Annotated in this window: 52 protein-coding genes and 3 tRNA genes (1 of these 55 only partly in view); 18 read left to right on the top strand and 37 right to left on the bottom strand. The window is 70.0% G+C overall.

All coding sequences use genetic code 11. The annotated features are described in order from the left end of the window. Positions 1-537, top strand: the 3' portion of a protein-coding gene (locus tag AC0T5L_RS17395) for an acyltransferase family protein (protein WP_476166544.1). 504 nt of this gene lie to the left of the window's left edge; the window shows 537 of its 1,041 coding nt (coding positions 505-1,041); the start codon falls outside the window, past its left edge; the stop codon is at positions 535-537. Here the strand turns inward: AC0T5L_RS17395 and AC0T5L_RS17390 are convergent. Next, positions 526-1,266, bottom strand: a complete 741-nt coding sequence (locus AC0T5L_RS17390) for a LuxR C-terminal-related transcriptional regulator (protein WP_476166543.1) — start codon at positions 1,264-1,266, stop codon at positions 526-528. The genes AC0T5L_RS17395 and AC0T5L_RS17390 overlap by 12 nt on opposite strands. A 733-nt stretch (positions 1,267-1,999) precedes the next feature. On the opposite strand from AC0T5L_RS17390, the gene AC0T5L_RS17385 reads away from it, so the two are divergent. The 4 genes from AC0T5L_RS17385 to AC0T5L_RS17370 are packed head-to-tail and all read left to right on the top strand — an operon-like array spanning position 2,000 to position 4,857. Further along, positions 2,000-2,536: a M15 family metallopeptidase domain-containing protein gene (locus AC0T5L_RS17385; protein ID WP_476166542.1), complete on the top strand. Its 537-nt coding sequence runs from the start codon at positions 2,000-2,002 to the stop codon at positions 2,534-2,536. Beyond that, a complete protein-coding gene (locus AC0T5L_RS17380) occupies positions 2,503-2,649 on the top strand; it encodes a hypothetical protein (RefSeq protein WP_476166541.1) in 147 nt (48 codons plus the stop codon). Before AC0T5L_RS17385 ends, AC0T5L_RS17380 begins: the two co-directional genes overlap by 34 nt. Beyond that, complete coding sequence (gene alr / locus AC0T5L_RS17375) at positions 2,646-3,857, top strand: alanine racemase (protein WP_476166540.1); 1,212 nt, start codon at positions 2,646-2,648, stop codon at positions 3,855-3,857. The genes AC0T5L_RS17380 and alr overlap by 4 nt, the downstream gene beginning before the upstream one ends. Then, complete coding sequence (locus tag AC0T5L_RS17370) at positions 3,844-4,857, top strand: D-alanine--D-alanine ligase family protein (RefSeq protein ID WP_476166539.1); 1,014 nt, start codon at positions 3,844-3,846, stop codon at positions 4,855-4,857. Before alr ends, AC0T5L_RS17370 begins: the two co-directional genes overlap by 14 nt. 122 nt (positions 4,858-4,979) lie before the next feature. Here AC0T5L_RS17370 and AC0T5L_RS17365 read toward each other — a convergent pair. Next, positions 4,980-5,052 (bottom strand) — tRNA-Ala (locus AC0T5L_RS17365). A gap of 330 nt (positions 5,053-5,382) precedes the next feature. Continuing rightward, a tRNA-Ala gene (locus AC0T5L_RS17360) sits at positions 5,383-5,455 on the bottom strand. 153 nt (positions 5,456-5,608) lie between these two features. On the opposite strand from AC0T5L_RS17360, the gene AC0T5L_RS17355 reads away from it, so the two are divergent. Continuing rightward, the gene (locus AC0T5L_RS17355) at positions 5,609-5,905 is read left to right on the top strand and encodes a GroES family chaperonin (RefSeq protein WP_476166632.1); all 297 of its coding nucleotides are present in this window, start codon (positions 5,609-5,611) and stop codon (positions 5,903-5,905) included. 65 nt (positions 5,906-5,970) lie between these two features. On the opposite strand, the gene AC0T5L_RS17350 is transcribed toward AC0T5L_RS17355, so the two are convergent. Continuing rightward, a complete protein-coding gene (locus AC0T5L_RS17350; RefSeq protein WP_476166538.1) occupies positions 5,971-6,570 on the bottom strand; it encodes a TetR/AcrR family transcriptional regulator in 600 nt (199 codons plus the stop codon). A 138-nt stretch (positions 6,571-6,708) separates the two neighbouring features. Here AC0T5L_RS17350 and AC0T5L_RS17345 point away from each other — a divergent pair, with 138 nt between their 5' ends. Together AC0T5L_RS17345 and AC0T5L_RS17340 are read left to right on the top strand one after the other, a co-directional pair. Beyond that, a complete protein-coding gene (locus AC0T5L_RS17345) occupies positions 6,709-8,499 on the top strand; it encodes an ABC transporter ATP-binding protein (RefSeq protein ID WP_476166631.1) in 1,791 nt (596 codons plus the stop codon). A 165-nt stretch (positions 8,500-8,664) separates the two neighbouring features. Then, a complete protein-coding gene (locus tag AC0T5L_RS17340) occupies positions 8,665-9,828 on the top strand; it encodes an alpha-hydroxy-acid oxidizing protein (RefSeq protein WP_476166537.1) in 1,164 nt (387 codons plus the stop codon). Here the strand turns inward: AC0T5L_RS17340 and AC0T5L_RS17335 are convergent. Next, positions 9,815-10,309 (bottom strand): YybH family protein, encoded by a 495-nt coding sequence (locus AC0T5L_RS17335; protein WP_476166536.1) that lies wholly within the window; start codon positions 10,307-10,309, stop codon positions 9,815-9,817. The genes AC0T5L_RS17340 and AC0T5L_RS17335 overlap by 14 nt on opposite strands. Before the next feature lie 39 nt (positions 10,310-10,348). Between AC0T5L_RS17335 and AC0T5L_RS17330 the strand changes: the two genes are divergently transcribed. Further along, positions 10,349-10,720, top strand: a complete 372-nt coding sequence (locus AC0T5L_RS17330) for a winged helix-turn-helix transcriptional regulator (protein ID WP_476166535.1) — start codon at positions 10,349-10,351, stop codon at positions 10,718-10,720. Positions 10,721-10,789: 69 nt separating this feature from the next. Here AC0T5L_RS17330 and AC0T5L_RS17325 read toward each other — a convergent pair whose 3' ends face one another. Continuing rightward, the gene (locus tag AC0T5L_RS17325) at positions 10,790-11,830 is read right to left on the bottom strand and encodes an FAD-dependent monooxygenase (protein ID WP_476166534.1); all 1,041 of its coding nucleotides are present in this window, start codon (positions 11,828-11,830) and stop codon (positions 10,790-10,792) included. Between the two features lie 54 nt (positions 11,831-11,884). Between AC0T5L_RS17325 and AC0T5L_RS17320 the strand changes: the two genes are divergently transcribed. Continuing rightward, positions 11,885-12,433 (top strand): TetR/AcrR family transcriptional regulator, encoded by a 549-nt coding sequence (locus AC0T5L_RS17320; protein WP_476166533.1) that lies wholly within the window; start codon positions 11,885-11,887, stop codon positions 12,431-12,433. An 82-nt stretch (positions 12,434-12,515) separates the two neighbouring features. Here the strand turns inward: AC0T5L_RS17320 and AC0T5L_RS17315 are convergent, their stop codons facing one another. The 3 genes from AC0T5L_RS17315 to AC0T5L_RS17305 are packed head-to-tail and all read right to left on the bottom strand — an operon-like array spanning position 12,516 to position 15,627. Beyond that, positions 12,516-13,415 (bottom strand): carbohydrate ABC transporter permease, encoded by a 900-nt coding sequence (locus AC0T5L_RS17315; protein ID WP_476166532.1) that lies wholly within the window; start codon positions 13,413-13,415, stop codon positions 12,516-12,518. Continuing rightward, positions 13,415-14,260: a carbohydrate ABC transporter permease gene (locus AC0T5L_RS17310; RefSeq protein ID WP_476166630.1), complete on the bottom strand. Its 846-nt coding sequence runs from the start codon at positions 14,258-14,260 to the stop codon at positions 13,415-13,417. The genes AC0T5L_RS17315 and AC0T5L_RS17310 overlap by 1 nt, the downstream gene beginning before the upstream one ends. A gap of 56 nt (positions 14,261-14,316) precedes the next feature. After that, a complete protein-coding gene (locus AC0T5L_RS17305; RefSeq protein WP_476166531.1) occupies positions 14,317-15,627 on the bottom strand; it encodes an ABC transporter substrate-binding protein in 1,311 nt (436 codons plus the stop codon). A gap of 220 nt (positions 15,628-15,847) precedes the next feature. Here AC0T5L_RS17305 and AC0T5L_RS17300 point away from each other — a divergent pair, with 220 nt between their 5' ends. Together AC0T5L_RS17300 and AC0T5L_RS17295 are read left to right on the top strand one after the other, a co-directional pair. Then, positions 15,848-16,870 (top strand): LacI family DNA-binding transcriptional regulator, encoded by a 1,023-nt coding sequence (locus AC0T5L_RS17300; RefSeq protein WP_476166530.1) that lies wholly within the window; start codon positions 15,848-15,850, stop codon positions 16,868-16,870. A gap of 125 nt (positions 16,871-16,995) precedes the next feature. After that, positions 16,996-18,636 (top strand): glycoside hydrolase family 13 protein, encoded by a 1,641-nt coding sequence (locus AC0T5L_RS17295; protein WP_476166529.1) that lies wholly within the window; start codon positions 16,996-16,998, stop codon positions 18,634-18,636. Positions 18,637-18,726: 90 nt separating this feature from the next. On the opposite strand, the gene AC0T5L_RS17290 is transcribed toward AC0T5L_RS17295, so the two are convergent. The 4 genes from AC0T5L_RS17290 to nadD form a co-directional block, all read right to left on the bottom strand. Continuing rightward, a tRNA-Ala gene (locus tag AC0T5L_RS17290) sits at positions 18,727-18,799 on the bottom strand. Between the two features lie 78 nt (positions 18,800-18,877). Then, positions 18,878-19,501 carry a histidine phosphatase family protein gene (locus AC0T5L_RS17285; protein WP_476166528.1) on the bottom strand — a complete coding sequence of 208 codons (624 nt, stop codon included), beginning with the start codon at positions 19,499-19,501 and terminating at the stop codon, positions 18,878-18,880. Positions 19,502-19,535: 34 nt separating this feature from the next. Next, a complete protein-coding gene (gene rsfS, locus AC0T5L_RS17280; protein ID WP_476166527.1) occupies positions 19,536-19,934 on the bottom strand; it encodes a ribosome silencing factor in 399 nt (132 codons plus the stop codon). Positions 19,935-19,951: 17 nt separating this feature from the next. Further along, entirely contained in the window at positions 19,952-20,605 is a 654-nt protein-coding gene (gene nadD / locus AC0T5L_RS17275; RefSeq protein WP_476166526.1) for a nicotinate-nucleotide adenylyltransferase, read from the bottom strand. 230 nt (positions 20,606-20,835) lie between these two features. On the opposite strand from nadD, the gene AC0T5L_RS17270 reads away from it, so the two are divergent. Next, positions 20,836-21,894 carry a M48 family metallopeptidase gene (locus tag AC0T5L_RS17270; RefSeq protein ID WP_476166525.1) on the top strand — a complete coding sequence of 353 codons (1,059 nt, stop codon included), beginning with the start codon at positions 20,836-20,838 and terminating at the stop codon, positions 21,892-21,894. 88 nt (positions 21,895-21,982) lie between these two features. On the opposite strand, the gene AC0T5L_RS17265 is transcribed toward AC0T5L_RS17270, so the two are convergent. The 4 genes from AC0T5L_RS17265 to AC0T5L_RS17250 all read right to left on the bottom strand — a co-directional run bounded on the left by AC0T5L_RS17265 (position 21,983) and on the right by AC0T5L_RS17250 (position 26,765). After that, positions 21,983-22,720, bottom strand: coding sequence for an alpha/beta hydrolase family protein (locus tag AC0T5L_RS17265; RefSeq protein ID WP_476166524.1), 738 nt, complete (start codon positions 22,718-22,720; stop codon positions 21,983-21,985). Between the two features lie 340 nt (positions 22,721-23,060). Then, positions 23,061-24,032, bottom strand: coding sequence for a hypothetical protein (locus AC0T5L_RS17260; RefSeq protein WP_476166523.1), 972 nt, complete (start codon positions 24,030-24,032; stop codon positions 23,061-23,063). Positions 24,033-24,288: 256 nt separating this feature from the next. Continuing rightward, positions 24,289-25,563: a glutamate-5-semialdehyde dehydrogenase gene (locus AC0T5L_RS17255; protein WP_476166522.1), complete on the bottom strand. Its 1,275-nt coding sequence runs from the start codon at positions 25,561-25,563 to the stop codon at positions 24,289-24,291. Between the two features lie 200 nt (positions 25,564-25,763). Beyond that, complete coding sequence (locus tag AC0T5L_RS17250; RefSeq protein WP_476166521.1) at positions 25,764-26,765, bottom strand: ArsR/SmtB family transcription factor; 1,002 nt, start codon at positions 26,763-26,765, stop codon at positions 25,764-25,766. Positions 26,766-27,029: 264 nt separating this feature from the next. Here AC0T5L_RS17250 and AC0T5L_RS17245 point away from each other — a divergent pair, with 264 nt between their 5' ends. Further along, entirely contained in the window at positions 27,030-27,848 is an 819-nt protein-coding gene (locus AC0T5L_RS17245) for a hypothetical protein (RefSeq protein ID WP_476166520.1), read from the top strand. Between the two features lie 55 nt (positions 27,849-27,903). Then, the gene (locus tag AC0T5L_RS17240) at positions 27,904-28,317 is read left to right on the top strand and encodes a hypothetical protein (RefSeq protein ID WP_476166519.1); all 414 of its coding nucleotides are present in this window, start codon (positions 27,904-27,906) and stop codon (positions 28,315-28,317) included. Positions 28,318-28,470: 153 nt separating this feature from the next. Here the strand turns inward: AC0T5L_RS17240 and AC0T5L_RS17235 are convergent, their stop codons facing one another. Next, positions 28,471-28,917, bottom strand: a complete 447-nt coding sequence (locus tag AC0T5L_RS17235; RefSeq protein WP_476166518.1) for a type II toxin-antitoxin system PemK/MazF family toxin — start codon at positions 28,915-28,917, stop codon at positions 28,471-28,473. A 26-nt stretch (positions 28,918-28,943) separates the two neighbouring features. Next, entirely contained in the window at positions 28,944-29,528 is a 585-nt protein-coding gene (locus tag AC0T5L_RS17230) for a TetR/AcrR family transcriptional regulator (protein WP_476166517.1), read from the bottom strand. 99 nt (positions 29,529-29,627) lie between these two features. On the opposite strand from AC0T5L_RS17230, the gene AC0T5L_RS17225 reads away from it, so the two are divergent. Then, entirely contained in the window at positions 29,628-30,377 is a 750-nt protein-coding gene (locus AC0T5L_RS17225; protein WP_476166516.1) for an SDR family oxidoreductase, read from the top strand. Between the two features lie 57 nt (positions 30,378-30,434). Here the strand turns inward: AC0T5L_RS17225 and AC0T5L_RS17220 are convergent, their stop codons facing one another. The 16 genes from AC0T5L_RS17220 to AC0T5L_RS17145 all read right to left on the bottom strand — a co-directional run bounded on the left by AC0T5L_RS17220 (position 30,435) and on the right by AC0T5L_RS17145 (position 50,389). Next, positions 30,435-31,328, bottom strand: a complete 894-nt coding sequence (locus AC0T5L_RS17220; RefSeq protein ID WP_476166515.1) for an alpha/beta hydrolase fold domain-containing protein — start codon at positions 31,326-31,328, stop codon at positions 30,435-30,437. A gap of 163 nt (positions 31,329-31,491) precedes the next feature. After that, the gene (gene proB / locus AC0T5L_RS17215) at positions 31,492-32,649 is read right to left on the bottom strand and encodes a glutamate 5-kinase (RefSeq protein ID WP_476166514.1); all 1,158 of its coding nucleotides are present in this window, start codon (positions 32,647-32,649) and stop codon (positions 31,492-31,494) included. An 82-nt stretch (positions 32,650-32,731) separates the two neighbouring features. Further along, on the bottom strand, positions 32,732-34,096 hold the full coding sequence (obgE, locus tag AC0T5L_RS17210) for a GTPase ObgE (protein ID WP_476166513.1): 1,365 nt from the start codon (positions 34,094-34,096) through the stop codon (positions 32,732-32,734). A gap of 127 nt (positions 34,097-34,223) precedes the next feature. Further along, complete coding sequence (rpmA, locus tag AC0T5L_RS17205) at positions 34,224-34,484, bottom strand: 50S ribosomal protein L27 (protein WP_476166512.1); 261 nt, start codon at positions 34,482-34,484, stop codon at positions 34,224-34,226. Between the two features lie 13 nt (positions 34,485-34,497). Then, entirely contained in the window at positions 34,498-34,809 is a 312-nt protein-coding gene (rplU, locus tag AC0T5L_RS17200; protein ID WP_476166629.1) for a 50S ribosomal protein L21, read from the bottom strand. A gap of 358 nt (positions 34,810-35,167) precedes the next feature. After that, positions 35,168-38,212: an Rne/Rng family ribonuclease gene (locus AC0T5L_RS17195; protein WP_476166511.1), complete on the bottom strand. Its 3,045-nt coding sequence runs from the start codon at positions 38,210-38,212 to the stop codon at positions 35,168-35,170. A gap of 158 nt (positions 38,213-38,370) precedes the next feature. Continuing rightward, positions 38,371-39,147 carry a TIGR03936 family radical SAM-associated protein gene (locus AC0T5L_RS17190; RefSeq protein ID WP_476166510.1) on the bottom strand — a complete coding sequence of 259 codons (777 nt, stop codon included), beginning with the start codon at positions 39,145-39,147 and terminating at the stop codon, positions 38,371-38,373. Positions 39,148-39,858: 711 nt separating this feature from the next. Further along, positions 39,859-41,796 carry a TIGR03960 family B12-binding radical SAM protein gene (locus AC0T5L_RS17185; RefSeq protein ID WP_476166509.1) on the bottom strand — a complete coding sequence of 646 codons (1,938 nt, stop codon included), beginning with the start codon at positions 41,794-41,796 and terminating at the stop codon, positions 39,859-39,861. Positions 41,797-41,985: 189 nt separating this feature from the next. After that, positions 41,986-43,158, bottom strand: coding sequence for a rod shape-determining protein RodA (gene rodA / locus AC0T5L_RS17180; protein ID WP_476166508.1), 1,173 nt, complete (start codon positions 43,156-43,158; stop codon positions 41,986-41,988). A 2-nt stretch (positions 43,159-43,160) separates the two neighbouring features. Beyond that, entirely contained in the window at positions 43,161-45,311 is a 2,151-nt protein-coding gene (mrdA, locus tag AC0T5L_RS17175; protein ID WP_476166507.1) for a penicillin-binding protein 2, read from the bottom strand. 3 nt (positions 45,312-45,314) lie between these two features. After that, entirely contained in the window at positions 45,315-45,875 is a 561-nt protein-coding gene (mreD, locus tag AC0T5L_RS17170) for a rod shape-determining protein MreD (protein WP_476166506.1), read from the bottom strand. Next, on the bottom strand, positions 45,872-46,771 hold the full coding sequence (gene mreC, locus AC0T5L_RS17165) for a rod shape-determining protein MreC (protein WP_476166505.1): 900 nt from the start codon (positions 46,769-46,771) through the stop codon (positions 45,872-45,874). Before mreC ends, mreD begins: the two co-directional genes overlap by 4 nt. 1 nt (position 46,772) lies before the next feature. Beyond that, positions 46,773-47,807 (bottom strand): rod shape-determining protein, encoded by a 1,035-nt coding sequence (locus AC0T5L_RS17160; protein WP_476166504.1) that lies wholly within the window; start codon positions 47,805-47,807, stop codon positions 46,773-46,775. 228 nt (positions 47,808-48,035) lie between these two features. Then, positions 48,036-48,440: a nucleoside-diphosphate kinase gene (gene ndk, locus AC0T5L_RS17155; protein ID WP_476166503.1), complete on the bottom strand. Its 405-nt coding sequence runs from the start codon at positions 48,438-48,440 to the stop codon at positions 48,036-48,038. A gap of 160 nt (positions 48,441-48,600) precedes the next feature. Continuing rightward, positions 48,601-49,005: a DUF4233 domain-containing protein gene (locus AC0T5L_RS17150; RefSeq protein WP_476166502.1), complete on the bottom strand. Its 405-nt coding sequence runs from the start codon at positions 49,003-49,005 to the stop codon at positions 48,601-48,603. A 34-nt stretch (positions 49,006-49,039) separates the two neighbouring features. After that, entirely contained in the window at positions 49,040-50,389 is a 1,350-nt protein-coding gene (locus AC0T5L_RS17145; RefSeq protein ID WP_476166501.1) for a bifunctional folylpolyglutamate synthase/dihydrofolate synthase, read from the bottom strand. A 119-nt stretch (positions 50,390-50,508) separates the two neighbouring features. On the opposite strand from AC0T5L_RS17145, the gene AC0T5L_RS17140 reads away from it, so the two are divergent. After that, the gene (locus AC0T5L_RS17140) at positions 50,509-51,804 is read left to right on the top strand and encodes a folylpolyglutamate synthase/dihydrofolate synthase family protein (RefSeq protein WP_476166500.1); all 1,296 of its coding nucleotides are present in this window, start codon (positions 50,509-50,511) and stop codon (positions 51,802-51,804) included. 108 nt (positions 51,805-51,912) lie between these two features. Here the strand turns inward: AC0T5L_RS17140 and AC0T5L_RS17135 are convergent, their stop codons facing one another. Continuing rightward, on the bottom strand, positions 51,913-53,337 hold the full coding sequence (locus AC0T5L_RS17135) for an LVIVD repeat-containing protein (protein ID WP_476166499.1): 1,425 nt from the start codon (positions 53,335-53,337) through the stop codon (positions 51,913-51,915). Between the two features lie 167 nt (positions 53,338-53,504). After that, positions 53,505-54,932: an LVIVD repeat-containing protein gene (locus AC0T5L_RS17130; protein ID WP_476166498.1), complete on the bottom strand. Its 1,428-nt coding sequence runs from the start codon at positions 54,930-54,932 to the stop codon at positions 53,505-53,507. A 740-nt stretch (positions 54,933-55,672) separates the two neighbouring features. Here AC0T5L_RS17130 and AC0T5L_RS17125 point away from each other — a divergent pair. Further along, positions 55,673-56,380: a DUF305 domain-containing protein gene (locus AC0T5L_RS17125; protein WP_476166497.1), complete on the top strand. Its 708-nt coding sequence runs from the start codon at positions 55,673-55,675 to the stop codon at positions 56,378-56,380. The last annotated feature ends 242 nt before the right edge of the window (positions 56,381-56,622 follow it).

Below are 56,622 nucleotides of genomic sequence, written 5' to 3'. Positions count from 1 at the left end.
GCCGCCGCGGCCGTCCTGGTCCTGCTCGGATGCCTCGCGGGCATGCTGGCGGTGGCTCCCGAACTCGACGTCGCCTACCGGTTCCCCACCTCCTGGGGTCTGGCGCTGGTCATGGGCGCCTGCACCGCCCTGGCCGAGCGCCAGGGCGTCCTTCGCCCCTCACCCGGGCGCTGGGAAGGCGTGGTCGCGGCCGTGGCGGTGCTGGCCGTACTCGGCCTGTTCACGCTGAGGGGGCACGCCTGGACCTACCTGGCCGTCGTTCCCGGGGTGGCCGCCCTGACCTGCTACCTGGTCATGCGCTGTGCGGCGTGGCCGGTCCCCTCGCACGGCCTCGTACGCCCCATGGTCGGTCTGGGCACCATCTCCTACGGCGCCTACCTGTGGAACTATCCGATCGTGTTGTGGCTGCGCTCCTGGGACGAGGCGTGGAGCGGACCGCTCTCCCTCATCCTGACCTTCGCGGCGGGCTGGGTGAGCTGGCGCGCCCTGGAGCAACCGTTGCTCGACCGGTGGTCCGGCCACCGGTCACGACGCTGACGGCATGCGGGACTGCTTCCGCGGGCCTCTCACCGCGCTCCGCACGTCCTGCGATCGTCGTCCCAGACCGTTCTCATAGGAGTAGGTGACGACCTGGAGCCGATCACGCAGACCCAGCTTGCGCAGAATCGCCCCGATATGGGTCTTGACCGTCGACTCACTCAAGGACAACTCGTCCGCGATCTCCGCGTTGGAGGCGCCGCTGACCACGGCGGCGAACACCTTGCGCTCTCGTTCTGTGAGGGTCGCGTACTCCGGCGGCACCGGCCGCACCACCTCGGCGGGGGCGTCGAACAGCGCGTTCAGATCGTGCGAGGCCAGCACGGTGTTACCCGCGTACACGGTCCGCACGGCCTCGCACACGAACTCCGGGGTGCTGTCCTTGAGCAGGAAACCGCTGGCCCCGTACCTGATGGCCTCGATCGACTGCCGGTCCAGCCCCAGGTCCGTGAGCATGATGACCCGGGGCCAGGACGACGCGGACATGATCCCGTTCCCCTCGGCCCCGGAGAGCCGCCTCATGGCTTCGAGCCCGTTCATCGGGCCCATCCACATGTCCATCAGGACGATGTCCGGTCGGGCGGCTTCGATGACCGTGAGGGCCTCACCGCCCTCCCCTGCCTGCCCGACCACGGTCATGTCCTCCTGGGAATCGATGATCAGGCTCAGCCCCGACCGGAAGAGTCGTTGACCGTCCGCGAGTACGACCCGAATACGTGCATCACTCACCTGGAGCTCATCTCAATGGGGTGAAGTGTGGCTGGTGGCGTACGGAGAGTGGGGGCATCCCCGACGCTGGGTGGGGGGTGTGTTGCGCGACTCCGTAGCGAGGCGGGCCCGGCCGTCGGCGGGGGAGCACGCGGCGACGTGGAGCGACCGGTGTACGTCCCTCTGTGCGACCGGCCGACGATCCGCACCGATTCGTGATGCTAGAGTCCCGCCCTCTTCGTTCTCAAGTCCGCCAGGAGGGGGACCACCGGCGCATCGACGGTATTCCACGGCCCGGTGTCCCCTGTGCGTCCGCGCGCGGATTGAGGCGGAAAACAGGTTGGCGCCTCAGAACACCCTCCCTCACCTCGACGAACGCATGTGGCCCCGATACCACCGGTGACATCGGGACCATCCCGCCGGGCGCCGCGGGCGCGTTCGGTCCGGATGCGCGTGCGCGTGGCGGCGCGGGCGGATTTCCTCCATAAGTCGCAAGTCGTTCTCCCCGAAACGTCTCTCCATCTCACATGGTTATCGACATCGTCCCCCCGAACGGTTCCGTGAGGCCCCCGCCTCCGCGAGACGGAGCTCAGGGGATGGAATGGCACCTGAGGTCAATAAATCGGCACCTTTAGACGATATGTCCAAACTTGCACTTTTCCCTAAGCTGGCACACGGCCGTGCGTCGACCCGCGCCCCCATCACGAGCCGTCCGCCGCCGATCCGTACACGTACGAGCGTCAGGAGAGCCTCCGTGACTCACCCGCTCCTCGCCGACCCCGATGTGTCCGACCTCCCCGTACGAGAATGCGGGGAGCCCCTGGTTGACTTACGTGGCCTCGGCATCCTCTGCACGAACCCCGACGACGCGGCGGGGATGAGGGCGCGGTCCTCACTGGCCGCGCGGCTGCGCGAGGCACAGCGCTCGCTTCCCCCCGGCGTGCGCTTCGGGGTCGCCCAGGGCCACCGCTCGCCCGGGGCCCAGAACGAGATCATCACCGCCTACACCGACATGTTGCGGCGTCTGCACCCGGAGAAGGGCGAGACGGAGATCGCGCGGCTCTCCAGCCGCTACGTGGCGCCCCTCGGGGTGGCCCCCCACGTCGCCGGTGCCGCGGTCGACCTCACCCTGGTCGATGACCGGGCACGTCCCCTGTGGATGGGCACGGAGATCGACGCGACCCCCGAGGAGAGCGACGGGGCGTGCTACTTCGACGCCCCGGCCTCGATCCGGCCGCCCGACGCCACCGCACGGTCATGGCCGCCGCGCTCATGGGCCAGGGACTGGTGAACTACCCCACCGAGTGGTGGCACTGGAGCTACGGGGACCGCTACTGGGCCTACACCACCAGGTCCCCGCACGCGCTCTACGGCCCCTGGCCGGGCTCCGAGGCGGTCGAGTGAGAGCTCCCACCCTCACCGTCCACCTCGCGGCGGTGGCGCACAACGCCCGGCTGTTCGCCGGCCTGTCCCCCGGGTTCATGGCCGTGGTCAAGGCGGACGCCTTCAACCACGGAGCCGCGGAGGTCGCGCGCACGGCCCTGGCCAACGGGGCGCGGCGCCTCGGGGTCACCAGTGTTCGTGAGGCCGTCCGACTGCGCGGACAGGGGATCGCCGCACCCCTGTTGAGCTGGCTGAACCCACCCGGCACGGACTACACCGAGGCGGTCGGGCTGTACGTCGAAACAGCCGTCGGAGACCTGGGACAGCTCCATGACGTCGCGGACACCGCACGCCGCACCGGCCAGGTCCCCGGCATCCACCTTTTCGTCGACACGGGGATGTCACGCGACGGAGCGCCACTGGACCACTGGGCGCAACTGTGCCTACGCGCCCGCTCCCTGGAGAAGGCGCGAAGAGTGCGGATCCTGGGGGTCATGAGCCACCTGTCCTGCGCGGACGAGCCCGACCACCCGGCCAACGAGCGGGCCGTGCGGTTGTTCGAGCAGGCCGTGTCCGTCGTCCACGCCACCGGTACGGCCTCCGCGGTCCGGCACCTGGCCGGCAGCGCGGCCGCCCTCGACCTCCCCCGCACCAGGTTCGACATGGCCCGGATCGGTGCCGGGCTGTACGGGATCGACCCGACAGGCCGACACGGGCTGCGCCGGGCCATGACACTCGCCGCGCCGGTGGTCATGGTGCGCGACGTCGGGGCGGGGACCCCGGTCGGGTACGGCCACACCCACCTCACCCGAACCCGCACACGGCTGGCCCTGGTGCCCTTGGGCTACGCGGACGGCATCCCCCGCCGTGCGGCCGACACCGCCGAGGTCATGGTCCACGGCCGCCGGTGCCCCGTGGTGGGGGCCGTCTCCATGGACCAGATCGTGGTCGACGTCGGCGTCCTGCCGGTCCGCGCGGGCGACCGGGTCATCGTGTTCGGTCCGGGGAACGGGGGCGAACCGACCACGGCCGACTGGGCCCGGTGGTGCCACACCAACGAACACGAACTGATGACCGGTGTGGGACCGCGTGTGGAACGCGTCATTCATGAGCCCCGCCCGGCCACTCCGGCAGATCCTCGAGACGCCACCTGTCTCTCGGGGTTGCGCACCTCGCACGTGAGAACGTCACACGACCCGAAGGAGACGGGATCCCATGCCCGGTACTGACGAACGCGTCCATGTCATCGTCGTCTGCGGCGGGAGGGGCGCCGAACACGATGTGTCCATCGCATCGGCGGAGTCGATCATCCAACACCTGGACACGACCGTGTACCGGTCCAGCAGGCTCGTCATCGGGCGTGACGGCCAGTGGACCGACGACGACGGGGAAGTACTCCCCGGCCTGGCCGGAGCGGTCGCGGTACTCGAGGACGCCGACGTCGTGTTCCCGGTCGTCCACGGCACCGGCGGGGAGGACGGGACCCTGGCCGCGCTGCTGGACCTGTGCTCGGTCCCCTACGTCGGGCCGGGTGTGCGGGCGGGGGCCGTCAGCATGGACAAACACCTCACCAAACTGCTCGCGCGGGACGCGGGTGTGCGGGTGGCTCCGGGCGTCCTGCTGGACACCGGGGAGTCCGCCGTCCCCGGCGCCCTCCCCCAGGGCCTGGACACACCGCTGTTCGTGAAACCCGACCAGGAGGGTTCCAGCTTCGGGGTCTCCCGGGTCACCGACCTGGGTGAACTGGACAAGGCCATCGCGTACGCGGCCGAGTTCGACCGCTACGTCCTGGTGGAGAAGGAGATGGAGGGTCGGGAGATCGACATCGCCGTGATCGAACACCCCGACGGGACCCTGGCCGTGAGCGCCCCCCTGGAGATCAGGGTCGGATCCGCCGCGTTCTTCGACACCGAGAGCAAGTACACGGCGGGAGGTGTCGAGTTCCTCGTTCCGGCACCGATCCCCGACGAGTACACCGACCGGCTCCGACAGGCGAGTCTGCGGCTCTACCGTCTGCTCGGCTGCGCGGGAACGGCCCGCTTCGACTACTTCGTGGACGACCACGGCGAACCGACCCTCAACGAGATCAACGTGGTGCCCGGCCTGACCGCGCGATCACAGGTGCCGCGCATGTTCCAGGCCCAGGGGATCGGCTATCCGGAGCTGCTCAACACCCTGGTCAGGACGACGATGGTGCGCGCGGAACACGTGCTGATGTCGCAGCGGTGAGGTCGTCCCGGCCCCGCTTCGTTCCCGTGGTCTCCGGAGCGGGGCGCGGGGCTCCCCGGGAGAAACGACGAGACGACCCGGCGAGCGCGGTCACGCGCGAGCAGGATCGCCTCGGAGTCGAGTGGAGCTATGGGGATTCGAACCCCAGACCTCCTCCATGCCATGGAGGCGCGCTACCGACTGCGCCATAGCCCCGTGTGCCTTGCGGCAACGGTTCGATCCTACCGGATTCGGAAGGGTGGGATGACCAGGCGGGGATGTCGGGTACCCCGCACACCGTTCTCGTGCGGGGCGCCCGGCCCCGGAAGACGTCGGGCCCGCGGGGAAGGTCGCCCTGCGACCGACCACACGGGCCCACTCGTGGATCTGACGGGACGTTACTCGGGCCCGTCCCGGGAAGGCGAAGATCGTGCCGTGAAGCGCGACGGCCGCAGTCCGAGCGGCACGAGGGTCGCCCCCCAGAAGAAACGACGAGACGACCCGGCGAGCGCGGTCACGCGCGAGCAGGATCGTCTCGGAGTCGAGTGGAGCTATGGGGATTCGAACCCCAGACCTCCTCCATGCCATGGAGGCGCGCTACCGACTGCGCCATAGCCCCTGGTATGCCGAACGGTTTCCCCGAACGGCGATGCACTCACTGTACCGGAGATCGGCGGTGGGTCGCGACTTCGGGACCGGCGGGTGGACGTGCGGTGGCCGCTCTCGGGCCGAATACCCTGGAGTAGTGCCCGAATCAAAGCTTGAAATCCAGATGCTCCACGACCGCCTACTAGTGAAGGCGGTACCGGACAAGAGCGAGCGGCACAGCAATGCCGGCCTGGTCGTCCCGGACACGGTCAGGTTGGCCACCAGGCTCGAGTGGGGTGAGGTCTACGGCGCCGGGACCAGTACCCGCCATGTGAAAGCCGGGGACCGCGTGCTCTTCGACCCCAAGGAACAGGGGGAGGTCGAACTGAACGGCGAGCACTACGTGATCCTGCGTGAACACGACGCGCACGCCGTCGCCAACGAGGCCCCGGAGCAGGGCCGGACCGGCCTGTACCTGTAGTTCCCTCCGTCCCGCCGGGCACCTCGTCCCGGCGGGCTCCCCACCTCTGCACGCACCGCCCCGGATCAGGCGCGCCCGTCGTCTCGCGGAGGACTCGCGACCGCCTTGACCAGCGAGTACACGCACATGTTGAGGGCCTCGTACGCGGACGCGCGAGCGGCGTGCACGTAGGTCCACGCGGCGTAGATCCCGGCCCACATGAGCTGCTGCACCCATATCGGCGACACCCCGGGGTCGATACTGCCGTCGGCGTGGCCGCGTTCGACGAGGGCGTACAGGGCGAGGTCCGCGGCACCGCACTCGTCCTGGGACACCTCGTACCAGGGGTCCTCGTTCCCGAACCCGAGCATGACCACCTTCTCAAGCCCGAAGTACTCGGGAACGAGCCTCCGGAAGGCCTCCAGCCCCGTGCCCTCGGTGGTGCGCGCCCGTCCGGTGGCCTCGTTGATGAGCTCCTCGGCGTACTCACCGAGGGCGCAGACCAGGTCGGCGCGTTCGGCGAAGTAGCGCTGGAGCGTGCTGCGTGCCACACCTGCGGCCTCTGCCACCTGGGACAGGGGGGCCGAGGAGTTCTCGCCGAGCACCGCCACCGCCGCTTCGAGGATCGCGCGGCGGGTCCTGGCCCGGGTCCTCGTCTCTTCCTCTGAGGGAGCGCTCTTCACCATGCCCTCATTCTAGGGTTGTCGGTATTTGGTTGACATTAATCGGTCAACTATGACCTACTCTGAATCATGACTGAGCCATCAAGATCAGATACTGACCCTTCACCGGTCGCAACTGACCCCCGCTTCGCCCAGCTCCGGGTGCTGTGGTCGTTCGTACGCCCGCACCGGCGCAAGCTGGCTCTGGGCCTGCTCCTGGCACTGGTCGGCTCGGCACTCGAACTCGCCAACCCGATGGTGATCAAGCTGGTCCTGGACACCGTTTCCGGCGCGGGCGGCCTTCGCGGACCGGTCACACTGCTGCTGGTCCTGTTCTTGTTGGGCACGGTGTTCGGCCTGTGGCACTGGATCCTCCTGGGCACCGTTGCCGAGAAGGTGGTGCTGGACGCACGCACCTCCCTCGTGCGCCGCTACTTCCGCGCCGCGCTCATCCCGCTGTCGCACCGCTCCTCCGGTGAGCTGGTCACCCGGGCCACCTCCGACACGGTGCTCCTGCGCGAGGCCGCCTCCAGCAGCGTCATCAGCCTCGTCAACGGCGGCGTGCTGCTGGTGGGGACGCTGGTCATGATGGGCGTGTTGGACCTGTTCCTGCTCGCCGTCACCTTCGTCGGGGTGCTCGTCGTCACCGTCCTGTTCCTGACCCTGATGCCCTCCCTGGCCAAGGCTCAGGAGCGGGCGCAGAACTCCCTGGGTCTGATGGGCGGCGTGCTCGACGGGGCACTGCGTGCGATCCGCACGGTCAAGGTCAGCCGCGCCGAGGAGCGGCTGGGCAGCCAGATCCTGGAGCACGCCCAGGAGTCCGCGCGGCACGGCGTGCGCTCGGTGCGCCGCCAGGCGGTCGCCTGGACGGTGGCCTTCAGCGGTGTCCAGCTCGCCATCATCGCCATCCTGGTCGTGGGCGCGCTGCGGGTGACCTCCGGCGCCATCGAGGTCTCCACCCTCGTCGCGTTCCTGCTCTACGCCTTCACCCTCATGGGCCCCGTGACGGAGCTCTCCCAGAGCGTCACCACGCTCCAGTCGGGTATCGCCGCGGCCAAGCGCATCCGCGAGGTGGAGGCCCTCCCGCTCGAACCCTCCTCCGACGGACCCGGCACACCCGTTCCGTCAAGCGGGCCGGGCAGCGGCCGTGATGACGCGCTGTTGGAGCTGCGCGAGGTCACCGCCCGGTACGCGCCCGGCGCCGAGTCCGCGCTGGACCGGGTGGACCTGGCCGTCCCCCGGCGCGGTCACACCGCGATCGTCGGCCCCTCCGGCGCGGGCAAGACCACAGTGTTCTCACTGCTGCTGCGCTTCCTCGAACCAGAGGAGGGCCAGCTGCTCCTGGAGGGGACCCCCTACCGCGAGCTCACGCCGGGGCAGGTACGCGGCCGCTTCGCCTACGTGGAGCAGGACACCCCGGTCATCCCCGGCACCATCCGGGAGAACCTGCTGTTCAGCCGCCCCTCCGCCACCGAGGAGGAGGTGCTCCGGGTTCTGGACCAGGTCCGGTTGACCGAGAAGATCTGCGCTCTGGAGAAAGGGCTGGACACCCCGCTGGAGGCCACGTCCTTCTCCGGGGGCCAGCGCCAGCGGATCGCCCTGGCCCGGGCCCTGCTGCGCTCGCCCGACGTGCTGCTGCTGGACGAGGCCACCTCGCAGGTGGACGCGATCACCGAGGCCGCCATCACCGAGAGCGTGCGCGACCACGCGGACCGGGCGGCCGTGGTGACCGTCGCGCACCGGCTGTCCACTGTGATCCACGCCGACACCATCGCGTTGATGGAGAACGGGCGGGTACGGGACAGCGGCACGCACCAGGAACTGATGGAGCGCGACGACCTGTACCGGGAACTGGTCGCGGCACTGCACATCGCCGAGTCCGGGGACCGGGCTCCGAGGGCGGACGGGCGGGACGACCGCACGGAGCAGGGCCGGGTGACCCCGGTCACGTGACCGCGCGGTAGCATCCGGCCAGAGCCGGTCGGCGCGAACGGCTCGACGGCCGTGGACCATCCCGGAAGGGCCCGCCCCTCCCGGCCGCGGCCCCGTCCGCCCTCCGCCCCCTGCGCCGTGCCCCTCGGCGCCCGTATCCGGCGCTTCGGCGCCCACGAGGTATCCATGACCGACTTCGCCCAGTACCAGGACGGCGTCTACGCCGACGCGACCAACGGCAGTCTGCCCCGGCTGCCCTACCACCACGACGACCTGCGCGACCTGGCCGAGAGGACCATGGATCCGGGGCCGTTCGGCTACGTGGAGGGTGGTGCCGGACGGGAGCGCACCGCCCGGGCCAACGTGGACGCGTTCGCCCGTTACGCGTTGCGCCCGCGCACCCTGCGGCCGGGCTCCGAGGAGTCCGGCGACCTGGGGGTCACCCTGTTCGGGGAGCGCTACCCCACCCCGCTGCTGACCGCGCCGATCGGGGTGCTGGAGCAGGTGCACGAGGAGGCGGAACTGGCCGTGGCCGGGGGAGCCAACGCACTGGGGGTGCCGATGGTGCTGTCCACGGCCGCGTCCACGCCGATGGAGGAGGTCGCCGAGGCGGTCGACTCGTGGTGGTACCAGTTGTACTGGCCCAGCGACGATGCCCTGGCCGAGTCGTTCGTACGGCGGGCGACGGCGGCCGGGGCCAAGGCGATCGTCGTCACCTCAGACACCAGGCGTCTGGGCTGGCGCCCGCGCGACCTGGCGCTGGGTCACCTGCCGTTCCTGCGCAGCCAGGGCACGGCGAACTACTTCAGCGACCCGGAGTTCCGTGGGCGCCTGAAGGCCGACCCGGAGCCCGGCGGGGTCTTCACCGAGGCGGTGTTCCACTTCCTGGGCGCGTTCGCCAGCAGGTCGCTGAGCACCGACAACATCGCCCGCATCCGCCGGTGGACGGACCTTCCGGTGCTGGTCAAGGGCGTCGTGCGCGGGGACGAGGCAGCCGATCTGGTCGCGGCGGGCGTGGACGGGATCGTGGTCAGCAACCACGGCGGGCGGCAGGTCGACAACGCTGTGGCGGCCCTGGACGCCCTGCCCGAGGTGGTGGAGGCGGTCGGCGGCCGGGCCACGGTGCTGTTCGACTCGGGTGTGCGCTCGGGCTCGGACGCGGCCGTGGCGATGGCGCTGGGCGCCGAGGCGGTGCTGCTGGGAAGGCCCTGGGTGTACGGATTGGCCGTGGACGGTGCGGCGGGTGTGGAACACGTGCTGCGCGCGACGCTGGCGGAGCTACAGATCACCGCGGAGCTGATGGGCAAGGACGTCGCCGACCTGGACGGGAGCGACGTCACGCGCCGCTGACCGCGGTGGAGGCCGAGTCGGCCGCCGGGCCGGCGGCCGACCGACGCGTCCCGCCTACGTCGCCGCCGGGTGCTTGACGGTACCGAACGGGCCTGTCGACGACGTAGCGCCACAAGCCGTCAGCGCCCCGCCGGGCCACATCGGTCGCGGTTCCCCGGATGTCGACCTCCCGCCCCTCGTTCCCGGTGCCCCGGATGACCCAGTCCACGGTGAGGAGGGCGATGTCGTCCGCCACGTGGACGTGCCGGGGAGTGACGCGGATGGGCACGCCCAGGCTCATCAGGTTGGCGTTGGCCTCCCGCCGGGCCGTCCCGGTCAGCGGGTTCCCGGGGTCCAGGACGAGGACGCCGTCCTCCTCGTAGACCCTCTCGACCAGGTCTGGGTCACCGGAATTGAAGGCGCTGGCGAACACGTGCGGGTGTTCCGCCGCCTCGGTGGTGAGGGACAGTATGTCCTCATGCCCCGATTTCCGATCGCTCATGGCCACAGCCAACCAGGCCCTCCTGCGGCTCACCAAGCGGTGAGTGGCGGATGGGACCGTGAACTGGTTCCGGACGGGCGGGGAGAGACGTGTGCGCCCACGCTGACCTGCCCGGTGGAGGCCGCTCTGGCAGCGGTCTCGGGCCGGTGGACGACGCTGGTGCTGCGCGAGCTGATGCACGGCCCGCACTCCTACGGCCAGTTGCGCCGGGCGCTGCCCCGGTTGAGTGACAAGGTGCTGTCCGACCGGCTGCGGACCCTGACGGACCAGGGACTGGCGGAGCGCCGGGAGACCACCGGGTTCCCGACCCGTACCACGTACTCGCTGACCTCCCGGGGCCTGCTGCTGCGCCCGCTGCTGGTGGAGCTGTACCGGACGGGACAGGACCTGCTGGAGACGCGTGGGGACTGAGGACGTGCAGGGCCCGTCCGGACACGGGAGCGGCTGACGGAGGACCCCGCCCGGTCACGGACGGCCCGCTCAGAGGAGGTGGCCGAGGACACGCGCCAGGCGGTCTCTCGGCTCGTGGAGGCGGACGGCCGTGCTCGCCCGGTTGAGGGCGCGGGAGGCTCGGAGGATACGGCGGGTGGGTCCGCGTCGCTGGCGGTCGTAACGGGCCAGAGCGCTCCCGACGGTGGCCTCGGCGCCGAGCGCGTCGGCGAGGGCGACAGCGTCGATGACCGACTCGCAGGCACCGCGCCCCAGGTTGGGCGCCATGGCGTGCGCGGCGTCGCCTATGACCACGTGGCGGCCGTGAACGTAGCTCGCCGGGGCGGGGAGGTCGTACAGCTCGCGCCGGTCCACCCCGGTTCCGGGCAGGGCGTCCAGGACGCGGGTGACCGCGGGGTGCCAGCCGCCGTACAGCTCGCGCAGCAGGTCCACGCGGTCCTGTTCCTTCCTGCCGTGGAGGAGTTCCGTACGGAGGGCGGCGAACCAGTTGGTGGTGCGGGCGTCCATCGGAGTGATCCCGAAGAGCATCCCCCTGCCCCACGTCTCGTTGGCCAGGTCCACCCGTCCGGGGACCGCGCCCCGGTAGGCGACCGTACCGAGCGGGCGGGGGCCGGGGGATCCGGGAAGGACGGTGCCGCGAACGAGGCTGTGGATACCGTCGGCGCCCACCACCGCGTCGAAGCCCCCGGCGTCGCGGACCTCGGCTCCGGTCACGGGCGTGTTCCAGCGCACGAGGCCGTCGGGGAGCCCCTCGACGAGCACGGCCAGCAGGGACGACCGGGAGATGAGACGGACCTCAGCCCGCTTCTGGCCACCCGAGACCAGGGCGCGTCCGGAGGGGTCCGCGATCACACCTCTGGTGGGCCGCTCGGCGTGTTCGCGGATGCGCTCCCCGAGGCCGAGCCGGTCGAGCGCGGCCATGCTCCCGCGCCACATGCCCAGTGCCCCGCCGATGTCGGGCGGCGAGTCCCTGCGTTCGCGGACTTCCACCTCCCAGCCCGCGCGCAGCAGTCCGTGGGCCGCCGCGAGTCCGGCGACGCCCCCTCCGACGACCAACGCTCTTCCTCTCATGCCCGACACGCTACTACGTTCGTAGTTACATGTCACTACGAATATAGTGGACCGATGTCGCAGAACAGGACCCGAGCCCTCGACGCCGCGCTCTCCCTGCTGGGCGACCAGGGGCTGCACGCACTCACACACGGGAGGGTGGACACCGCGGCGGGGCTGCCCCGGGGGTCGACCTCCAACCACTTCCGCACCCGTGCGGCACTGGTGCGCGGGGTGGTCGAACGGCTGGAGGAGAAGGACAGGGAGATCTGGGCGGCCCTCTACGACGCCGCCCTGGGAGACGTCGAGCACCTGGCCGACGCCGCGATCGGCTTCGTGACCGCGGCGACCACGACCGACCGCGCCCTCACCGTCGCCCGCTACACCCTGGCCATGGAGGGCGTCCACAACCCCGAGGTGCGCGCCTCGCTGGCTCGGGGCTCCGAACTCGTCCACGGCTGGACGTCACGGATACTCGCCGACCTGGGCGCCGCCGACCCGGACACGGCCTCGCGCACCCTGACGGCCTACGCCGACGGACTCATCATGCGCGGTATCACCCGCCCGGAGATCGTCGAGCCGCGTGAGCAGGTACTCCGGGTGATCCGGTCCTGCTTGGACTGAGACCCGGGTCGGGTGCCCGGAGACGCCGGGCCCCGAGGCGCACCCGCCCCGGGGCCCGGCCCGTCTCCCTCCGGTCCCTCCATCAGCCCTTGACGGCGCCCGATGTCAGGCCCGCCACGATCCTGCGCTGTAGGAGCAGGGCGAAGAGGATCAGCGGAACCGAGACCAGCACGGACGCGGCCATGATCTGCCCGATCGGGTTCTCGTAGCCGACCCGCTGGAAGGTGCCCACGAAGACCGGGACGGTCTGCACGTTGAGGTCGTTGGGCGCGAAGGAGAAGGCCAGCAGGAACTCGTTGGTGGCGTACACGAAGGTCAGGATGGCCGCCGCGCCCACACCCGGCGCCGCCAGCGGCGCCACGACGCGCAGGAAGGCCTGGAACGGGGTGGCCCCGTCCACCTTCGCCGACTCCTCGATCTCCCGGGGGATGCCCGCGAAGAACGTGGTGAGGATGAAGATGGCCAGCGGCAGGGTCAGCGCCACGTAGGGGATGATCATGCCCACGTAGGAGTTGAGCAGGCTGATCCCGGTCCACTCGTTGAGCCTCAGGTACATCTGGTACAGCGGATTGACCAGGGCCACCGGCGGGAACAGCGTCGCGACCAGGGTGGCGGCCAGGATCGCGAACTTGCCCGCCAGCGGCAGCCGGGCCAGCGCGTAGCCCGTGAGCGAGGCCACCGGGATACAGATCAGCGTGGTCACCGACGCCACGATCAGCGAGTTGCGCAGCGCGAACTGGAATCCCTGGGTGAAGACCTCCCGGTAGTTGCTGAGGTCGAACGGCCCGTGAAGGATGTTCGGATCGGTGATCGCCGCCGAACCCGACCGCAGGCTGGTCATACCCATCCACAGGAACGGGAACAGGCACCACATCAGCACCACGGCCAGGCCGAGGAGCTTGAGCGCGTTGCCCACCGCCGGGTGCATCCGTCGGCGCGGCTTGTGAACCGGCCTGCCGGGCCTCACCGTCTCGGCCGCCATCACTTCTCCTTCCGCGCCACGTCACCGACCATGTGGCGCCCCATCCGGCTGATGAAGGTCAGGCCGACGACCATGACGATGACGAACGTGACCGTGGACAGCGCGTTGGCGTAGCCCAGGTCCGGGTCGCGGACCAGGTAGCGCTGCGCGTAGACCGACAGGGTGGCCAGCGAGTTCGAGTAGCCGGTGAACACGTAGGCGAAGTCGAACATGCGCAGTGCGTCCACCGTGCGAAACAGCAGGGCCACGACGATCGCCGGACGCAGCAGCGGCATGGTGATGGTCCAGAACCGCTGCAACGCGTTGGCCCCGTCCACCTTGGCGGCCTCGTAGTAGTCCTTCGGGATGGTTTGCAGGCCCGCCAGCAGCAGTAGGGCCACGAACGGCGCGGTCTTCCACACGTCGGCGCTGATGATGCCCACCATCGCCCAGGACGGGTCGCGCAGCCAGTTGATGTCCGTACCCAGGAGGGAGTTCACAAAGCCCGGGTTGCGGTCGAACATGTACCGCCACACCTGCGCGGCCACGGCGGTCGGGATGACCCACGGGATCAGGATGACCGCACGGGTCAGGCCCCGTCCGACGAACGCCTGGTGCATGATCAACGCGAAGGCCATCCCGATGAGGAACTCCAGCGACACCGAAGCGACCGTGAACACCAGGGTGTTCCAGACGGCGCTGAAGAAGCCGGAATCGGTCACGACCCGTACGTAGTTGTCGACCCCCGTGAACTCCTGGCGAAACCCCCTGATGTCGTAGAGGCTCATCCCGATCGCGTAGAACACCGGAAAGAGCGCGATCACGGCCATGAAGGCGAACGACGGGGCGAGGAAGATCCGCCCCATCGCACGCTCGCCCAGACCCCTGCTCACACGGACTCTCTGGGTCGTCGCCATCGTCCCTACTCTTGTTCGAGCGCGTCGTCGGCCGCCTGGTCCACCGCTTCGAGGGCCGGGCCGGCCTCCTCCTGGCCCCGGAACGCCGGGTGCAGGTTGTCCTGGACGGCCAGTGACAGCGAGTTGTAGCCGGGCACCGGCGGACGGGCCTGTGCCTGCGAGAGGATCTCGCCGAGCATCTCGAAGTTGGGGTCCTCCGCGTCCTCGTAGGTGCTGAGCATGGTCGGCGGCAGGCTGTTCCGGGCCAGGATGTCCTGAGCCTCGGGGTCGGTGGCGGCCCACAAGGTGAACTCGCGGGCGAGTTCCTTGTTCTCGCTCAGGGTGCTCACCGCGTTGTTGAGCCCGCCCAGGGCGCTGGTGGTGCCCTCACCGCTGAAGGTGGGCAGCGGAGCCACGGCGAAGTCGTCGGCGACCGCGCTCTCCTCGTCGCCCTCACCCGCCACCAGCGGGACGGCGTAGGGCCAGTTGCGCATGTAGACGGCCTCGCCAGCCTGGAACAGGGCGCGCGCGTCGTCCTCGACCATGGAATCGAAGCCGTCGGCGTAGAAGCCGCTGTCATAGGCCTCGGTCATGAAGTCCAGGGCGGTGGTGGCGGCGTCGCCCTCCAGGAAGGTGCTCCGCTCCTGGGAGTCGTCGAACAGCTTGCCGTTCGCGGACCAGAACAGCTCCAGGTAGTTGACGACGAAGCCCTCGTACTGGTCGCCCTGACCGACGTAGGCGGAGATGCCCGCCTCCTCGGCGGCCTCCATGCCGGTCTCATAGAGCTCGTCCCACGTGGTGGGAGGCTCCTCGACGAGGTCGGTGCGGTAGTAGAGGAACGCGCCGTTGGAGGAGTAGGGCAGCGCGTAGAGCTCCTGCTGCCACTGGGCGCTGTCGACGGCGCCCTCGAGGCTGACGCCCTCGACCTCTCCCCGCATGTCCTCCAGGCTCTCGATGTAGCCGAACTCGGCGAACTCACCGGTCCAGATGACGTCGAGCCCGAGGACGTCGAACTCCCCGGCCTGGTTTTGCAGGTCCTGGAACATGGCCTGGCGCTGTTCGTCCGCGGTGGGTGCCAGGAAGAAGACCTCGACCTGCTTCTCGGGGTTGTTCTCGTTCCACAGGCGGGCGACGTCCTCGTGGATCTGGCGGTCGGCTCCGGTGACGGCCCAGACGAACTGCGGGTCGTCAGCGAGGCCGGCGGACTCGCCCCCCTCTCCCGCGCCCTCCTCCCCCGGGGGCTCGCCGCACGCGGTGGCCAGGGTGAGGCCCAGAGCGGCGAGGCCGGCAGCGCAAGCGCGTACCGCATACCTCTTATGGCGTGGAAGCACTGGCATGACTCTCTCCTTCCGCGCCGGGCGGACGCCCTGGCGCGCGGCATCGAGTGTGTCCTGGATCGTCCCCCGAGGTTGTGCGCAAACGATGCCACCGAAGATGTGACCTAGTCAACAGAGGTTCTGCGTTCTTGTACGCCATACGGGCGAAGAGCGGCAAATGACTGGATTGCCCCTATGAAAACGTTGCCATAACCAGGGTCACACTCCTACCGTGGACAACATGCCCAGCCAACCCGCGAGCATGCGGGACGTCGCCGATCGCGCGGGGGTCTCCCTCTCGACGGTCTCCCGCGTACTGCGCGCCGCACCCGGGGTCGCCCCCGAGGTCAGACAGCGTGTCCAGCGCGCCGCGGACGAACTCTCCTACGTGGTCTCGCGAAACGCCTCCGGACTGGTCACCGGGCGCACCGGGCGGGTCGCGGTGATCGTGCCCTTCCTACAGCCGTGGTACTTCGGCGTGGCCCTGGCCGGGATCAGTGACGCCCTGCGCGAGGCCGATCTGGACATGCTCGTCTACCAGGTCGGCGAGACCCGTGCCCGCCGGGGATGGACGCGCGCGCTGCCGCTACGGCGCAACACCGACGCCGTGGTCACCGTCTCCATGGACCTGTCCGAGGAGGAGTGCCACCGGCTGGACGACGTGGGCGTGCCGGTGGTGCTGGTGGGTCAGCGCGTACCGCGGCGGGCCAGCGTGTACATAGACGACCGGGAGGGCGCGTCCGGGGCCACCCGGCACCTGCTCAACCTGGGGCACACGCGCGTGGCCTATATCGGTTCGCGGACCGAGGCGTGGTTCAGCACCAGCTCACGGCACCGGCTGGAGGGGTACGAGTCCGCCATGGCCGACGCGGGGCTGTCCCCGTGGAGTGTGGTCAGGTCGCCCGGGCACGAGGGCGGCGGTCTCGCCATGGGCGAGCTGCTGTCGGACCACGACCCGCCCACGGCCGTGCTCGCCGAGTTCGACACCATCGCGCTGGGCGCGTACCGCACGCTGCGCCGTTCCGGCGTGCGCGTGCCCGACTCCCTCTCACTCATGGGGTTCGACAACCACGAGGCCGCGGCGGTGCTGGACCTGACCACCGTCGACCAAGCGCCCTACGACACCGGACTGGCCGCGGGACGGCTCACCGTGGGCATCCTCAACGGAACCGCGCGCGGCGACGTACACGCGGAGATGCCCACGCAGCTCATCCTGCGGCAGTCCACCGCCGCGCCCAGGGGCACACGCGACCTGTCATCGTGAGGCGCGGCCAACGGCGCGGACCCGGGGGTGGGAGCCCCGCGGTATCCGCCGCGAGGGCCGAGACGGCACCCGGCGCGGGAGGCCGACGCGGACACCGACCATCCGATCTCCAAGGAGAACTGATCATGCAGCAGTGGTGGCGCGACGCGGTTCTGTACCAGGTCTACCCGCGCAGCTTCGCCGACGCCGACGGGGACGGGGTCGGCGACATCGCGGGGATCACCTCGCGGCTGGACCATGTGGCCGGGCTGGGCGCGGACGGGATCTGGCTGTCGCCGTTCTACACCTCACCCTGGGCGGACGGCGGGTACGACGTGGCCGACTTCCGGAACGTGGACCCGCGCCTGGGCACGCTGGCGGACTTCGACGCGATGGTGGAGGCCGCGCACGCACGGGGCCTGCGGGTGATGATCGACATCGTGCCCAACCACACCTCCGAGGAGCATCCCTGGTTCGGGGAGGCGCTGGCGGCGGGGCCAGGGTCGCCCGAGCGCGGTCTGTACGTGTTCCGTGACGGGCGGGGGCGGAGGGGGGAACTGCCGCCGACCAACTGGCGGTCGACGTTCGGCGGACCGGCGTGGAGCCGTACGGACGACGGGCAGTGGTACCTGCATCTGTTCGCCCCCGAGCAGCCTGACCTGAACTGGGACGACGAGCGGGTGCACGAGGAGTTCCGCGGCATCCTTCGGTTCTGGAGCCGGCGCGGGGTGGACGGTTTCCGGATCGACGTGGCCTACGCGCTGGTCAAGGACATGCGTGAACCGCTGCGCGACCTGGTGCTGGTGGAGGGCGGCCGCTTCGAGGACATCGCGGCCAACCCGGACCATCCGTTCCTGGACCGGCCCGAGGTGCACGGGGTCTACCGGGACTGGCGGCGTGTGCTGGCCGAGTTCGATCCGCCCCGGGCCACGGTGGGTGAGGTGTGGCTGCCCAGCGACCGGCGGGTGCTGTACACACGGCCCGACGAGCTGGACCAGGCGTTCAACTTCGACTTCCTGCGGACGGCGTGGGAGGCAGACGCCTACCGAAGGGTGATCGACTCCTCCATCGCCGACGCCGCACAGGTGGGCACGGTGCCCACGTGGGTGATCGGCAACCACGACGTGGTGCGCCCGGTGTCGGTACTGGGGCTGCCCACGGGGACCGGCCAGCGTGCGTGGCTGCTCAGCGGCGGGCATGATCCGGAGCCGGACCTGAAGCTGGGCACGCGGCGGGCACGGGCGCTGGCGCTGCTGGAGCTGTCGCTGCCGGGTTCGGCGTACGTGTACCAGGGCGAGGAGCTGGGCCTGCCGGAGGTGGCGGACCTGCCCGCGGAGTCGCTGGAGGACCCGCGCTGGGTGCGCAGCGGGCGCACCGACAAGGGCCGGGACGGGTGCCGGGTGCCGCTGCCGTGGACGGCGGAGGGCGCGTCGTACGGGTTCAGCGGGGGCGCCGGGGCCCCGGGGGAGGCCCCGTGGCTGCCCCAGCCCGAGGGGTGGGGCCGGTGGTCGGTGGAGAGCCAGTCCGGTGACCCGGAGTCGATGCTCAGCCTGTACCGCCGGGCCCTGGCACACCGACGGGAGTTCGCCGCGGACGAGGTGCTGACCTGGGACGGCACTCTGAACCGGGGGCCGGTTCTCGCCTTCTGGCGAGGCGCGGACGTGCTGGTGCTGGTCAACACGGGCGAGGAGACCGTGGAGCTGCCTCCGGGCGAGGTGCTGGTGGCCAGCACGGAGCTGGACGGCGGACTCTCGGGGAACGCGGCGGTGTGGCTGCGCCAGGGGTGAGCGGCACACCGGGGGCACGGGGGTCCTCCCCTGAAAGCCGTCGGGCCCGTGCGGAAGGTCGCCTTGCGACCGACCACACGGGCCCGCCCGTGGAGCTATGGGGATTCGAACCCCAGACCTCCTCCATGCCATGGAGGCGCGCTACCGACTGCGCCATAGCCCCGTAAGGGAGTCGATCGGGCCTGTGCGGCCCTGCCGACTCCCTGCACCTTAGCGGAATTCGGCGCAAACGTCGAAACGGTTACGCGTCGTCGCTGAGCACCACCGGCTCGGGCAGGCTGGCCGCGTTGTGCTCCATCAGCCGCCAGTGGTCCCGGCGCCGCTGGATCACCGACCAGCAGCAGTTGCTGAGCGGCCCCAGAACCTCGCGCTGCTCGTCGGGGATCCCGAGCATCCGGGCGATCCCCATCCGCAGGGCGGCGCCGTGGCTGACCACCACGAGCAGCCCTCCGGACGGGGTCTTGTCCAGCCCGCGCTCGACGGCGGCGCACATTCGGTCGCCGACCTCGGCGATGCCCTCACCGTCGGGGATGTCCATCCGCGCGTGCTCGGCCGGCCAGCGCTCGGACAGCTCAGCCCCGGTCAGCCCCTCCCAGGACCCGCCGAAGCGCTCACGCAGCCCCTTGTCGAACTCCACCCGCACCCCTGAGACGCGGGACAGGTAACCGGCGGTGTCGGAGGCCCTCCTCAGGTCGGAGGCGACGATGACGTCCGGGTTCATGGAGGCGAGCAGCTCCCCCGCCCGTTTGGCCTGGGCGTGGCCGATCGGATCGAGGTCGATGTCGGTCTGCCCCTGGAAACGGTTCTCCACGTTCCAGGCCGTGCGTCCGTGCCGCCAGAACAGCACACGAGGCATGTCACTCACGTGGTGTGTCTCTCCGCTCGGAGTGGTTCCGGTGCTACTGCTCGTCCAGGGGCGTGCGCTCGGCGCCGCGCGCGCTCTCGGGCAGGTCGATCTCGGGGCAGTCCTTCCACAGCCGTTCGAGGCCGTAGTATCCGCGCTCCTCCTCGTGCTGGATGTGCACGACGATGTCGGCGTAGTCCAGCAGTACCCAGCGCCCGTCGCGCTCGCCTTCGCGGCGGACCGGCTTGGCCCCGGCCTGGAGGCGTAGCTGGTCCTCGACCTCCTCGACGATCGAGCGAACCTGGCGGTCGTTGGGAGCCGAGCACAGCACGAAGGCATCGGTGATGACCAGCTGCTCGCTGACGTCGTAGGCGATGATTTCCTGGGCGAGCTTGTCGGAGGCGGCCTCTGCCGCGACCTTGACCAGCTCCAGCGCCCTGTCGGTGGCTGTCACGTTGTGCTTGCTGCCTTTCAGCTCTCTAGGTAGAGCCCGGTCTTGTTGATGTAACGAACGATGCCGTCGGGAACCAGGTACCAGATGGGCTCGCCCTTGCGGACCCGTTCCCGGCACTCGGTCGAGGAGATGGCCAGCGCGGGGACCTCCACCAGGGAGACCTTGCCCTCTGGCAGTCCGGGGTCACTGAGACGGTGCCCGGGACGGTTACAGCCTATGAAATGCGCGAGCTCGAACAGTTCGTCGACGTTGTGCCAGCTCAGAATGGCGCCCAGCGCGTCGGCTCCGGTGATGAAGTACAACTCCACCCCGGGCCCGTACTTGGAGCGCATCTCGCGCAGTGTGTCGAGGGTGTAGGTGGGCCCGGAGCGGTCTATCTCCATGCGGTCCACCCTGAACTGGGGGTTCTCGGCGGTCGCGATGACCGTCATCAGGTAACGGTCCTCGGAGGGGGTGACCTTGGCCAGGTCCTTCTGCCAGGGCTGACCGGTGGGGACGAACACCACCTCGTCGAGTTCGAAGAAGTGCGCGACCTCACTGGCCGCCACGAGGTGCCCGTGGTGGATGGGGTCGAAGGTACCGCCCATGATGCCGACCTTGGTCGGGGCGGTCGCGCCCCGCCACGCGGGGGAGCCTCCGCTCCGGAGGACGCCGGAAGCTTCGTGCGCCACTGTGCGCTCCGTTTCGCCTTGGACGTTGCCGTTGCCGGGATCGGCCAACCGAGAGTAGCCGACACCGGGCACCACCGCTGTCCTCTTGGTCCCCTTTTGTTCCCTGAACTGGAACAACGGCCCCTGCGACGGCTTCCTTCCCCGGGCGTGTCCCCAGCGCCCGGGAAACACGTCATATCTCGTTTCTGGAAACCGTGGCCAAGCGCCATCCCGGCGCATAGCATGCCGATATGGCCAACACACCAGACCGCGTCCGCACCCGGCTGTCCGAGATCTCACCCCGTGCCTACGAGCACCCCGCCGACCGCGGCGCTCTGGTCGCGCTGCGCTCGCTGCGCGGGTTCGACGAGGTGTTCAAGCGCTTGTCCGGGCTGTTCAACGAACGGGCCCTGCGACTGATGTTCCTGTCCAGCGCCGTCCGGGTCGGCCCCACCCAGTTCCCACACGTGTACGACTACGTGCGCGACGCCGCCTACGTCCTGGACCTGGACGAGGTGCCCGAGCTGTATATCCAGATGAACCCCAAGCCGAACGCCATGGCGATCGGCAGCCAGCGACCGTTCATCGTGATGACCACGGGCCTGTTCGACCTGCTGGACGCCGAGGAGCAGCGCTTCGTCGTCGGCCACGAGGTCGGCCACATCCTCAGCGGACACGCCGTGTACCGCACCATGTTGCTGGCCCTGATCCGTCTGGCCTCCCGCGTGGCGTGGGTGCCTCTGGGCTTCATCGGCCTCCAGGCCATCGTCGCCGCGCTGGAGGAGTGGTACCGCAAGTCCGAGCTGTCCTGCGACCGCGCCGGGCTCCTCGCCAGCCAGAACCCCGAGGCCGGCAAGCGCGCCCTGATGAAGCTGGCGGGCGGCTCCAAGCTCGTGGAGATGAACCCCGACGCGTTCCTGGAGCAGGCTCGTGACTACGAGTCCGGCGGCGACGCCCGTGACAGCCTGCTCAAGCTGCTCAGCCTGATGGGCCAGACCCACCCGTTCGCGGTGGTGCGCCTGGCCGAGCTGCACCGCTGGATCGGGGACGGCTCCTACCAGCGCATCGTCAACGGCGACTACCCGCGCCGTTCCTCCGACCGCGACGCCAGGGTCGGCGAGGAGGCGCGCAGCGCCGCCAACTCCTACAAGGAGGCGTGGGAGCGCTCGGGCGACCCGCTGCTGGGCACCCTGCGCGACGTCGCGGGCAGTGCGGCCAACGCGGGCGGCAAGATCTTCGACACCGTCGCCGACCGGTGGCGCGGCGGCTCCTCACGCGGCGGCGACCAGGGCGCCAACGGCTCCTCCTGACCTGTGCCGCAGCGACGCGGCGGCCGGAGGCGAAGGGGGCGGTCCGCGTCGGCGGGCCGCCCCCTCCTCCCCCGCGCAAGTTCCCGGGTCAGTGCGGATCGGCCATGTACCCGCGAACCCGCTGCCAGGCGGGATGTGCGGGGTCGATGACCGCGAAGTGGTCGGCCCCGGCCGGCTCGTGGTAGTCCACACGGTCTCCGGCGTCGCGGGCGGCGTCCGCGTAGTCGCGGCTCTGCTCCACTGGGACACGCTGGTCGGCGTCACCGTGCACGACCAGCTGGGGTATCCCGAACGGCACTCGTAGCACCGGCGAACCGTAGGCATACGCCTCCGCCGACGGATCCGGGCCCAGGAACGCCCCGACCGCGCCTTCACCGAGGTCCGCCCTGGCGCAGCGCTCCAGGTCGGTGATGGGGGCGAGGGCCACCACGGCGGTCACGGGCGTCCTCGCGTCGAGCGCGTTGAGCAGGGCCAGGTGTCCGCCCGCGGAGTGCCCGAGGGACACCACCCGGCCGAGGTCGTAGCGCCCGGGCTCACGCGCGGCGGCCTCGGCGAGGAGTGCCAGGGCGTCACCGACGTCGTCCAGGGTCCGCGGCCAGCCTCCACCGTCGACACCGGTGCGGCGGTACTCCACGTTCCACACCGCCCATCCCCCGGCGGCCAGGTCGCGGGCCAGCGGATCCATGAGGGTGGCGTTGAACCGGTCACGCCACCAGCCGCCGTGCAGCAGGACCGCGACGGGCGCGGGGCCGTCCGTTCCACCCTCCGGGTCCCACAGATGCACGGTCTGGCTGGAGTGGTCGCCGTAGGACACGGTGGTCGGCACGTGTATCCCCTCGTCGTCGGGCTCGATACCTGCGCCGCGGACCGTAACAGGTCGACCGCCCCCGTTGGCCCGCCTCCCGGCCTCCCCGCGGTACTCTCCCGGGTGAGGAGAGCGCGTCCGGGCTGGACCCGGTGCGGCTCCGGGCCCCCTCGCCGACCAGGCGCTCCAGCGGAGCGCCGGTGGCGGCGCGGGCGGTGGCAGAGCGGCGGCTTCTCGGCCCTGAGGAGCCGAGCCCGCGGTTGAACACCTGGTCGGCTCCGAACCATCCGGTCATCCCGCGCAGCGCCGACGGTAGGGGGCCGTCGGCACTGCGAGCGGTGCGGTGTGACCGGTACTGACCCTAGAAGGCGGGGCCGGCGGCCATGGCGTCGTCGATGGTCTCGGAGCGGGCCTGCTCGACCTCCTCCACGAGCTCCTCCTCGTGGGCCTCGATCTCCTCGACGACGGTGGCGGAGAAGCTGCGCAGGGCGATCTCCTCGGTGAGGACGTCGCCGCGGACGCGGTTGTGGTCGCCGACCTGGGCGGTCGGGGAGTTGTCGGAGGTGACCAGGTCGCCGCCGACGATGTTGTTGTCGACGTAGACACCGCCGCTGACACCGGTGACGCTCAGGTCGCCGTCAACGTAGTTGACGGAGGAGCAGAAGCCCTCCTCCTCACCGGCGCCGACCGCGACCGGGCCGGAACCACCGGTGTAGGTCGCCGCGCCGAGGACCTCGCTGTCGCAGAGGATGCCGCCGCTGGCCGGGTTGGTGACGGACAGGGCGCCGCGCACCACGGAGTCGTAGATGTCGGCGTACTCGACACCGTCGGCCTTGAACGCGCCGCCGACGCGGCCGCCGGAGACGTAGACGGAGCCGACCTCGGCGTTGACGTTGCGGACGGAGGAGTCGACCACGTAGGCGAAGCCGTCGGTGTTGCCTCCCTCGACCGGGACGGTGCGCAGGGCGGCACCGGCCGAGCTGTCCTCCAAGTAGGTGCCGTAGGAACCGCGGTTGACCACGCGGTCGTCGACGGAGCTCTTCTGGGCATCGAAGTAACCGTCCTTGCGGACGATCACCTCGCCCTCGATCTCGCCGTCGACGATGTGCAGGTTGGCACCCTGGCGGACGGTGACGTCGCCCTGGACGACGGCGCCGTCCAGGAAGCAGCTCTTGCCTGCGGGAACCGCGAGATCCGTGGGCAGGGTGACCGCGCCGCCGTGACCCGAGCAGAGCGTGACGAGGTCTGCCTGGGCGGGGGAGGTCATCATCGTGACACCGCCGATGGCCAGGGCGGCCGTGGCGATGGCCGCAGCCGTGCTCCGGAGCTTCATACGGGGGATTCCTTTCGTCGTGACCGTGGGAGCGGCGCTCCGAACGGTGTTCAGGAGCGCCGGGAGACGCCACAGTGAAAGTATCGACCAAGCTTCACTTTGGGAATACTTCTCAGGCGAAGATTCGCTTCTGTCCAGGTTTCCGGCAGGAAAACGTTACAGGTGCCAACGGAAACGCGGATCCACCACGTCACACCCGAGGCCTGTCCGCGCGTACGGGGCCGCCCGTCGGGACGAACGGCCCCTCCCGCCCCCGTTACCGGATATGGCCGTCACCGGTGACCACGTACTTGGTGGAGGTCATCTCGGTGAGGCCCATCGGTCCTCTGGCGTGCAGTTTCTGGGTGGAAATACCAATTTCGGCACCGAAACCGAACTCGCCGCCGTCGGTGAACCTCGTGGAGGCGTTGATCATGACCGCGGCGGAGTCGACCCGGGAGACGAAATACCGGGAGGCCTTCAGCGAGTCGGTGATGATCGCCTCGGTGTGCTGGGTGGAGTACCTGCGGATATGTGTGAGTGCCGCGTCGATGGTGGGCACCACGCGCACGGCCAAGTCCATGGACAGGTACTCGGTCGCCCAGTCCTCCTCGGTGGCCTCGACCACGGTGGCCCCCGTCTGGTGTGCGGCGGCGACCTCCAGCACCCGCGGGTCACCGTGCACGGTCACGCCGCCCTCCGCCAGGGATTCCAGCACGCGCGGCAGGAACGCCTCGGCGACCGCCTCATGCACCAGCAGGGTCTCCGCGGCGTTGCACACCGAGCAGCGCTGCGCCTTGGCGTTGGTGGCGATGGCCACGGCCTTGTCGAGGTCGGCGTCCGCGTCCACGTAGACATGGCACAGGCCCTCACCGGTCTCGATGACCGGGACGGTGGAGTCGCGAACCACGGCCTGGATGAGGGATCCGCCGCCGCGCGGGATGAGTACGTCCACCAGGCCGCGCGCACGCATGAGCGCGGTGGAGGACTCGCGGGTGCGCCCGGGCACCATCTGGACGGAGTCCACCGGGACACCGGTGCCCTCCAGGGCGTCCCGAAGGACCCCGACGATGGCGGTGTTGGATGCGTAGGCCGAGGAGGAACCGCGTAGCAGGGCGGCGTTGCCGCTCTTGAGGCACAGGGCGGCGGCGTCCACGGTGACGTTGGGACGGCCCTCGTAGATGATGCCGATGACGCCGAGCGGCACCCGGATCTGGCGCAGGTCCAGGCCGTTGGGCAGCACGGATCCGCGCACGGACTCGCCCACCGGGTCGGGGAGCTCGACGATCTCGCGGACGGCGTCGGCGATGGCCCCGATCCGCTGCGGGGTGAGGGTGAGCCGGTCGATCATGGCAGGGCCGGTACCGTCCCGGCGGGCCCGCGCCACGTCCTCGGCGTTGGCCGCGGTGATCTCGTCGGCCCGCTTGACCAGGGTGTCGGCGATCGCCAGCAGGGCGTCGTCCTTCACCTCCCGGCTGAGCGGGGCGAGGTCGGCCGCCGCGTCCCTGGCGCGCCCGGCCACCGTGTGGACCTCGCGCTCGATGTCGCTCATGGTGTTCTCTCTTGGTTGGGAGGCCATCCCGGCGTACCCGCCCTGCGGCGTCGGAGGGCGTCCTGGTACGCCCCGGGTGAACCCCTTCAGCGTATAGCGCCGCGCGGCCGGGGACACGGTTGTCCACAGGCAGCGGTGGCGGTGCCGCGCGCCCGTCCGCACCCGCCGACCACCTGTCGAAGGAGCCCGCACGACACTGCTCAGCTCCTGCGCAGCAGGTTCAGACTGAGGTCGGTAACGCTGTGCACGGCGTACTTCCCCTCCTGTCTACTCCGCACCAGGCCGGCCTCGCGGAGCACGTTCATGTGCTTGCTCACCGTGGCGGGCGAGATGTCCGCCAGGCGCGCGAGGGCGGTCGTGTTGGACACCTTGCCGTCGGCCACCAGCTCGAGCAGCCGTGACCGGGTGAGGCCGAGCAGTGCTTCCAGAGAGGTCGAAGGCGGTGTCCGGTCCAGCCAGCCGAGGCTGTGCTCGACCGGGTAGACGAGCACCGGCGGCAGGCAGGGGTCGGCGAGCGCCACGGGTGTGGCCCAGCAGAAGAGGGACGGGACCAGGAGGAGTCCGCGTCCGTCCAGGTGGAGTTCCCTGTCGAAGGGATAGTCGGCTTCCAGGACGGGGCTCCGCCACCGCATGAGGGGACCGAACGAGGCCAGGAGCGCCTCGGAGCCCCCGTTCCGCAGGGCTCGGAGGCGAAGGGCCAGGTCCGCGTGCGTCTGGGCGCGTATCTGCGGCCAGAACGGAGCCAGGGCGGCCCCCTGGTAGGTACGCAGAGCGGAGCTGAGCAGGCGCATGGCACCGGCGTCGCCCTCGGCCAGCCGGTCGAGCGCGGAGGAACGCCGTACGCGGCTGGCCAGGATGTACAGCTCCTCCCGTATGCGGAACTTCGGCGTACTCAGCACGGTCTCGACCCCGGAGCCCGGGCCGTCCTCGGCGATGGCCGGGGTGAGGAAGTCCGGGCAGTAGCTCGCGTACGGGGCCAGTTCCAGCAGCAGCCGCAGCGCGCGCTCCCCGCCTCCGCCGTCCAGGAGTCCTCCGCGCACCGCTCTGCGCCATTCGCCGAAGAAGAGCGCTCCCTGCTTGTGCTGGAGAACATGAAGGCTGTTCACGGTTTCCCACATCAGGTCCGCGGAGTCAGCCAGGCGAATACGCAGCAGGTCATCTCCGCCGAAGTAGATACGCAGCCCAGAGCCATGTGTTGACATTTCGGACTTTTCCAGTTCTCGCGGTCGCATCCAACCACGTTGTCGCCAGAGAGAAAACGTGCCTGAGAGCTGATGCCGATAACCAAGAATAACTACGTCTCCGCTGACACGGACCGGGAGGGCGGAAAGGAGGGGACTGTGCGACCGGCACGGACGGATTCATGTACCGCACGCAGCGCATCTTACCTGAAATACTTGGCCACAGCCCCCGTTCTCGCTGCGATGATCTCGGCTTACACGGTCTCCTGTGCCACGGAAAGCGACTTGGACAACACCCAATTGCGTGAAATCAACCCGGAGGAAGAGGGCGTGCTGGAACAGGCGGAACAACTCCTCCTCCAGGAGTGCATGGAAAGCCATGGGTTCGAATACCAGATCACCTCCGCGGACCCGCCCACAGAACATAAGGAATTCAACTACGTCATCGACGATCCGGAGTGGGCAGCCGAGCACGGGTACGGGACCGACCTCCAGCGCGAGGCCGCCGAAGCGCGCGAGAACGATCCGAACCAGCGCTATTTCGAGAGCCTGCCGCGGGCCCGCAGGGCGGTCGCCCTGCGGGCCGCCAACGGCCCGAGCCCGGACGGGCTGACAGCGACCGCGCCCGACGGAGTGGAGTTCAGCCGCAGCGACCAGGGGTGCCAGTCACATGCCGAACGCGAGCTCTACGGCGACCTCCAGGCATGGTTCCAGGCCCAGACCACCGTCGAGTCCCTGCCGGAGCTCGTCCACCAGCGCGTGATCAGCGACCCGCGCTATCAGGAGGCCGCCCGGAGGTGGTCGGAGTGCATGGCCGGTTCAGGATACGACTACGCGACCCCGGCCGAACTTCGCCTCGCGCTGCCCCCGCCCGAAGATCCGCTGCCCGAAGCCGAGGAGGCCCGGCTCGCGCTGGCGGAGGCGCGCTGCGCCGTCGATTCCGATCTGGCCGAAAGCACGGCGGAGCTGGACGAACACCACGGCGGAGAGCTCCGACGGCAGTACCGCTCCGCGGTGGACACGCGGCGCCGGCTCCAGCTGAACGCCCTGCCCCGGGCCCGCTCCATCGTCGAGGAGGCGGCGCGGCCGGCCGGGCGGCACTGAACTCCGGGGGCACCACGCCCTCCGAGACGAACAGAACACACCACGAGGAGAGATCATGATGATGAAGCGGATGACGATCCTGGCCACGGCGATCGCCGCCATGGCCCTGCTGCACACGCCCGCCGCCCAGGCCGAGGAGGTGCTGCCCGCCTCGGCCGACCCCGACGGCAACCTGCACGCCTACTACGGGTACGACTACGCCAACTACTGCGGCGGCTGGAGGGGGCCCTCCGGCAACTGGGGGGCGTGCCGCAACGAGACCTCATCGCTGTGGAACAACGGCTACCCCGGGGACCTCGACGACGTGCGGGTCTACTGGGGCACCAACCAGACGGGTGCCTCCCGGGGCGTGCACAACGGCGTGGCCCTCCCCGACCTTCGCAGGTGGACCTTCGACGCGGGCACCGGGTCGGGCGCGGGAGAGGCCCTGGACAACAACATCTCCTCGCACAGGTGGGTCAACCTGTAACAGGTGCGGCCCCGTACACGGGTGCGGAACGCGTGCGGCGGTCCCTGACCGCACCGGGACACGCCGGAAGGGTCCGGGGAGGGAAACCGCCCTCCCCGGACCGCTCGCCCCGGCAGGCCCCCGGAGGCCGTGGCCCCACGGGCCCTCCGGTACTCAGCTCCAGCCGTAGCGGGCCCGTAGTACCGCCGCGACCTTCCAGAACAGGTCCTCGTCCATGACGGCGGCCTCACGGCGGATGTTGTCCTCGTCGAATTCGAAGAGCCGGTCCACCCGCACGTAGGAGTCGCGCTGCTCTCGGTCCCAGGGGCCCGAGCCGATCGGCAGCCACTCCTGGCGCTCCCAGTCACCGGGGCTCTGCGAGGACAGCATCAGTCCGTGCAGGCGCCCGTCCATGCGGCCGATCACCAGCAGCGGCCGGTCCTTGCCCTGGCCCGGGTCCTCCTGATAGGGCACCCATGTCCACACGATCTCGCCCGCGTCGGCGAGGCCGTCGCGCTCGGGCGCGTAGACGAGCGCGGTGGCGTTGCGGCCGGTGGGGATCTCGCGGACCTCGCCGTGCTGGGGATGGTCGTCACTTCGACGCGTCATTGGTTCGCTCACGTCCGCATCCTAGACGTACTCAGCCCTCAGCCCACGGAGAGCAGGGCCTCCAGCGCGCGGACGCAGTGGGCGGCCTCCTCCTCCGGGGCGGTGGTCCGCTCCCCCGCCGGGACGGCCGACCAACGCAGCGCCCGGTCCTCCACGTAGGCGGTCCACCCGTGCGCGACGGGCAGCGCGTCCCCGTCCAGGCCCAGGACCACCAGGGTGCGCTCGGCCATGGCCAGACGCAGGCCCTCCACGTACTCCCCGCCCAGGCTCACCGCCCCGCTGCCGAAGACCAGTGCCAGGTACGACTCGCGGCGCCGGTCGATCTGCCCGTAGTAGCGGATCACGAACTGCGCGATCGCCTCCTTCGGCGGCAACCCCTCGTCGGGGGCGGTGTTGCGCACGACCCGGCGCCCGGCGGCGGCCACGACGGCGTCGTGGAAGGCGGTCTTGTTCGGGAAGTAGTGGAACAGCAGTCCCCGTGAGATGCCCGCCTCCCTGGCCACCTCGTCGACGGACAACTCCTGGATGGGTCTTTCCACCAGCATCCGCAGTCCGATCCCGACCAACTGGCGCCTGCGTTCGTCCTGGGTCATCCGCGTGCGTCGCGGAGCTTGGTCGCTCACGCTATTGAGCATTGCTCAATAAGAACGTAGTGTCAACGCCGAAGCGACCGAAGCCGTGGACGCGGACGGACACGGGAAGCAGCACGGAGAAGCACACACATGAGCAAGGGAACGATCCTGATCACCGGCGCCAGCGCCGGCCTCGGCGCCGAGATGGCGCGCCAGTTCGCGGCGCTCGGCTACGACCTGGGGCTGTGCGCGCGACGCACCGAGAAGATGGAGGCGCTGCGCGAGGAGATCGCCGTCGCCCACCCCGACCGCCGAGTGGAGCTGCGAGCGCTCGACGTCACCGACGACGAAGCCGTGTTCAAGGTGTTCGCGGACCTGGCTGCGGCCTTCGGCATCGTGGACAGGGTGATCGTCAACGCGGGGCTCGGCAAGGGCGCCGCCCTGGGCAAGGGGCGCTACGACGCCAACCGCCAGACCGCGATGACCAACTTCGTGGGCGCCCTGGCCCAGTCTGAGGCGGCCATGGAGGTTTTCCGCGCCCAGGGGCGCGGCCACCTGGTGATGATCTCGTCGATGTCGGCGCTGCGCGGCATGCGCAAGGCCATGACCGTCTACGCCGCCACCAAGGCCGGTGTGGCGGCCATCGCGGAGGGCCTGCGCTCGGAGCGGATGCCGGGCCTGGACGTGTCCGTGGTCTACCCGGGCTATATCCGCTCGGAGATGAACGAGCACGTGCAGCAGAAGACCAGGTTCATGGTGGACACGGAGACCGGTGTGCGCTCGATGGTCACCGCGATCGAGAAGCGCAGGGTGCGGGCGTACGTGCCCGCGTGGCCGTGGGCACCGATCGGCTTCGCCATGAAGCGGCTCCCCCTGTCCGTGGTCAGGAAGCTGACGTGAGCGGGCCGAAGGAATCCGGCGCGGCGCGCCACGCCCGGCGGTGACGGGGATGGGCGCTCAAAGCTCCCGCAGCGCGGCGATGATCCGGTCACGTGCCGCGCGCCCCTCCGGGCACGGGACCAGCGGGTACACGTGGAAGGCGCCCTGCTCCTCCTGGAGGTCGACCGACACCCCGGCCCCCGCCAACCGGTCGCGCAACCGCCGGACGTCGGGAAGAAAGAGATCGTGCGTGCCGATGTGGAGGTCGGTGGGCGGCAGGCCCTCCATCGGACCGTTGACCGGGCTGAGCCGGGGATCGGCCAGGTCGTCGCCGCCCGCCCAGGCCAGGGCGGACTCCCGTAGCCCCACCGGGCTCAGCCAGGGGTCCACCCGGTCCAGTTCCCGGATGCCGGGGTGGGACATGGTCAGGTCCACCCAAGGAGCGATCAGCACCAGGCGCCGTGGCACGGGCAGCTCCGGATCGGCTTCCTCTCCGAGCAAGGACTGGGCGTAGGAGAGCACCAGCCCGGCACCCGCCGAGTCTCCCGCGAACACCACGGGCCCGGCGCCGGCGGGCAGCCCCCGGTGGACGGCTTCCAGAAAGGGGAACGCCTGCCGGTGGGTGTGTCGGGGAGCCAGCCCGTAGACCGGGACCTCCACCAGGCAGCCCGCGTCCGCCAGCCTGGCGACGAACACCCAGTGCCAGGGTGACAACTCGTGGACGTAGGACCCTCCGTGCACGTACAGCACGACCCGCTCCGGATCCGCCGTCCCCCGCGGCGGCACGGTGTAGCTGTCGAACCCGCCGACCCCTCGTACGTCGACCCCGTACCGCTCGGTGAACCAGGCCGGAGGCGCCGGGTCACCCTTGGGTGCCGCGATCTGCTTGCGGACGTCCTCCAGGGTCGCCATGGACCGCTTGCGCGTCATCCGCAGTAGTAGGGACAGTAATCGTACGGCCAGGCTGGGCATGGGGGCTTCCCTTCCTCACACACAAGGGCTCGGGCCAGGCCCCTCCCCGAAAGGGGCGACGGACCCCGGGCCCATGGTAGGAAACCGGCGGCGGAACTCAGGGAAGTGGCACCCCGGTCTCTGTTCCGGTTCACCGCGTCCCGGCCGGGTCCGCCCGGACGGGCTACAGGACCACCAGGTCGTCCCGGTGCACGAGCTCCCGCTCGTAGGAGGGCCCCATCTCCCGGGCCAGCCACCGGGTGGACCGCCCCATCAGGTCGGGCACCTCGGCCGCGTCGTAGTTGACCAGCCCGCGCGCGACCACACCGCCCTGCTCGTCGCACAGGTCAACCGGGTCGCCAGCGCTGAAGTCGCCCGTAACCCTCACCACGCCGGCTGGAAGCAGGGACGCCTTCTCCCTCGCCACCGCCGCGACCGCGCCGGGGTCCAGGACCAGGCTGCCCCGCCCCGCGGTGGCGTGCGCCAGCCACAGCTGGCGGGCTGACGGGCGCCGCCCGTTATCCGGAGCGAACAGGGTGCCCACACGGTCGCCCTCCAGGGCGGTACGGGCGTTGGCGACGGAGGTCAGCACGGTGTGCACCCCCGCCTCGGTGGCGATCCGAGCCGAGGCCACCTTCGTGACCATCCCGCCGGTGCCCACGCCCCGCTTTCCCGTACTGCCGATGTCGATCCCGTCCAGGTCGGCCGGGCCGCGTACCAGGCTGACCACCGACGACCCCGGCGAGGAGGGATTGCCGTCGTACAGGGCGTCCACGTCCGAAAGCAGTACCAACGCGTCGGCACGCATCAGGTGCGCCACCAGAGCCGCCAGCCGGTCGTTGTCGCCGAACCGCAGTTCGTGTGTGGCCACGGTGTCGTTCTCGTTGACGATCGGTACGGCGCCGATGTCCAGCAGGCGACGCAAGGTGCGCTGTGCGTTACGGTGCTGCACCCGGCGCATCATGTCCTCCACCGTGAGCAGAACCTGTGCGGCGGTGAGGCCGTGCCCGGCCAGCTCGGCCGTGTACGAGGCCAGCAGCAACCCCTGGCCCACGCTCGCGGCGGCCTGCTGGGAGGCCAGGTCGCGGGGACGGCTGGCCATCCTGAGCGGGGTCATCCCGGCCGCGACCGCTCCGGAGGAGACCAGGATCACCTCCTGGTCGGCTGCGCGGCGATCCGCCAGAACCCTGACCAGGTCGCGGATGCGGCCGGAGTCGATCCGGCCGTCGGGGGTCGTCAGCGACGACGACCCCACCTTCACCACGACCCGGCGTGCGGCCGCCACCGCCGCGCGGCCCGTCGTCTCCAAAGAACCGGTCTGTTCGAGTCCTGTGCTGTGCACCGTGAGGGGCTTTCCATCCAGTGGCGCGGCGCCCGGCGCCGCGCTCGTGCCTGTTCGGCCGGGCCGTCGGTCCCCGCGCGGTTCAGCCCAGCCGGGCGTCGGTTCCGCGCGGGCCGGACGGGACGACCTCGGCGTCCGTGGACGTGTCCCAGTCGAAGACCACGGAGTCCTCCTCGGTGCCGATGCGTACTTCGGCGCCCTCGGTGGCGCCGGCCTTGGCCAGCTCCTCCTCGATACCGAGGCGGTGGAGGCGCTCGGAGAGGTAGCCCACGGCCTCGTCGTTGGAGAAGTCGGTCTGGCGCACCCACCGGGCGGGCTTGTTCCCGCGTACCTGGAAGGCGTTGTCACCCAGCGGGACCACCTCGAAGGGGGTCTCGCCGATCATCTGGGGCCTGATCACGATTCGGGTGGGCTCGGGCACGGGCGCGGCCTCGCGAGCCGCGGACACCTGCTCGGCCAGGGCGAAGGACAGCTCGCGCAGGCCCTCTCGGGAGGCCACGGAGACCTCCATGACCTGGTATCCGCGCTCGACCAGTATCGGGGTGACCATCTCGGCCAGCTCGCGCGCCTCAGGGACGTCGACCTTGTTCAGGGCGACCAGGCGCGGTCGGTCCGACAGGTCCACGCCGGTGTGCTCACCGTAGGCGGACAGCTCCGCCTCCAGGGCGTCCAGGTCGCTGACCGGGTCTCGGCCCTGCTCGTAGGTGGCGCAGTCCAGCACGTGCAGGAGGGTGGAACAGCGCTCGATGTGGCGCAGGAACTCCAGGCCCAGGCCCTTGCCGTCGCTGGCGCCGGGGATGAGCCCGGGCACGTCGGCGATGACGTACTGGACGTTGCCCGCCTCCACCACGCCCAGGTTGGGCACGAGGGTGGTGAACGGGTAGTCGGCGATCTTGGGGCGGGCCGCGGACACCGCGGCGACCAGGGACGACTTACCCGCGCTGGGGAAGCCCACCAGGCCGACGTCGGCGATGGTCTTCATCTCCAGGCGTACGTCGAGGCCCTCGCCCTCCTCGCCCTTGAGGGCGAAACCGGGTGCCTTGCGCTTCTTGGAGGCCAGCGCGGCGTTGCCCAGACCGCCGCTGCCGCCCCGGGCGAGCACCAGGCGGGTGCCGTGGCCGACCAGGTCGGCGATGACCTCACCGTCCATGCGGGTGACCACCGTGCCGTCGGGCACCGTGAGGACGAGGTCCTCACCGTTGGCTCCGGACCGGTGACCGCCCTGGCCTGGTGTGCCGTTACGTGCGGTGCGGTGTGGGCGGCGCTGGTACTCCAGCAGGGTCGCGGTCTGGGTGTCGACCTCCAGGACCAGGTCCCCGCCCCGACCGCCGTTGCCGCCGTCCGGGCCGCCCAGTGGCTTGAATTTCTCACGGTGCACGGAGGCACAGCCATGCCCGCCGTTCCCGGCCTTGACGTGCAAGACCGCCTCGTCGACGAAGTCAGGCATAGTTCTCCCCGTTACTCTCCGGCCCCACGTGAGGGCCTGGACAAACACACGTGCCATTCAATGACAACGCAAGAGGCGGGCCAGTGTTCCCTGGCCCGCCTCGTTCTCACAACGTCCGCGCGTGACCCTATTCGGCGACGGCGGGAACGATGTTCACGGCCTTACGGCCGCGGAAGCTGCCGAACTTGACCTCGCCCTGAACCAGCGCGAACAGCGTGTCGTCGCCACCACGGCCGACGTTGGCGCCGGGGTGGAACTTGGTGCCGCGCTGACGGATCAGGATCTCGCCGGCCGAGACGGCCTGACCACCGAAACGCTTGACGCCGAGGCGCTTGGCGTTGGAGTCACGACCGTTACGGCTGGACGAAGCGCCCTTCTTATGTGCCATTTCTCCAGGCCTCCTACTTCGCCGCGATACCGGTGACGCGCACCTGGGTGTGCTTCTGGCGGTGCCCCTGGCGCTTCTTGTAACCGGTCTTGTTCTTGTACTTCATGATGTTGATCTTGGGGCCCTTGGTCTCACCGAGGATCTCGGCGGTGACCGCGTAGCCGTTCAGCTTGTTCTCGTCGCTGATGACGTTGCCGTCCTCCACGACGAGGATGGGCTGCCACGTGATGGTGGCGCCGGTCTCCTCAGAGACCTTGTCGATGTTCAGGACGTCATCGACAGACACCTTCTCCTGTCGGCCGCCCGCTCGCACGATCGCGTACACCGGGTAACTCTCTTCCTGCTCGCTCAACGAATAATGCTCGGGACCATCCCCGAGACGTGAGGCCCGGGGTCCGGGTCCGGCAGTGCCTGTGCCCAGGCCAGCCGGGAGGTTCATCCCCGTGTGGGCGGGGAAGAGCCTCGTTCCACGATCCACTGATCGCCTGTAGCGGGGCGCGGGGATCCGAGGGAAACAAACCCTGCGTGGAGAGCACTTCGGTGTCGGGGCGCGCGATTGTGTGGAGCGCGCCGACGCACCGTCTCTCAGATTACCACTGACCCACCACAGGCCTGCACACGTGCCGTGGCCCGGGCCGGACGCGGGTCCGGCCCGGATCACGACGGGGCTGCCGCCCCTCGGTTCAGCCCGCGTCCACGGCGGTCGGCGAGGTGGACGCCGCCTTGGTACGCCGGGTACGGCGCCGCTTGGGCCGCTCGGCGGCCTCGTCGTCGCCTTCGGCGGACACCTCCGCGGCGGTTTCCGCGCCGTCGGAAGCGTCCTCGCCACCGCTGTCCGCCGCACCGGATCCACCGGTACCGGCCGCCGCGCGGGCGGTCCGACGGGTGGTGGTGCGACGGGTACGGGTCTTCTTCGCCGGGGCCTCCTCGACCTCGGGAGCCTCCTCGGAGGCCCCGGGGGCCTCCACCGGAGCGGCCTCCTCGTCAGCGGCGGCGATCTCCTCCTGCTCCTGCGCGGCGGCCTCAGCCGCCTTGCGGGAACGGGAGGCCCGCTTACGGGTCTTCTTTGCGGGCTCGGCGTCAGCCTTGGCCTCGGCCTCGGGGCCGGTCTTGGTTCCGGCGGCCGGGGCCTCCTCGGCCTGCTCCGGCTCCGCCTTCGTGTCGGCGGCCTGCTCGGACTTGTCCGCGGGCTCCGCCGCCTTCTCCGCCTTGGCGTCCCTGTCGGGCTCGCCCTTACCCTTCTTCTTCTTGCGACCGCCGCCGTTGCCGCCGCCCTTGCCCTCGGCCGGGTCGCTGGTCAGCACCAGGCCGCGCCCGCTGCAATGCTCGCAGCTGTGCGAGAACGCCTCCAGCAGGCCCTGGCCGACTCTCTTGCGGGTCATCTGGACCAGGCCCAGAGAGGTGACCTCGGCCACCTGGTGCTTGGTGCGGTCGCGCGAGAGGCACTCCAGCATGCGGCGCAGCACCAGGTCACGGTTGGACTCCAGCACCATGTCGATGAAGTCGATGACGATGATGCCGCCGATGTCACGCAACCGGAGCTGGCGGACGATCTCCTCGGCCGCCTCCAGGTTGTTCTTGGTGACCGTCTCCTCCAGGTTGCCGCCCTGGCCGGTGAACTTGCCGGTGTTGACGTCGACCACGGTCATGGCCTCGGTGCGGTCGATGACCAGCGAGCCGCCGCTGGGCAGCCAGACCTTGCGCTCCAGGGCCTTGTTGATCTGTTCGTCGATCCGGTAGGCGGCGAAGACGTCGCGGTCCTCGGTCCAGTGCGAGAGCCGCTCGGAGAGGTTGGGCGCCACGTAGTCCACGTACTCGTGGACGGTGGTCCAGGCCTCGTCACCGGCCACGACCAGGCTGGAGAAGTCTTCGTTGAACACGTCCCTCACGACCCGCACCGTCAGGTCCGGCTCGCTGTTGAGCAGTGCCGGGGCACTCGCCGACTTCGACTTGCGCTTGATGGAGTCCCACTGCTTGGACAGGCGCGTGATGTCGCGCTCCAGCTCCTCCTCGCTGGCCCCTTCAGCGGCCGTGCGCACGATGACGCCGGCGCCGGAGGGCGTGACCCTCTTGAGGATCTGCTTGAGGCGGGCGCGCTCCTTGTCCGGGAGCTTGCGGCTGATGCCGGTCATCGAACCGGCGGGCACGTACACCATGTAGCGGCCGGGTAGGCTGATCTGGCTGGTCAGGCGGGCGCCCTTGTGACCGACCGGGTCCTTGGTGACCTGCACCAGGACCGACTGTCCGGACTTGAGCACCGACTCGATGCGCTTGGGCTGGCCGTCCAGGCCGAAGGAGTCCCAGTTGACCTCACCCGCGTACAGGACGGCGTTGCGCCCTTTGCCGATGTCGACGAAGGCGGCTTCCATGGACGGCAGCACGTTCTGCACCCGGCCCAGGTACACGTTGCCCACGTAGGAGCGGTGCGTGGCCCGGTCGACGTAGTGCTCGACGAGGATGTCGTCCTCCAGGACGGCGATCTGGGTCCGGTCACCGATCCGGCGGATCACCAGGTCGCGCTTGACCGACTCGCGGCGAGCCAGGAACTCCGATTCGGTGACGATCGGGGGACGGCGGCGGCCCTGTTCCCGGCCCTCGCGGCGGCGCTGCTTCTTGGCTTCCAGCCGGGTGGAGCCGCGGACCGCCTGGACCTCGTCCTCGATGGGCTTCTCCTGGCGCGGCTCACGCACCCGGACCACGGTGTTGGGCGGGTCGTCCCCGGTGGTTTCGGCGCCCGTGCCGGAACGGCGGCGACGACGGCGGCGACGACGGCTGCCGCGCTCGGTGTCCTCGCCGGAGTCCTCGCCCTGTTCGGCGGCCTGGCCGCTTTCCTCGCCCGAGTCGGCGGTCTTCTTCGACTCCTTCTGCTCCGCCTTCTTCTCGGCGGCGGGCTCAGCGGCGTACTCGCCCTCGTCCGCACGGGAGCGGCCGCGCCCCCGGCCACCGCGGCGGCGGCGACGACGGCTGGGGCGGTCGTCACCCTCCTCACCGTTGTCCTCGGCACCGGTGGCCTGAGCTTCCTCCTCCTCGGGCCCCTCGTCCTCAGCACCGGTGTCGGCCTCGGCGGTCCGGACGGTCGCGGACGCGGCGCTGGCCACCGGTGGCTGGAAGAGCATGGCCGGCGCCGGGAAGGTACCCCCGCCAGCGGACTCGGCGGTCTCCTCGTCCTCCCGCTCGGCGGCCTCGGTTCCACCGGTCGCGACGTTCTCGTCGGCCTCGGCTGAGCGGGCACGCGAACGGCTCCGGGAACGGGTACGGCTCCGGGCGGTGGAGTCGGCCTCCCCTTCTTCTGCCGGAGCGGTGGCCTTGGCGGCCTTCGTGGCTTTGCCAGCCTTCGTGGACTTGGCGGCCTTCGTGGATTTGGAGCCTTCGGCGGCGGTGTCGGCCGTGTCCTCGGCGGCACGGGCGCGGCTGCGTTGCTTGGCCGTTTCCTCCTCGGGACGGCCCGCGGCACGCACGGTGCGCCTGCGCGAGGCGGCGGTGGTCACCTCGGTCTTGACCGTGCCTCCCTCGCCGGATCCGGCGAGGGAGGTGACGGGCATCGAGGGAGGGGTGAAGACGTCGTCCGGTTCAGGGGGTGGTCCGGCAGCGCGACGGCCGCCCTTGGCTGGCGCGGGTGTGGTCACCCGCACCTCGCCGCCCCCTGTGGGGGACGCCGCCATGTCGTTGTCTGTTTCAGTTGTACCCGCGGTGCCGTCGGCACCGTTGTTGGGCTCGTTGTCGAGCATCCGGGCGGTCTCCCGTCAGAGTCCTCGGGCGCGCAGCGACCTGACGGTCGGCGGCGCGGCTCGCGAGAACTGTCGTCGCTGTGTCAGCGCCGGCGGCACCGGGGTGCCGTCGGGGCAAAGTCCTGTGGTGTCGCCCATGTTCCCCGCCTTGGGGCCGCTCATCTGCGCGGTCCCATCATGAGCGTCGACGGCTGTGGTGCGCTGTCGCGCCGCTCGTCCGCGTTGTCGTCCGCGGGGCCGGGGCTCGTATGAGCTTCGGGCCGGTCCTGTGTGAGCGGATCCGCGATCGCACCTGTCGTCTCGTCCAGCAGCCCCTGCGCCAGCCGGGTCATCAACGGCGATGACGGCGGCGCGAGGTCGGCCACGTGGCGAAGACCGGTCAGCACGTCGTCCGGTCGAACAGCAGGTGTCGTGTGCCGTACGACCATCCGAAGTATGGCATATGTCGTGTGATGTTCCTCTGGGGCGCGCCCATGGGAGTCAGCGCACACGTCGATACGGACCACTGCGGGTCGCGTGTCGAAGCGGCGACGACCCTTCTTCGTCATCCGCTCCACCTCGGCGCTGTCGGCGGCCATGTAGTCGGCCACCGCCCTGGCGGCGTCGTCGGGGTCGACGTCCGCCATCTCCACCCGCCATTCTGAGGCCTGGAGCCGGTCAGCGAGCCCGGAGTGTCGGGCCTCGACGACCTCGACGATGTCGATGCCCGAGGGCATCGCCGCGTCGATGTCGGCCCGGACCCGTTCGGGTAGGCGCGGCTCGGCCAGGGTGAGTTCCAGGTACTCCGCCTCGCTGGCGACCCCGGTGGGGGCCGCACCGGTATAGGAGACCTTGGGATGAGGTGAGAAGCCAGCGGAGAAAGCCACGGGTACGGCGGCCCTGCGCAGGGCGCGCTCCAGAGCCCGGGCGATGTCACGGTGGCTGGCGAACCTCATGCGTCCGCGCTTTGCGTAGCGGACGCGAAGCCGTTGTCCGGGTTTGGCGGTGGAGGGTGAGGTGGTGCCCTCGGATGCGGGGGGCAGCTCAACTCCTTTCCTCATGCCCCCTGGTGTGGCCGGCGAGCGGCCTGAAGGGGCTGTTCCTCGTCCTGTTCAGCGTACGGTGCGCGATGGTGCACATGCGCCAACAGGACTACGCATACCGGTATCTCCCCCACTGACCTGCGGTCGAAAAGTCCCGGAGCGGTCAGAACGGATACCGAACCGGCGTTCATCACCAGAACACAGGGGTTCTCGGAAAAAATCCAAAGAAAATCTGCGCACGATGGCAACCCCCCGCTCAAGCCGCGAGTCCTACTACACGTATGGCCCGGCGCGAGCGGGGCGCCGGGCCATACACCTTCATCCCGGGCCACTCCCCTGACGGGTCGAGGCAGTCCCCGGATCTCGAATCACCTCTCACCTCCCTTGCCGCACCCCTTCTCGAAGACGTCAGACTGCCGCCTCCAGCACACCTCAGCCAGGCGCGTGCAGAGGCCCGCGCGCCGCAGGTAAGCGTGCAGCGGTGGCCCACCGAAGGGGGCTTGGGAGAGCCTCCAACAGACCCCGGCCACGCACCCGAAGAACCCGCAGCAGCGCTCCGCCACAGGGGGTCGGCGAAGCGCCCGGGCACACGGCCAGGGACTCCTGCACGCCCTTGCCCCCGGGCTACACCACGGTCAGCGGCAGCATCGGGCGGCCCTCCGCGGGGGCGTTGATCTGGATCTCGGTGCCCATGCTCGGACACACACCGCAGTCGTAGCAGGGGTTCCACCGACAGTCGTCGACCTCCAGCGACTCCTCTCCGTGCAGGGAGTCCTGCCAGTCCTGCCACAGCCACGATCGGTCGAGGCCGGCGTCCAGGTGGTCCCAGGGCAGGACCTCCTCCTCGTCGCGCTCGCGAGTGGTGAACCAGTCCATATCCACCGGAAGGTCGGCCAGGGCCACCTCGGCGGCACTCGCCCACCGGTCGTAGGAGAAGTGCTCGCTCCAACCGTCGAACCTGCCGCCGACCCGCCACATCTCCTCGATCACCCGGCCGACGCGGCGATCGCCCCGGGAGAGCAGCCCTTCGATAATGGAAGGGCGACCCTCGTGGTAGCGCAGGCCGATCGACTTTCCGTACCTGCGGTCGCCCCGCAGCCGGTCGCGCAGCTTGCGCAGCCGGGCGTCGATGTCCTCGTGCGAGGTCTGCCCCGCCCACTGGAACGGGGTCTGCGGCTTTGGCACGAACCCGCCGATGGAGACCGTGCACCGGATGTCCTTGCGCCCGGTCACCTCACGGCCTGCCCGGATCACCTCGGTGGCCAGGTCGGCGATGGCCAGGACGTCCTCGTCCTCCTCGGTCGGCAACCCGCACATGAAGTACAGCTTCACCTGTCGCCATCCGGCCGTGTAGGCGGCGGTGACGGTGCGGATGAGGTCCGCCTCGGTGACCATCTTGTTGATCACCCGGCGCATCCGCTCGCTGCCGCCCTCGGGTGCGAACGTCAGCCCGGAGCGGCGCCCGTTGCGGGTCAGCTCGTTGGCCAGATCGATGTTGAACGCGTCCACGCGGGTGGAGGGCAGCGACAGGCCGGTGTTGGTGCCCTCGTACCGGTCGGCGAGCCCCTTGGCGATCTGGCCGATCTCGCTGTGGTCGGCGCTGGACAGCGACAGCAGCCCCACCTCCTGGAACCCGGAGGCCTTCACGCCGTCCTCGACCATCTTCGTGACGGTCTCCTGGTTGCGCTCGCGTACCGGACGGGTGATCATCCCCGCCTGGCAGAAGCGGCAGCCGCGTGTGCAGCCCCGGAAGATCTCCACGCTGTAGCGTTCGTGCACGGACTCGGCGGTCGGCACGATCGGCTTCTTGGGGTAGGGCCACCGGTCCAGGTCCATCACGGTGTGCTTCTGCACCGTGCCGGGCACCCCGGTCCGATTGGGCGTGTAGGAGGCGATCCGCCCGTCGGCGTGGTACTCCACGTCGAAGAAGCGCGGCACGTACACCCCGCCGGTCGCGGCCAGGCGCAGCAGCAGCCCGTCGCGTCCGCCCGGTTCTCCCTCCTCCTTGAACTCGCGGATGATCTCGGTGATGGCGAGGGTGATCTCCTCACCGTCTCCGAGCACCACCGCGTCCAGGAAGTCGGCGATCGGCTCGGGATTGAACGCCGAGTGCCCGCCCGCCAGCACGATCGGGTGCTCGGCGGTGCGGTCGGCCGCGTGCAGCGGTATACCGGCCAGGTCCAGCGCGGTGAGCATGTTGGTGTAGCCCATCTCGCTGGCGAAGCTCAGCCCGAGCACGTCGAAGGCGACCAACGGCCGGTGGGCGTCCACGGTGAAGTGCGGTACGCCGTGCTCGCGCATCAGCTTCTCCAGGTCCGGCCACACCGCGTAGGCGCGCTCGGCCAGCACGCCCTCGCGCTCGTTGAGGACCTCGTACAGGATCTGCACGCCCTGGTTGGGCACGCCGACCTCATAGGCGTCTGGGTACATCAGTGCCCAGCGCACCTGGGTGTCCTCCCAGTCCTTGACCACGGAGTTGAGCTCGCCACCGACGTACTGGATGGGTTTGCCCACCTGTGCCAGCAGGGGTTCCAGTCGCGGGAAGAGGCTTTCGACGGACATGGTGTGGGCCTTCGTTCGGCGGACATCGTGTCGGAGTGTGCGTGGCCCCGCACCCGGCGGGAACTGTCGCCGGGGCTCGTGAGCACGGCCGCGCGGTATCTCAAGGCTACCGGGGCCGGGCCTGCCGAACCGCTTCGTACACAGGCCCTTGTCACGGCTTTTCCGTCGTTTCCCCTAGCCCGCGCTCCGCTACGCGAAGCCCCGGTCCCGGGAGTTGACCCCCAGCACCAGTCCCAGGGCGAGCATGTTCGCCACGATCGCGGTACCGCCGTAGGAGGCGAACGGCAGCGGCAGTCCCGTCACCGGCATGATCCCCAGGCCCATCCCGATGTTGATGAAGGTCTGGAACCCGAACCAGGCGGCCACTCCCACGCAGAGCAGGCGCGGGTAGGGCTGCTCACACCCCTGGGCGATCCGCAGGATCCGCCACAGAATCAGCGTGAACAGGCCGATGACCAGTACCGATCCCGCGAACCCCAGCTCCTCGCCCGCCACCGTGAAGATGAAGTCGGTGTGCTGCTCGGGCACGAACCGCCCATGCGTCTGCTCACCCTGGAACAGGCCGGTCCCGTTGAACCCGCCCGACCCCACCGCGATCAGCGCCTGGTTGGAGTTGTACCCCGCGCCCTGCGGATCGGCCGCCGGATCCATCAGGGTCGCGAGGCGGTCCAGCTGATAGGGCTCCAGCAGGTCGAACCACCACACGCAGAACGCCGCGGCCGCGCCGCACACCAGCATGCCCGCCACCCACACGATCGGAGCTCCCGAGAGCGTGAGCATCCCCAGGAAGATCGCGCCGAGCACCAGCGTGGTGCCCAGGTCCGGCTGGGACATCACCAGCGCCAGCGGCACCGCCAGCACCACCAGGCAGAACAGCACGTCCCGCGTCATCGGCCGGACCTCGCCGTCACGCGGCTCCCCCAGCAGCGTGGCCAGTATCAGGATCAGCCCGACCTTGGCCAGCTCGCTGGGCTGGAACTGGAACCCGCCGACCACGATCCAGCCGCGCGACCCGTTGATCACCGCACCGAGCGGAGTGAGCACCAGGGCCAGCACGACCACCGTGGCCAGATAGGCGAGGGGCGCGTACGCACGGACCGTCCGGTGGTCCACCGAGGCCACCAGCAGACACAGCACCCACCCCACCGCCAGGTGGAGCAGATGGCGGCGCAGGTGGCCGGTGGAGTCCATCGGATCACTGCCGTCGCCCGGCAGGGTCGCCGACCACACCAGCAGCGAACCGACGGCGCACAGGACGGCCACCGACACGACCAGCGTCCAGTCCAGACGGCGCGCGAGGCCGGCCGCGCTGCGCCCGAGCTCGGCGCTTCGCGTTCGGGGCGCTCCCAGGTATGTGGTCATGGCTACCGATCCAGGACGTCGATGGAACCGTCGGGACGGATGGTGGGCAGCTCCTCGGGCGGCTTTCCGCCCGGAAGCAGCGGTTTGCCGGGCCCGGGTCCGTCCTGCCCCTCGGCCGCGGCGGCGCCCGGGTTCTCGAACCCGTAGATGCCGTCGTAGATGGTGCGGGCGATGGGAGCCGCCGTCATACCGCCGGTACCGCCTTGGGAGACCAGGACGACGATGGCGAACTGCGGGTCGTCGGCGGGCGCGTAGGAGGCGAACCAGGAGGAGACCTGGCGTCCCTCCACGTCGGCGCTACCGGTCTTGCCCGCGATGGACACCTTGTCCTGCGGGAACCCGACGAACGCGCCGCGGGCGGTCCCCTCCTTGGGGACAGCGGTGAGCGCTTCCTGTAGGTAGTCGATGGTCTTGTCGCCGACTGGCAGCTGACCGCGCACGGCCGGCTCGATCTCCTCCATGCCCGACCCGTCAGCGGAGACCAGCGCCCGGCCGATGCGGGGCTCGTAGAGCGTGCCGCCGTTGGCGACGGCCGCGTAGGCGTTGGCCAGCTGGAGCGGGCTGACCAGTACGTCGCCCTGGCCGATGGCGAAGTTGACGGCCTCGTTCGCCCGCCACTCGAAGCCCTCCACGCACTGCTCGTAGGCCAGGAGCTTGAGATAGGCGGCACGCGAGGGATCGGTCTCGGCGACGTCCGGGTAGCCGTGTTCGCCCCGGTGGCAGTTGTTCTCCCTGGTCTCCTGCCAGAAGGTGCGCTTCCATTCGCGGTCCGGGATGCGCCCGCCGGTCTCGTAGGGCAGGTCGATCCCGGTCGGGGAGCCGAAGCCGAAGCCGCGCGCCATGTTGGCCATGGCCTCCTCGGGCTCTCCCTCGGGATGCAGTCCGCCGTCCTTCTGCCACATCTGGTAGCCGAAGTTGTAGAAGACGGTGTTACAGGAGACCACGATGGCCTTGTGCAGGTCGATCGGCCCGTGCCCCTGGCCTCCGTAGTTCTCGTAGTTCTGCCCCGCCAGGGTCACCGAGCCCGGGCAGGCGTAGGTGCTGCGCAGCGAGTACCCGCTCTCCGCGGCCGCCGAGAGCGAGGAGACCTTGAACGTGGAGCCCGGCGGGTAGGTGCCCTGCACCGCCCGGGAGAGCAGAGGCTCGCCCGCTTCCGCGCTGAGCATCCGGTCGAAGGTCTCCTGGTCGATGCCGCCGCGCCAGATCGCCGGGTCGTAGGTGGGCAGACTCGCCATGGCCACAACCCCGCCAGTGCGCACGTCCAGGACGATGGCGGCGCCGGAGTCGGCCTTGTAGCGGGGCCGGGCGTTGGCCATACCCTCTGCCAGCGCCTCCTCCGCGATCTTCTGCACGCCCAGGTCGACGTGGGTGACCAGGTGCTTCCCGGGTTCGGGAGGCGTCTCGGAGATCATGTCCATGACCTCGCCGTGGTTGTTCACACCCAGGACCCGCTTGCCAGCGGTGCCGCGCAGCTGTGCGTCATAGACCGCCTCCACCCCGTCACGGCCCACCTGGTCGATACCGGTGAACTGGGTGCGCAGGTCCTCGCGGGCCTCGAGTTCCTCCTGGGTGACCGGTTGCAGGTAGCCCAGCATCTGGGAGCCGTGCTCGCCCTGCGGGTACTCGCGGACGGCGTGGGCCTGAGCGCTGATGCCGGGGAAGTCGTCGGAGCGCTCCATGATCTGCAGGGCGACGGACGGCTCCACGTCCTCGGCGAGGGTGACGGGCTGGTAGGGCGAACCAGGCCAGCAGGGCCGGCTCACCTCGGGCCCGCACAGGCGCATGCGCTGCTGGAGCTCCTCCAGCGGTACGTCGAGCACCTCGGACAGGTCGCCGAGGACCTTCTTCCCGTTCTCCCTCATACCCATGAGCTCGTGGTAGTCGCCGGATACCACCAGCTCGGTCCGGTTGTTCACCATCGGGCGGCCGGTGGCGTCGAGGATCTGCCCGCGTGTGGCGGGGACGATGAGCTGCTGGTGGTGGTTGGCCACCGCGAGGTCGCGGTAGTGGTCCGACATCGGGATCTGTAGGTACCACAGCCGGGCGGCCAGGACGGCGAAAAGCGTCACGACCAGGACCTGGGCGATGATGATCCCGATCCGGCCGAGCTTGCGCCCCGGGAGTTCGAAGTCGTCGACGGGTGCTCTGCGCACGGCTCACCACCTGCCCGAGGGCACGGGGCCGTGGACCGTGGCGTACCCGTCGTCGGCGAGCGCGCCGCGCATCCACAGCAGTGGGAACGCGACCAGCGGTGCGGCCAGGGCCGTGAGGGCGGTTCCCATGAGAACGTTGACCGCGACGGCGGCCAGCGAAACCCGCGGGTCGCCCATGAGAAGGCCGACCGCCGCGTACCCCAGGCCCACTCCCAGGGCCGTGGCGGCGACGGCTCCCGTCGCCGACCACACCGAGGGCCGCCCGCTCAGGAGGTCGTCCACACCGGCGTTCCTGTGGAACAGGGCCAGTACGTAGGCGGCCAGGCACAGGACCAGGGCGTAGCGGCCCAGAGCATGCTCCGCGGGCGGGAGGGCGTCCATGGCCAGCCCGGCGGCGAAACCGCACCCGGCCGCGGCGGCGGGGCTGGTGGTCAGGGCGACCGCGGCGACCACCGCGACCACCAGGTCCGGCCCGGCCCCCCACTCGAACGGGAGCCGGTTGATGATCGTGGCTTGGGCGAGCACGGCGACAGACACCGCGAGCAGGGTCGCTACGGTCCTCATGACCTGTCCCCCTTGTCGGGTCGGGGCGGGAGCACGGAGTCGCGCGGATCCTTGTCGGGACCCCGCACCACCACGCCCACCACGTCCAGGGACGTGAAGTCCACGGCCGGGGTGATGCGGGCGATACGGCTGAGCGCGCCGGGCGCCACCTGCACGTCGTCCACGGTGCCGATGGGCACGCCCGGCACGAAGGGCGCTCCCTCGTGCGATCCGAGCGTGACCACCCGGTCGCCGGGCTCCACCGGTGCCTCCAGGTCGAACAGCTCCAGGGTCAGCTCGGCGTCGGGACCGCCGGAGACGGTCCCGCCGTTGACCACGCCGATCTTGCGCGTGGCCTCCAGACGCGCGCCGACCGCGGAGTTGACGTCGGTGGCGAGCATGACGGTGGCTGTGTGCGGACCGGCCTCGGTCACACGTCCCACCAGCCCGGAGTCGTTGACCACGGTCATGTCCGGGTTCACACCGGACTCGGTCCCGGCGTCGATGGTGACCGTGTCGGCGTAGCCGCGCGCGGTGACACGGGTGACGGCCTGGGCGGCGACGATCTCGTAATCGCCCAACCCGGCCAGGTCGAGGAGCGCGTCGAGCTGGTCCGCGCGCCGCTCGTCGATGCGGGCGGCCTGGAGCCGGGCCTCCAGGTCGGCGTTGGCCTGCTCCAGTTCGGCGACGCGCTCGGAGGTCCCGGGGCCCCGGCGCAGCCCGTCGTAGAGGGCGGCCGCGGGCGTGGTCGCCCATCCCACTCCCGCGGCGGCGGGCGCGAAAACGAGCTCGCCGCCCGCGCGGGCCATGGAGGTGACGGGATCGCCGCCGGGACGGGCGTCCAGGACGAGCAGGGCCACGGCGGCCGCGAGGAGCACGGCCAGGATCAGTCGTGATCTGGATGAGTCTCGGAACATGTCATCGCCTCCGTTCGGGGACGAGGACCTGGTGGAGCCGCTCGTAGTTCTCGACACAGGTGCCTGAGCCGACGGCGACGGAGTCGAGCGCGTTGTCGGCGATGTGGATGGGCATCCCGGTCTCGTGCAGGAGCCGTTCGTCGAGTCCGCGGAGCAGGGCCCCGCCGCCGGTGACGGCGATACCGCGGTCCATGATGTCGCCGGACAGCTCCGGCGGGCACTTGTCGAGGCTGGTACGGACCGCGTCGATGATGGCGGTGACTGGTTCCTCGATGGCCTGGCGTACGTCGGTCTCGGCCAGGACGATGGTCTTGGGCAGGCCGCTGACGAGGTCGCGTCCGCGCACTTCGGCGCGGACCTCCTCGGAGCCGGTGGGGTAGGCGGAGCCGACGGCCATCTTGAGCTCTTCGGCGGTGCGCTCCCCGATCATCAGGGAGTACTCCTTCTTGACGAAGGTCGTGATGGCCTGGTCGAGCTCGTCGCCGCCCACCCGGATGGACTGGGACGTGACGATGCCGCCCATGGAGATGACGGCGACCTCGGTGGTGCCGCCGCCGATGTCCACGACCATGTTGCCGGTGGGTTCGTGGACGGGGAGCCCGGCGCCGATGGCGGCGGCCATGGGCTCCTCGATGATGTAGACCCTGCGCGCGCCCGCCTGGAAGCCCGCTTCCTTGACGGCGCGGTGCTCGACCGAGGTGATGCCGCTCGGGACGGCGACGATCAGGCGCGGCTTGGCGAAGTGGCGCCGCCGGTGGATCTTCTGGATGAAGTACCGCAGCATGCGCTCGGTGATCTCGAAGTCGGCGATGACGCCGTCCTTCAGGGGGCGGATGGCCGTGATGTTGTCCGGCGTGCGGCCGATCATCTGCTTGGCCTCGATGCCGACAGCGACGATCCTGCCCGTTGAGGTGTTGAGCGCGACCACCGACGGCTCGTTCAGAACGATGCCGCGTCCGCGCACGTACACGAGCGTGTTGGCGGTACCAAGGTCGACGGCCATGTCCCGGCCGAGAAAAGCAAGGTTGTTCGGCATGTAACGTCCTCAGAGGCGCCGTGTCGGGCGTGGTGACGCGGAGCGACCATACGTAGTCGTTCCGGCACGATAGGTATCCAGTCCCCCGTATCGTAACGGTCAGCACTTAGACCGTTACGCAAACACACCGAATTGTTGCCCCGACGACGGACGAATCAGAAGAAGTCCCCCCGCACGTCAAAGCCGCGGGTCCCATGCCGAAGAACCCGCGGCCCGCTCCCGTCCTGCCTACAGGTCGGGGAAGAACAGCTTGATCTCGCGCTCGGCGGAGTAGGTGGAGTCCGAGCCGTGGACGATGTTCTGCTGCACCTCCAGCGCGAAGTCGCCGCGGATGGTGCCGGGGGAGGCCGTCACCGGGTCGGTGGCACCGGCCAGCGCACGGAAGGCCTCCACCGCGCGCTCGCCCTCGACCACCATGGCCACCAGCGGACCGCCGGTGATGAACTCGACGAGGGAGCCGAAGAACGGGCGTTCGGTGTGCTCCTCGTAGTGCGTCTTGGCGGTCTCGGTGTCGAGCGTGCGCAGCTCCATCGCGACCAGGTGCAGGCCCTTGCGCTCGATGCGCGAGATGACCTCGCCGACGATGTTGCGGCGGACGCCGTCCGGCTTGATGAGAACGAGAGTGCGCTCCACGTGCGTGTCAACTCCTCACTGGGGCTCCGCGTGGCACACGTGGGTGCTTCGCCCACGGCATCGGCCGCACGCGGAGGGGTCGGGTGATGGGTCACGGAAGCGGGGGCCGAGGAGGGGGAGTGCTTCCCCGGGCTGACCGCCCGCCCGGACGTGCGTCACACTATCGCGTTTGCCGCGACGGCGCGGAGGTCACGGCATCGCCGGCCTCCCCCTCCTCCTGGGCGGCCTCCGCCTCGGCCCGGGCCTGGTGCGCGGACTTCATCTCGTCGGTGCGACGGCCCAGGATCACGCCGGTCACCCACAGGGACACGAACACCACGGCGATCAGCATCGCCCCGGAGACCAGGAAGGAGGTGAACAGGAACGCGGCCTGTAGCACCCAGGCGGCGTAGTGCGCCCAACGGTACTTCTGGAGACCGGAGAGCACGAGGGCGGCGGCGGCCATCCCGCCCCACAGACCCGTTGCCAGGGCCGGGGCCATCCCCTCCAGGGAGATGGCGACGGGGATGAAGAGGCCGATCACGATGACCTCGAACATCAGGATGACGGCGCAGACTACACGCACGGCAGGTTCCCTTCGTAGTGGGTCGTCCGACCCGTCACTCCCCCGCGCCGCGCAGCAGGTGGACGGCGTCACCGGCGGTGACGACCGAGCCGGTGACCAGTACACCGGACCCGCCGAACTCACCGCTTTCCTCGGCCAGGCCCACGGCCTGGTCGATGGCGTCGTCGAGCCGGGGAGCAACGTGCACGCGGTCCTCGCCGAAGACGTGCTGAGCGACGGTGGACAGCCGCTCCGGGTCAAGGGAACGCGGTGAGGAGTTACGGGTGACGACGATCTCGTCGAGTAGTGGTTCGAGGGGGTCGAGAATCCCCTCGACGTCCTTGTCGGCCATGATCGCGACCACTCCGACCAGCCGGGAGAAGGCGAAGGCCTCATCCACGGCCGCGACGGTGGCGATCATCCCGGCGGGGTTGTGCGCGGCGTCGGCGATGACGGTCGGGCTGGAACGCACGATCTCCATGCGGCCCGGGGAGTCCGCCTCCGCGAAGGCCTCACCGACGATCTCCGGGTCCAGGCCATCGGCGTCCTCGCCAGCGGAGAACGCCTCCACCACGGCGATGGCGACGGCTGCGTTTCCGGCCTGGTGCTCCCCGAAGAGCGGGAGGAGCAGGTTCTCGTAGTTGCCGGTGAGGCCCTTGACGTCGACCTGCTGGCCGCCCACGGCGACCTCGCGGGCGGTGACACCGAACTCGAGGCCCTCCCGGGCCACCTGGGCCCCGACCTCGGAGGCGTTACGGAGGAGGGCCTCGGCGGCGGGCAGCGGTTGCTGGGCCATGACCACCACGGAGTCGGGCTTGATGATGCCCGCCTTCTCCTCTGCGATGCCCTCCAGAGTGTCGGGCAGGTACTCGGTGTGGTCGATACCGATCGGGGTCACCACGGCGACGTCTCCGTCGACGACGTTGGTGGCGTCCCAGCGGCCGCCCATGCCGACCTCGACCACGGCGACGTCCACGGGGGCGTCGGCGAAGGCGGCGTAGGCCATCACGGTGAGGATCTCGAAGAACGACAGCGGGGTGTCACTCATCGAGTCGGCCATCTCGATGTAGGGGCGGATGTCGTCGTATTCCTCGACGAACTGCTCCTGGGACACCGGCTTCCCGTCGATGACGACGCGTTCGCGCACGGTGCGCAGGTGCGGGCTCGTGTAGCGGCCCACACGCAGCCCACGTGCGCGCATGAGCGCGTCGATCATGCGGGCGGTGGATGTCTTGCCGTTGGTGCCCGTGACATGGATTACCCGGAAATTACGGTGCGGGTCGCCCAGAAGGTCCAGCAGGGTGCGGACCCGGTCCAGACGAGGATCGATGTCGGACTCAGGTGCGCGAGAGAAGATCTCGGCGGTCACCTCGTTGTAGCGCTGCTCGGCGCTGGCGTCACTCACGTTGTCTCGGTGTCTCGCGGGTTCGGGGTGTGCACCCGCGTCAGTGTACGCGCCCCCACCTGGGCACGTGCGCCGGGTAAAGGATCGGTGGCGTATGTCGCACAGACCATACTGGTGCTATGCCAAGTCTTGACCCCTTCTTCACCGAGTGGGCGCAGCGGCGCCCCGGGCAGGTCCGCAGCCTGGAACGCGCCGCGGCGCTGATGCGCGCCCTCGGGCTGGACGCCGAACGCACCCCGGTGCTGGGGGTGGTGGGGTCCAAGGGCAAGGGCACCGCCGCGACCACGGCGGCGGCGGCGCTGTCGTCGTCCGGACTGCGCACGGTCCTGGTCACCGGACCGAGTTTCCGGTCCTACCGCGAGCGGGTGCGGATGGACGGAGCGTCGGTGACCGGTGCCGAGCTGGACGCGCTGGGCAGCCGAATCGACGCCGCACGCCGTGGCCTTCCGTCAGTGGAGGAGCTCGGCGGTTATCTGGCGCCGAGCGGGCTGTTCCTGGTCGCGGGGCTGTTGCACGCCCGCGAGGGCGCCGACGTGTGCGTGCTGGAGGCCGGTATGGGCGGTCACCGCGACGAGCTGCGTCTGGCCGGTCCTGAGGTCGTCGCGCTGGGGAAGGTCTTCGCCGAGCACCTGGGGGTCCTCGGCGACACCGTGGAGGAGATCGCCCGGGAGAAGACCCGGGTCGTCGGGGAGCGGACCCGTGCGCTGGTGCGCCTGCCGCAGGCCGCGGGGGTGGCCGCCGAGGTCGACGCCGCCCTGGCCGAGGCCACCGGCGGCCGGGTCCGCGCGGAGGTGGCCGTACCGGAGCGGCCGGGGGTGGAGCCGCCGACCGCGCTGCGCCCGCCGGGGCTGTCCGCCGCGTCGGGGGTACTGGGAACGGCCGCGGCCGCGCTGATGCTGGACCACCTGGGGCTGCCGCCGCTGGACCGGGAGCGGCTGCACGACGTGCTGGGTACCGTCCGGCTGCCGGGCAGGCTGTCCCGTCACGCCGTACCCGCCGGTGTGACGGACGGCGAGCCGCCCCGGAAGGGCGGGAGTGGCGGCGGGAGCACCGGGGAGGCGGAGGTCCTCGTGGACTCCTCCATCGACCGCAACGGTGTCGCCACCGCGCTGGCCCACGCCCACGGGCTGTGGGGCCGGGTGGACCGCGTACTGCTGTGCCTGCCCGACCACAAGGACGTGTCCGGAGCTGTGGAGGTCCTGGGCGATCTGCCGGTGACCGCCGTGCGCCTGCCCGAGGCCCACCTGCGGTTCGAGCACGCCCTGCCTGACCACTGGGGCCGAATGGACGCCGACGACCTCTCCCCCGCGGTCCTGCGTGCGCTCGGCACGCACGTGCTGGCCCTGGGCACGGTCTACTTCACCGGCCGGATCCTGGAGGCCGTGGACGCTCCCACAGACCGCCTCTTCGGCTGAGCCGCGCGGACACCGTGTGGACCGCGCGGTCCGCGACCACGGGAAGCGGGGGCGGCGCCGAAGCGCCGCCCCCGCCGGGGCCGCCCCTCAAGGTGTCGTCCGCCCTCTCTACCTGCCGTTACCGCGGCCCGGCCGGTAGCTCTCCTGGTTCTGCGGGTTGAACTCCTCCATCTCGACCTGCTCGGCCGCGCGCACGCGCGGGTCGTCGATACGAAGGACGTCCAGGCCGCGCACGATGTCGGACGAGTACACGTAGCCGTTGTAGTAGTACGTCGACCAGGTGTCGTTGTCCTGCACGCCCTCCTCGACACGGGAGTCCATGTCGAAGAAGCCGATCTCCTCGGGGTTTTCGGGGTCGTTGAAGTCGATCACCGCGACACCGCCCTGGTACCAGGACTGTACGAAGAAGTCACGGCCCGGTGTGGGGACCAGGGAGCCGTTGTGCGCCACGCACACCTGGTCGCCCTGGTGGCGGTCGATCTTGAAGTAGCTGGCGAAGTCCATCTCCGGGGAGTCCTTCTCGCCGCCGATCTCGTAGATCGCGTCGGCGCCCCGCTCGGGACCGATCTCCTCGGTACAGGTGGGGGCGCCGCCGCCACCCAGCTCATCGGTGAACAGCACGGTCCTGGCGTCGTTGGTGAAGGTCGCCGAGTGCCAGAACGCGAAGTTCTCGTCCCGGACCCGTTCGGTGACGACCGGGTTCACCGGGTCGGAGATGTCCATCAGTACGCCGTCGCCCATGCAGGCGCCCGCGGCGATGTCCCGCTCGGCGTACACGGTGATGTCGTGGCAGCCCTGGGTGGGCAGCAGCAGACCGTCCTGGTCGTGGTTGCCGCCGTCGGGGAACAGCACCGGCTCGTTGACGACCGCGGCCTCCTCCGGCGCCCCATGCGGCACCTCGATGACGGAGATCTTGTCGTGCGGCGTCTGGCAGTTCGGGAAGTCCGCCGACGGCGAGTACGACGACACGTAGATCAGGTCGCTGTCACCGGTCTTGCTCGGTACCAGCGTGTTGGTGTGCGAACCGCAGTCGGTGCGCACCGCCGACACGTACTGCGGGTTGGCCTTGTCCGAGATGTCGAAGACCCGCACGCCCTCGAACCCGTCCGGATCGGTGACCGGGACGGCGGACGCGCCGCACTCGGTGCTCTCACGCGGGTAGTCGACGGAGAAGTACACCAGGTCCCCGCTGACCGATACGTCGCCCTGGCCGCCGGGGCACAGGACCTCCGAGACGACCTGGGGGTCCTCCGGCTCGGAGATGTCGTAGACGACGAAACCGTCGTAGTTGCCGCCGATGGCGTAGTCACCGGTGAACGCCAGGTCCGAGTTGACGTTGCTCACGGCCGAGGGCTTGGGCATGTGGGCGACGTGCGTGATGTTGGAGCTGTGGATGCTGTCGGCGGGGGCCTCGTCCGCCTGTGCGCTGGCCGGGCCGAGGAGTCCGACGAGCAGGGACGCCGCCGCGGTGGCTCCGAGGGCCGCGGTGCGCCGCAGACCTCTTCGGGCCCTCGGCGCTGCGGATGCTGGCATGAGTTCTCCCGTGTGTACTAGGGGATGTGGGGATGGACGCGTCGGGGCCGCGGCGTACACGGCCACGACCCCTGTTCTTCGCGACGTCGTCCGCTCCCGTGGGAGCCGGAGGACGTTCGGGGGCGCCCCGGATCACGCGTGATGTCCGGGACGCTCATCGGGTACGGTCAGCGGCCGTTGCCCCGCCCGGGCCTGTACTCGGGCTGGGACTGGGGGTTGAACTCCTCCATCCGGACCTGCTCGGCCACCCGGAACCGGGGGTCGTCCAGTTTGAGGACGTCGAGCCCGCGGGTGATGTCGGAGGAGTAGACGTAGCCGTTGTAGTAGTAGGCCGACCAGGAGCCGCCCAGGACGAGGTTGTCGTCGTCGATCGAGTCGCGGTCGAAGTGGCCGATCTCCTCGGGGTTCTTCTGGTCGTTGAAGTCGATCACCGAGACGCCGCCCTGGTACCAGGACTGTACGAAGAAGTCACGGCCGGGGGTGGGGATCAGGGAACCGTTGTGCGCCACGCAGTTCTCGGTGTCGTCCTGGTGGCGGGGCAGCTTGTAGTAGCTCTGGAACCGGAGGTCGGGCGAGCCCTTCTCACCGCCGACATCGTAGATCGCGTCGGCACCGCGCTCGGGACCGATGTCCTCGTTGCAGGTGGCGCCACCGCCACCGCCGAGCTCATCGGTGAACAGCACGCTCTTGCCGTCGTTGGTGAAGGTCGCCGAGTGCCAGAACGCGAAGTTCTCGTCCTGGACCTGCTCGGTGACCACCGGCGCGGCCGGGTCGGAGATGTCCATCAGGATGCCGTCGCCCATGCAGGCGCCAGCGGCGATGTCCCGCTCGGGGTAGACGGTGATGTCGTGGCAGCCCGCGGTGCCGCTGTTGCCGCCCTCGGGGAAGAGCACGGGGGCGTCGAGGAGCTTGGCCTCGGCCGGGTCGTCGACCGGGATCTCGATGACGGAGATCTTGTCGTGCGGCGGCTGGCAGTTCGGGAAGCTCGACGAGGGCGAGTACGAGGAGACGTACACGTAGTCGTGCTCGCCGTCCTTGCCCGGGACCAGCGTGTTGGTGTGCGAACCGCAGTCGGTGCGCACCGCCGACACGTACTGCGGGTTGGCCTTGTCCGAGATGTCGAAGACCCGCACGCCCTCGAACCCGTCCGGGTCGGTGGTGGACACGGAGGGGGCGCCGCACTCGGTGCTCTCCCGCGGGTAGTCGACGGAGAAGTACACCAGGTCCCCGCTGACCGATACGTCGCCCTGGCCGCCGGGGCACAGGACCTCCGAGACGACCTGGGGGTCCTCCGGCTCGGAGATGTCGTAGACGACGAAACCGTTGTAGTTGCCGCCGATGGCGTAGTCACCGGTGAAGGCGAGGTCGGAGTTGAAGTCACTCATCGCCTCGGTCTTTGGGACGTTGGCCACATGAGTGACGTTGGAGCTGGTGTCGGCGTCACTGACGAACGTGTCGTCGGCCGAGGCCGAGGCTGGGCCGAGAAGGCCGGCGACGAGGGCCGCCGCTCCTGCGAGGGTGAGTCCCGCCAGTCCACGTCTGGAGTTCCGTGAGCGGGGGGCTGAGGGATACGAGGGGGAGGGGGATGCCGCCATCCTGTGTACTCCTGATTCTGATTGGAGTGAAACAGGAAGAACGTACACAGTTCAACATCAATATGTATAGGGGGAGACAAAAGAAACCTGCTTGTTAACACGGTGTCGACCTGACCTGATCTGTTGACGCAACGCGCCTAACGTTTCGGAAAGCGCTTCGGTGTACCGGAACCGCCCCGGGGGCGCGCTGCCCCGAACCGGACCGCGGTCAGGCGGGGGAAGACGCGGCCGCGGTCACGGACCGGACTCCCCCATCCGCGCGATCTCCGCCCCAGTCAGGCTCCCCGGCTCCCGGGGACCATGGTCGAGACAGCCGGTCTCCCGGGGCCCGTCGGGAACGGTGAGACCGGCGGCCGAGGCTCCGTCCCGGTACCAGGACTGCGCGAAGCAGCCCGGACACCCGGATGCGCGAACCGTTGCACGCCGCACAGTCCTCAGTTTCGGCCTGATGATGTGGCAGCTTATAGCAGATCCGAAACCCCAGATCAGATGACGTCCCGTCATGGTTGAGCGAGTACACGGCATTCGCTCCGCCGTCCACTCGCGCACCGGACACCCCTCGGACCTCCGTAACCCGCCGGACACGACAGGAGTACCGCCGAGCGACGCGGAGCTGAACGAAACGGTGCCAACATGCACTCAGGACTGGACAAAGTACCCACCGAGTGAGTAGAAATCCCGCAGGACGTTGCCCCCAGGGGGCGCCCCGTCCACGCCCCACCCCCATCGGAGGACATCTCGTGCGTCGCCTGGCACTCGCGGCCGGAACCGCTCTCGTGCTGCTCGGAGCCTCAGCCTGTACGGGCGACGACGGCGAGCAGGAATCAGCCAACGTCATCGCCCCCGGTGCGCCCGGGGAGTCGTCATCGCCCGCCACCGCGGACCAGATCGCCGCCCTCGCCGAGGAACAGGGCCACAACGAGGCCGACGTCACCTACCTGGTGCATATGATCGAACACCACGCGCAGGCTCTGGAGATGACCGACCTGGTCACGGAGCGGTACGAGCGCGACGGCATCGAGCGCATCGCCGACCGCATCTCCTCCGCTCAGGGACCGGAGATCACCGCCATGGAGAGCTGGCTGGAGGAGAACGTCTTCGGCCCGGCCCGGGAGAACCCGGCGCACCAGGACTTCTGCGGGCTGGAGGGCGACGGCACCCACCACGACGAGGACGGCGACGTGCCCGCGTGCGCTCTGGAGGTCGACCACGACGACATGCAGGGCATGGCCTCCGAGGAGGACATGGAACGGCTGGCGGACGCGGAGGGCGACGAGTTCGACCGGCTCTTCGTGGAACTGATGACGACCCATCACGAGGGAGCGGTCGGCATGGCCGAGGACGTGCTGGCCGAGGGCAAGGACCAGACGGTGCTGCGGATGGCCAACGACCTGATCGCTGAGCAGAACACCGAGATCGTGCGCATGGCGACGGTGCTGGAGGAGTAGGCCCGACTGTCCCGGCAGGACCCGGACGACGGAAGGGGCGCCCCGGCCGGGGCGCCCCTTCACATGTTCGTCGTAGCTCCGGGCGGGCGCGAAGCGGAGCCCCTCCCGGAAAACACCGCCTAGGCGGACTTCTCCTGGCGGGTACGGCGCTGCTGGTCCCTCGGGACGATGGTGGGGTTGACGTGCTCCTGCACCGACTCACGAGTGATGATGACCTGCCCCACGTCCTCACGACTGGGCAC

The organism is Nocardiopsis sp. TRM 82005 (genome assembly GCF_056312425.1).
Note: the sequence above shows the minus strand (reverse complement) of the source record. Positions and strands in the feature narration are given on the sequence as shown.

Coding starts and splice junctions, on each gene's coding strand:
- AC0T5L_RS17380 (WP_476166541.1), top strand. CDS start 2,503: ATGGCCGCCGCGCTCATGGGCCAGGGACTGGTGAACTACCCCACCGAG.
- AC0T5L_RS17370 (WP_476166539.1), top strand. CDS start 3,844: ATGCCCGGTACTGACGAACGCGTCCATGTCATCGTCGTCTGCGGCGGG.
- AC0T5L_RS17355 (WP_476166632.1), top strand. CDS start 5,609: ATGCTCCACGACCGCCTACTAGTGAAGGCGGTACCGGACAAGAGCGAG.
- AC0T5L_RS17350 (WP_476166538.1), bottom strand. CDS start 6,570: ATGGTGAAGAGCGCTCCCTCAGAGGAAGAGACGAGGACCCGGGCCAGG.
- AC0T5L_RS17340 (WP_476166537.1), top strand. CDS start 8,665: ATGACCGACTTCGCCCAGTACCAGGACGGCGTCTACGCCGACGCGACC.
- AC0T5L_RS17335 (WP_476166536.1), bottom strand. CDS start 10,309: ATGAGCGATCGGAAATCGGGGCATGAGGACATACTGTCCCTCACCACC.
- AC0T5L_RS17325 (WP_476166534.1), bottom strand. CDS start 11,830: ATGAGAGGAAGAGCGTTGGTCGTCGGAGGGGGCGTCGCCGGACTCGCG.
- AC0T5L_RS17320 (WP_476166533.1), top strand. CDS start 11,885: ATGTCGCAGAACAGGACCCGAGCCCTCGACGCCGCGCTCTCCCTGCTG.
- AC0T5L_RS17315 (WP_476166532.1), bottom strand. CDS start 13,415: ATGGCGGCCGAGACGGTGAGGCCCGGCAGGCCGGTTCACAAGCCGCGC.
- AC0T5L_RS17310 (WP_476166630.1), bottom strand. CDS start 14,260: ATGGGGCGGATCTTCCTCGCCCCGTCGTTCGCCTTCATGGCCGTGATC.
- AC0T5L_RS17305 (WP_476166531.1), bottom strand. CDS start 15,627: ATGCCAGTGCTTCCACGCCATAAGAGGTATGCGGTACGCGCTTGCGCT.
- AC0T5L_RS17300 (WP_476166530.1), top strand. CDS start 15,848: ATGCCCAGCCAACCCGCGAGCATGCGGGACGTCGCCGATCGCGCGGGG.
- AC0T5L_RS17295 (WP_476166529.1), top strand. CDS start 16,996: ATGCAGCAGTGGTGGCGCGACGCGGTTCTGTACCAGGTCTACCCGCGC.
- AC0T5L_RS17270 (WP_476166525.1), top strand. CDS start 20,836: ATGGCCAACACACCAGACCGCGTCCGCACCCGGCTGTCCGAGATCTCA.
- AC0T5L_RS17260 (WP_476166523.1), bottom strand. CDS start 24,032: ATGAAGCTCCGGAGCACGGCTGCGGCCATCGCCACGGCCGCCCTGGCC.
- AC0T5L_RS17255 (WP_476166522.1), bottom strand. CDS start 25,563: ATGAGCGACATCGAGCGCGAGGTCCACACGGTGGCCGGGCGCGCCAGG.
- AC0T5L_RS17250 (WP_476166521.1), bottom strand. CDS start 26,765: ATGTCAACACATGGCTCTGGGCTGCGTATCTACTTCGGCGGAGATGAC.
- AC0T5L_RS17240 (WP_476166519.1), top strand. CDS start 27,904: ATGATGATGAAGCGGATGACGATCCTGGCCACGGCGATCGCCGCCATG.
- AC0T5L_RS17225 (WP_476166516.1), top strand. CDS start 29,628: ATGAGCAAGGGAACGATCCTGATCACCGGCGCCAGCGCCGGCCTCGGC.
- AC0T5L_RS17220 (WP_476166515.1), bottom strand. CDS start 31,328: ATGCCCAGCCTGGCCGTACGATTACTGTCCCTACTACTGCGGATGACG.
- obgE (WP_476166513.1), bottom strand. CDS start 34,096: ATGCCTGACTTCGTCGACGAGGCGGTCTTGCACGTCAAGGCCGGGAAC.
- rpmA (WP_476166512.1), bottom strand. CDS start 34,484: ATGGCACATAAGAAGGGCGCTTCGTCCAGCCGTAACGGTCGTGACTCC.
- AC0T5L_RS17195 (WP_476166511.1), bottom strand. CDS start 38,212: ATGCTCGACAACGAGCCCAACAACGGTGCCGACGGCACCGCGGGTACA.
- AC0T5L_RS17190 (WP_476166510.1), bottom strand. CDS start 39,147: ATGAGGTTCGCCAGCCACCGTGACATCGCCCGGGCTCTGGAGCGCGCC.
- AC0T5L_RS17185 (WP_476166509.1), bottom strand. CDS start 41,796: ATGTCCGTCGAAAGCCTCTTCCCGCGACTGGAACCCCTGCTGGCACAG.
- rodA (WP_476166508.1), bottom strand. CDS start 43,158: ATGACCACATACCTGGGAGCGCCCCGAACGCGAAGCGCCGAGCTCGGG.
- mreD (WP_476166506.1), bottom strand. CDS start 45,875: ATGAGGACCGTAGCGACCCTGCTCGCGGTGTCTGTCGCCGTGCTCGCC.
- mreC (WP_476166505.1), bottom strand. CDS start 46,771: ATGTTCCGAGACTCATCCAGATCACGACTGATCCTGGCCGTGCTCCTC.
- AC0T5L_RS17160 (WP_476166504.1), bottom strand. CDS start 47,807: ATGCCGAACAACCTTGCTTTTCTCGGCCGGGACATGGCCGTCGACCTT.
- AC0T5L_RS17140 (WP_476166500.1), top strand. CDS start 50,509: ATGCCAAGTCTTGACCCCTTCTTCACCGAGTGGGCGCAGCGGCGCCCC.
- AC0T5L_RS17135 (WP_476166499.1), bottom strand. CDS start 53,337: ATGCCAGCATCCGCAGCGCCGAGGGCCCGAAGAGGTCTGCGGCGCACC.
- AC0T5L_RS17130 (WP_476166498.1), bottom strand. CDS start 54,932: ATGGCGGCATCCCCCTCCCCCTCGTATCCCTCAGCCCCCCGCTCACGG.